The sequence below is a fragment of the Candidatus Skiveiella danica genome (assembly GCF_022705245.1).
Lineage (GTDB): Bacteria > Pseudomonadota > Gammaproteobacteria > Burkholderiales > Burkholderiaceae_C > Skiveiella > Skiveiella danica.
The window spans coordinates 29133-86487 of record NZ_JAKJEW010000005.1 but is presented as its reverse complement, the minus strand read 5'-3'; the positions used below and the strand labels follow the sequence as shown (position 1 = coordinate 86487).

Below are 57355 nucleotides of genomic sequence, written 5' to 3'. Positions count from 1 at the left end.
TGGCAGCCCTCGATCACCGCCAGCAGGTGGCGGGGCTCGATCCCATAGACAGGGCAGTGCGGCATCAAGGCCTGCAGTGCCGGATGGGAGGCCTGGCCCGCAAAGGCCTTGTGGACCTCGCTCTGCCACCACGCCAGCTTGGTGCGGGCCACGCCAGGGTCGCTCACCTCGTCCACGACATCGTCCACTTCGCGGCAGTACGCGTAGAAGGCCGTGATCGCAGCGCGCCGGGGCTTGGGCAGGAACAGGAAGGCGTAATAGAAGCTGCTGCCCGAGGCGGCGGCTTTCTGCTGGACGTAGGCTTCAGGGGTCATGACAGGTGCGGTGGCGTTCACCGGCTCAGGCCTATGGGCCCGCCCGCCGGTGCGTCGATTGTCACATCCACAGCGCCCGCCAGAGCATGATGGGCAGATCCCAGGCGCGCAGGCGCGGTCGTGTGCGCAGCGTGGCGTGGCGCAGGGCGACGATCTTGTCCAGGATGCGCAGCCCACCTTGCACCACCAGGCGCAGCTCCCAGCCGGCCCGGCCGGGTACTTTTTTCACGAGTGGAGCGCCTTTTTGCATCAATACCAGCGCCCACTGGACGTTTTCTGCTATCAGTTCAGTAGCTCTCAGCGTCTGTTCGAGGCTGCCCGGATCCACGCCGAGCGCCGCGCAGCGGTCCTGGGGCAGGTAGAAACGCCCGCGCGGGATGTCCACGCTGAGGTCCTGCCAGAAGTTGATCAGTTGCAGGGCCGAACAGATCGCGTCGCTCTGCGCCAGCGCCTCGGCCTCGCGCACGCCGTACAGGTGCAGCAGCAGGCGCCCGACCGGGTTGGCAGACCGGGTGCAGTAGTCGAGCAGATCGGCGCGGTCGGCGTAGCCGGCGCCGTCGCGGGTCTTGATGACGTCCTGCTCGAAGGCGCTGAGCAGGTCGTCCAGCAAGGGCACCGGCAATCCGAAGGTCGCGATGACCCTGCCCAAGGGCGCGAACACCGGCGGCCAGCGTGGCGAAGGCGACTCGCCCCGGGCGGCTGCGTGCAGATCGGCGCGATAGGCCGCCAGGTCGGCCAGGCGTGCGTCGGGAGTTGCGTCGCCCTCGTCGGCGATGTCGTCGGCGGTGCGCGCGAAGGCGTAGATCGCCGCGATCGCCGGACGAAGCCGGGGCGGACACAGCCAGGACGCCACCGGAAAATTCTCGTAGTGGCTCACCGGCGGGGCCAGCGTAGGCGTACCGGCAGGCGCGACGGGTGGGGGCAGGGAAGACGGCACGGCGGGGATTGTCGCTTGACAGAGATCAGGATTTACCCTAGATTACTAACCAGTCAGTCAGTAACTGGATTCAGCCGGCCATGCAATTGCTTTCCTTGTCGTCTTCACAGCGGGTTGCAGCCCGTTCGATCCTTGCCATTCTCGGTGCCGCGATGCTGGTGTCGGCCTGTTCGCGCCCGGCGCCGCCCGAGGAACCGGTGCGCTCGGTCAAAGTGATCACCGTGGGCCTGGGTGCCTTCGAGTCGGGCCAGGAATACGCGGGCGAGGTCCGGGCGCGCGTGGAATCGCGGCTGGGTTTTCGCGTGGCGGGCAAGATCACGAAGCGAACGGTCGAGGTGGGCCAGCGTGTGATGGCGGGCCAGTTGCTGGCCCAGCTGGATCCCAGGGACTATCAGCTGGCCGCGGACGCGGGCCGCGCCCAAGTGGTGTCGGCCACCACGCAGCGCGACCTGGCCGCCGCGGACCTGACCCGTTACCGGGCGCTGAAGGACCAGAACTTCATCAGTGGCGCCGAACTGGAGCGCCGCGAGGCGACGCTCAAGGCTGCACAGGCCACCCTGGAACAGGCCCAGGCCCAGCAGGCGGGGCAGGGCAACCAGACGGGTTACACCCAGTTGCTGGCGGATGTGTCGGGCGTGGTCACGGCCGTGGAGGCGGAGGCCGGTCAGGTGGTGGCGGCCGGTACCCCCGTGGTGCGCATCGCCCAGGACGGCCCGCGTGACGTGGTGTTTGCCGTGCCGGAAGACAAGCTGGCCCGGGTGCCGGTCGGCTCGGCGGTCACCGTGCGCTCCTGGAACGGCGGCCCCACGTTGCGCGGCACGGTGCGCGAGCTGGCAGCCAGCGCCGATCCGGTGACGCGCACCTTCCCGGTCAAGGTGACGCTGTCCGAGAAGGACGCGGGCGAGGCGCTGCCGCTGGGCGCCACGGCGTACGTGGTCCCGCAGGCCGCTGCGCAGCTGGCCGGTGGAGTGATCAAGCTGCCGACCAGCGCGCTGCGCCAGGAAGGCAAGGGCTCGGCCGTCTGGGTGCTCGATACCGCCACCATGACGGTGCGTTCGCAGCCGGTGGAGATCGCCACCGCCGATGGCAACGAAGCGGTGATCGCATCGGGGCTGCAGCCCGGGCAGAAAGTGGTGTCGGCGGGCGTCCATGTGCTCTCGCCAGGGCAAAAAGTCACGATTTACAAGCCAAACGGGCCAGATCCCATCGCCGAACGGTCGTCGAACGCTATGAAATCGGGAGCTTCTGCGCCGGCGGCACCCGTTGCCCCGACGTCGGCATCGGCGCCGGCAGCCTCGTCCAGCGCCCCGGCCACCCGGTGAGGCGCTCATGAGGCACGCACACCCCGAAAAATCCTTCAACGTCTCGCGCTGGGCGCTGGAGCACGATGCGCTCACGCGCTTCCTGATGATCGTCCTGATGCTGCTGGGCGTGGCCGCCTACTTCCAGTTGGGCCAGGACGAGGACCCGCCGTTCACCTTCCGCGCCATGGTCGTGCGCACCTACTGGCCCGGCGCCACGGCGCAGCAGGTGGCCGAGCAGGTCACGGACAAGCTGGAGCGCACGCTGCAGGAGGCACCTTTTGCGGACAAGATCCGCAGCTATTCCAAGCCCGGCGAGTCGCAGATCATTTTCCAGATCAAGGACTCCAGCAAGGCGGCCGACGTGCCGAATGTCTGGTATTCGGTGCGCAAGAAGATTGGCGACATGAAGGGCACGCTGCCCCAGGGCGTGATCGGGCCGTTCTTCAACGACGAGTTTGGCGATGTGTACGGCGTGATCTACGCACTCGAGTCGGACGGTTTCAGCTACGCCGAGCTCAAGACCTTTGCCGACGACGTGCGCCAGCAGCTGTTGCGCGTGCCCGACGTGGCCAAGGTCGAGCTGTTTGGCGTGCAGGACGAAAAGCTATTCATCGAGGTTTCCCAGAAGCGGCTGGCGCTGCTCGGACTGGACATGAACGCGGTGCTGGCGCAACTGGGCCAGCAGAATGCCGTCGAATCGGCCGGCGCGGTGCAGACCCCGCTGGACGTGGTGCAGGTGCGCGTGGCGGGCCAGTTCAATGCGATCGAGGATCTGAAGGCGATGCCGATCCGCGGCGCCTCGGGCAACCAGTTGCGCCTGTCCGATATCGCAGACATCCGCCGCGGCTATATCGATCCGCCGGCGATCAAGGTGCGCCACCAGGGCAAGGAAGTGATTGCGCTGGGGGTGTCGATGGCCAAGGGCGGCGACATCATTGCGCTGGGCAAGTCCCTGCAGGCGGTCACCGATCACTTTGACAAGGCGCTGCCGCTGGGCATGAAGCTGGTGCAGGTGCAGGACCAGCCGAAGGCGGTCGCGAATTCGGTCAACGAGTTCATCAAGGTGCTGATCGAGGCCGTGGCGATCGTGCTTGCCGTCAGCTTCCTGAGCCTGGGTCTGCACAAACGACCCGGGCAGCATCCGTTGTGGCGCCGCTGGACACTCGACATACGGCCCGGCCTGGTGGTGGGCATCACCATTCCGCTGGTTCTGGCCATGACCTTCCTGGCCATGCATTACTGGGGCATCGGCCTGCACAAGATTTCGCTCGGCTCGCTGATCATCGCGCTGGGCCTGCTGGTGGACGACGCGATCATTGCGGTCGAGATGATGGTGCGCAAGATGGAAGAGGGTTACGACAAGGTGCGCGCGGCCACCTTCGCCTACGAGCTCACCGCCATGCCCATGCTGACCGGTACGCTGATCACGGCAGCGGGCTTCCTGCCGATTGGCATCGCCCGCTCGATGACCGGGGAATACACCTTTGCGATCTTTGCCGTGACCGTGATTGCGCTGGTGCTGAGCTGGATCGTGTCGGTGTACTTTGTGCCTTATCTCGGCACGCTGCTGCTGAAGACGCCACCCCATGTGGTGGCCGCGACCGAGGCCGGGCAGGCGCACGACGAACCGCATGAGATGTTCGACAGCCCCTTCTACAACGCGTTCCGCCGTCTGGTGAATGCGTGCGTGCGCCACCGCTGGATCACCATCGGCGCCACCGTGGCGCTGTTCGTCCTGGGCATTGCGGGCATGGGCAGGGTGCAGCAACAGTTCTTCCCGGATTCGAGCCGCCCGGAAATTCTGGTGGATCTCTGGTACCCGGAGGGCACGGCGTTCTCGGCCAACGAAGAAGTGGCCAAGCGGGTCGAAGCGCGCCTGATGGCGCAGCCGGGCGTCGCCTCGGTCAGCCAGTGGGTGGGTTCCGGCGTGCCGCGCTTCTATCTTCCGCTGGACCAGATCTTTCCCCAGTCCAACGTCTCGCAGCTGATTGTGCTGGCTCAGGACCTGAAGGCGCGGGAATCCCTGCGCGTGAAGCTGCCGGCCCTGCTGGCACAGGAGTTCCCGGAGGTGCGCGGGCGCGTCAAGCTGCTGCCCAACGGCCCGCCGGTGCCGTATCCGGTCCAGTTCCGCGTGGTCGGCCATGACCCGCTGGTGCTGCGCGAGCGCGCCGACGAGGTCAAGGCCATCATGCGCCAGAGCCCGAACACGCGAGGCGTGAACGACAACTGGAACGAATCGATCAAGGTGCTGCGCCTGGACGTGGACCAGGCCAAGGCCCGCGCGCTGGGCGTGACCAGCCAGTCCATCGCTCAGGCGTCGCGGACCATCCTGGCCGGCGCCACGGTGGGACAGTACCGCGAGGGCGACAAGCTGATCGACATCGTGCTGCGCCAGCCGCTGGACGAGCGCAATGCCATCACCGACATCGGTAACGCCTACCTGCCCACCGCATCCGGCAAGTCGATTCCCCTGACCCAGATCGCCAAGCCGGTATTCACCTGGGAGCCCGGCGTGATGTGGCGAGAAGGCCGTGACTACGCCATCACGGTGCAGAGCGATATCGTCGAAGGACTGCAGGGCGCCACCGTCACGACCGAACTGCTGCCGAAGCTCAAGGCGTTGGAAGCGAAATGGGCCGTGGCGGGGCAGGGCGGCTACCGGATCGAGGTGGCAGGCGCGGTCGAGGAGAGCAGCAAGGGTTCGGCGTCCATCGCGGCCGGGATTCCGATCATGCTGTTCATCACCTTCACCCTGCTGATGTTGCAGTTGCACAGTTTCAGCCGTGCCATGCTGGTGTTCCTGACGGGGCCACTGGGCATTGCGGGCGTGGCGGTGGCGCTGCTGGCGCTGAACCGCCCCTTCGGTTTTGTCGCCCTGCTGGGGGTGATCGCCCTGATGGGCATGATCCAGCGCAACTCGGTGATCCTGATCGACCAGATCGAGCAGGACCGCGCCCGCGGCGTGCCGGCCTGGGATGCGATCGTGGAGTCCGCGGTGCGCCGGCTGCGCCCGATCGTGCTGACGGCCGCGGCCGCCGTGCTGGCAATGATTCCCCTGTCGCGCTCGGTCTTCTGGGGGCCGATGGCGGTGGCCATCATGGGTGGATTGATCGTCGCCACAGCACTGACCCTGCTCGCCCTGCCGGCCATGTACGCGGCCTGGTTCCGGGTCAAGCGCGAGCCGGTGGTCGTGCGCTGAGGGTGTGTGGGGGCGTTCTGGCCGCTACCGAGGGCGTTCGCGGTTAAAATAAAAGGTTGACCGATTTCATGCGGGTGGTCGAAGGTCGTTGCGGTTGGCCGCTCGTCCTGCAGGCCGCCCGTGACTGTTTTCAAGCCCGCGCGGGTGGCGAAATTGGTAGACGCACCAGGTTTAGGTCCTGACGCCAGCAATGGTGTGGGGGTTCGAGTCCCCCCCCGCGCACCACTAACGAGAGAAAGACCATGGCTGTGAATGTAGAAACCCTTGACAAGCTGGAACGCAAGATGACGCTGACGCTGCCCGTGAGCGTGATCCAGTCCGAAGTCGACTCCCGCCTGAAGAAGCTGGCCCGTACCGTGAAGATGGACGGATTCCGCCCCGGCAAGGTGCCGATGAACGTGGTTGCCCAGCGCTACGGCTATTCGGTTCACTATGAAGTGATGAACGACAAGGTGGGCGAAGCGTTTGCCACGGCGGCCAATGAAGCCAACCTGCGTGTCGCCGGCCAGCCGCGCATCACCGAAAAGGAAGACGGCGCCGATGGCCAGCTCTCTTTCGACGCCGTGTTCGAGGTCTATCCCGATGTGCAGATCGGCGATCTGTCCACCGCCGAGGTCGAAAAGCTGACCGCCGAGGTCAGCGATGCCGCGATCGACAAGACGGTCGACATCCTGCGCAAGCAGCGCCGCACCTTCGCCCAGCGTGCCCATGACCAGGCTGCGCAGGAAAGCGACCGCGTGACCGTCGATTTCGAAGGCAAGATTGACGGCGAGCCCTTCTCCGGCGGCAAGGCCGAGGACTTCCAGTTCATCGTCGGCGAAGGTCAGATGCTCAAGGAGTTCGAAGAGGCTGTGCGTGGCATGAAGGCCGGCGAAAGCAAGACCTTCCCGCTGGCGTTCCCCGAGGATTACCACGGCAAGGATGTTGCCGGCAAGACGGCCGACTTCCTGGTCACGATCAAGAAGATCGAGGCGGCCCACCTGCCCGAAGTCAACGAGGCGTTGGCCAAGTCACTTGGCATCGAGGACGGATCGGTCGAATCCCTGCGCGCCGACATCAAGAAGAACCTCGAGCGTGAAGTCAAGTTCCGTTTGCTGGCACGCAACAAGACGGCCGTGATGGATGCGCTCGTGGCCAAGGCCGAACTGGACCTGCCCAGGGCCGCGGTTCAGGCCGAAGTGGAGCGCCTGCTCGAAGGCGCCCGTGCCGAGCTCAAGCAGCGTGGCATCAAGGACGCCGACAAGGCGCCGATTCCCGACGACGTGTTCCGCCCCCAAGCCGAGCGCCGCGTGCGTCTGGGCCTGGTCGTTGCCGAACTGGTGCGTTCCAATGAACTCCATGCCAAGCCTGAGCAGCTGCGCGCCCATGTCGAGGAGCTGGCCGCCAGTTACGAGAAGCCGGCCGACGTGATGCGCTGGTACTTCAGCGACAACCGCCGCATGGCCGAGGTCGAGGCCGTGGTCATCGAGAACAACGTCGCCGAGTTTGTCCTGGGCAAGGCCAAGGTGACCGAGAAAGCGGTCTCGTTCGACGAACTGATGGGTCAGCCGGGCTGAATGCCAGGCGTTTCCTGACCGGATCCGGCCGGGGCCTGCGGCGGACTTGCAGTCTGCCTGACAGGCCCCACCTTGTCTGGGGGCGTCGCCTTTTCGGTACAGTCAATGCATCTGCAGGAGTAAACATGAGCGCAATGGACATCCACGGCCTTGGCATGGTGCCGATGGTCATCGAGCAATCCGGTCGCGGTGAGCGGTCTTACGACATCTATTCGCGCCTGCTCAAGGAGCGCGTGATCTTCCTGGTGGGGCCGGTGAACGACCAGACCGCCAACCTGGTGGTGGCGCAGTTGCTGTTCCTCGAAAGCGAGAACCCGGAGAAGGACATTTCCTTCTACATCAACTCGCCCGGCGGCTCGGTCAGCGCTGGCATGGCCATTTACGACACGATGAATTTCATCAAGCCGGACGTGTCCACGCTGTGCACCGGATTTGCAGCAAGCATGGGCGCGTTCCTGCTCTCCGCCGGTGCGAAGGGCAAGCGCTTTTCTTTGCCCAATTCCAAGATCATGATTCACCAGCCGTCCGGCGGTGCGCAGGGCCAGGCGACGGAGATCGAGATATCGGCCCGGGAAATCCTCAAGACCCGCCAGCAGCTCAACAAGATCCTGGCTGAGAACACCGGGCAGCCGCTGGAGAAAGTCGAACGCGACACCGAGCGCGACTACTACCTCGACGCCAACGAGGCCAAGGACTACGGCCTGATCGACCAGGTGATTGCCAAGCGCCCGTGAACCTTCCGCCAGACGGCGGACAACGACGCTGAAGCGGCGTTTTCTGGCTCAGAAAGCGCCGTTTTTATTTGGTTATCATTCAGAACCCCAGTAACGAGGCACTGCCCACATGGCCGAGAAAAAAGGCTCTTCGACCGAAAAAACCCTGTACTGCTCCTTCTGCGGCAAGAGCCAGCATGAAGTGAAGAAGCTGATCGCAGGGCCTTCGGTTTTCATCTGCGATGAGTGCATCGACCTGTGCAATGAGATCATCCGCGATGAACTGCCGGCGGTGGCCGATGGTCGCGAGGCACGCGGCGAACTGCCCACGCCGAGCGAGATCAAGGCCAACCTCGACAACTACGTCATCGGTCAGGAAAAAGCCAAGCGAACACTGGCGGTGGCGGTCTACAACCATTACAAGCGCCTTCGCCACAAGGAAAAATCCAAGAAAGACGATGTTGAGCTGGCCAAGAGCAACATCCTGCTGATCGGCCCGACGGGTTCGGGCAAGACGCTGCTCGCCCAGACTCTGGCGCGCATGCTCGATGTGCCCTTCGTGATGGCCGATGCCACCACGCTGACCGAGGCCGGTTATGTGGGCGAGGATGTCGAGAACATCGTCGCCAAACTGCTGCAGAGCTGCAATTACGAGGTGGAGCGTGCCCAGCGCGGCATCGTCTATATCGACGAGATCGACAAGATTTCGCGCAAGTCTGACAACCCGTCGATCACGCGCGATGTCTCGGGTGAAGGCGTGCAGCAAGCCTTGCTGAAACTGATTGAAGGCACGATGGCCAGCGTGCCGCCGCAAGGGGGACGCAAGCATCCGAACCAGGATTTCCTGCAGGTCGATACCACCAACATCCTCTTCATCTGCGGCGGTGCGTTTGCCGGTCTGGAGAAGGTCATCGAGAACCGCACCGAGGCCTCGGGCATCGGCTTCGGCGCCACGGTGCGCAGCAAGAAGCAACGCTCGCTCACCGATGTGTTCAACGAAATCGAGCCGGAAGACCTGATCAAATTCGGCCTGATCCCGGAACTGGTGGGTCGGATGCCGGTGATTGCAGCTCTCGCTGAACTGACGGAGGACGCGCTGGTTCAGATCCTGACCGAGCCCAAGAATGCCCTGATCAAGCAGTTTGGAAAATTGCTGTCGATGGAAGGCGTCGATCTCGAGATCCGGCCATCGGCACTCAAGGCCATCGCCCGCAAGGCGCTGGCGCGCAAGACGGGCGCCCGGGGCCTGCGCTCCATCCTGGAGCAGGCGTTGATCGACACCATGTTCGAACTGCCCAACGCGGCGAATGTGGAAAAGGTGGTGGTCGACGAGTCCACCATCGAGGAAAACAAGCCGCCGCTACTGGTGTACCGGGAAGCGGCGAAGAAGGCCTGACGCGGTCGCGAGGTGCACCACCGAGCTGGTTTTCAACCTTTCTGCCCGCGTGGAGCGGGCTGCAGGTTGAAAATGCAGCCAGGACGACCATATTGAACAGGTAACACGAGGGACTCCCATGTCTGGAAACATACCGCTACCTGCCACCCCGATTGACCTGCCACTGTTGCCGTTGCGCGACGTGGTGGTCTTCCCGCACATGGTGATCCCCCTTTTTGTCGGGCGACCCAAGAGCATCAAGGCGCTGGAAGCCGCGATGGAAGCCGAGCGCCGGATCATGCTCGTGGCGCAAAAAACTGCAGCCAAGGACGAGCCTGCCGTTTCGGACATGTTCGAGGTCGGCTGCGTCTCCACCATCTTGCAGATGCTGAAGCTGCCCGACGGTACGGTCAAGGTGCTGGTGGAAGGCCAGCAGCGCGCCAGCGTGAACCGCATCGATGATGGGGAATCCCACTTCACAGCGACCGTGACGCCGCTGGTGGCCGCCGAAGGCAGTGAAATGCACAGCGAGGTCGAGGCCCTGCGCCGCGCGGTCATGCAGCAGTTCGACCAGTACGTCAAACTCAACAAGAAGATTCCACCCGAAATCCTGACGTCCATCTCCAGCATCGACGATCCGGGCCGCCTGGCCGACACGATTGCTGCGCATCTGCCGCTGAAGCTCGACAACAAACAACTGGTTCTGGATCTGGCCGACGTCAAGGCACGGCTGGAAAACCTGTACGAGCAGCTCGAACGCGAAGTCGACATCCTCAATGTGGACAAGAAGATCCGCGGCCGTGTGAAACGGCAAATGGAAAAGAACCAGCGCGACTTTTACCTCAACGAACAGGTGAAGGCGATCCAGAAGGAACTCGGCGAGGGTGAAGAGGGCGCCGACATCGAGGAAATCGAAAAGAAGATCAAGGCCGCCAAGATGCCCGCCGAGGCGCGAAAGAAGGCGGAAGGCGAGCTGAAAAAGCTCAAGCTGATGTCGCCGATGTCGGCCGAAGCCACCGTGGTGCGCAACTACATCGAAGTGCTGACCGGTCTGCCCTGGAGCAAGAAGACCAAGATCAAACATGACCTGGCCCATGCCGAAAGTGTTCTGAACGAAGACCACTACGGGCTGGACAAAGTCAAAGACCGGATCCTCGAGTACCTTGCGGTGCAGCAGCGCGTCGACAAGCTCAAGGCGCCGATCCTTTGTCTGGTGGGACCGCCTGGCGTCGGCAAGACGTCTCTGGGTCAGTCGGTCGCCAAGGCCACGGGCCGAAAGTACGTGCGCATGGCGCTGGGCGGCATGCGCGACGAGGCCGAGATTCGGGGCCATCGCCGCACCTACATCGGCGCCATGCCGGGCAAGGTGCTGCAGAGCCTGAACAAGGTCGGCACCCGCAACCCGCTGTTCCTGCTCGACGAGATCGACAAGCTGGGCATGGATTTCCGCGGCGATCCGTCCAGCGCCTTGCTGGAGGTTCTGGACCCGGAGCAAAACCACACCTTTGCCGACCACTATGTCGAGGTGGACTTCGACCTGTCGGATGTCATGTTCGTGGCGACATCCAATTCGATGAACATTCCCTCAGCGCTGCTCGACCGCATGGAAGTCATCCGCCTGTCCGGCTACACGGAAGACGAGAAGACCAACATCGCGATGAAGTACCTGCTGCCCAAGCAGTTGACGAACAACGGAGTCAGGGAAGGCGAACTGCAGATTGCTGAAGAAGCGGTGCGCGACATCGTGCGTTACTACACGCGCGAAGCTGGCGTGCGTTCGCTGGAACGCGAGCTCTCGAAGATCTGCCGCAAGGTGGTCAAAGGCCTGCAGTTGAAGAAGATGGTGGCTCCGGTGGTGGTGTCGGCGGACAACCTTAACGACTATTTGGGTGTGCGCAAGTTCTCCTACGGACGTGCCGAGAACCAGAACCAGGTCGGTCAGGTGGTCGGTCTGGCCTGGACCGAGGTGGGGGGCGACCTGCTGACGATCGAAGCGGCCAGCATGCCTGGAAAAGGCGTCATCACACGCACCGGGATGCTGGGCGACGTGATGAAGGAATCGGTGGAGGCCGCGCGCACGGTGGTTCGCAGCCGGGCCAGACGCCTGGGCATCAACGATGATGTCTTCGAAAAGCGTGACATCCACATTCATGTCCCGGACGGCGCCACGCCCAAAGACGGCCCTAGTGCTGGCGCGGCCATGACGACGGCGTTTGTGTCCGCGCTGACCGGCATTCCGGTGCGGGGTGATGTCGCCATGACCGGTGAGATCACTTTGCGTGGCGAAGTGACCGCGATCGGGGGGCTGAAGGAGAAGCTGCTGGCCGCGCTGCGCGGAGGCATCAAGCTCGTGTTGATCCCTGAAGAGAACGTCAAGGATCTTCAGGAGATTCCGGAAAACGTGAAGAACGGCCTGGAGATCATCCCGGTCAAATGGATCGACCAGGCGCTCGATATCGCGCTGGAAAGCAAGCCCACACCGCTGCCGGAAACGGTGGCTGCAGCGGTTGCGCCCGAGTCCGGCGCGGTGGCCGGCGTTGCCGGTACCGAGTCTGTCAAGCATTGAGCGAACATTCGATGCGTCTTGCGCGAGTGCTGAAAAATAGGTTATAATTTTTGGATTGCAGCAAACAAAGTCAATTGGCCGAGTTTGTTGTATACGCGGGAATAGCTCAGTTGGTAGAGCGCAACCTTGCCAAGGTTGAGGTCGCGAGTTCGAGCCTCGTTTCCCGCTCCAGATAATGGAAGAAGTACCAACGTCTTCCACCTTGAAGGGAAGCCCAGGCTTCCCTTTTTTGTCAGAGAGATTGAAGAATAACTGGCGCGGTAGCAAAGCGGTTATGCACCGGATTGCAAATCCGTGTAGGTCGGTTCGACTCCGGCCCGCGCCTCCAGAAATCACACAACCCCGATAGCGCATGCGTTATCGGGGTTGTCTGTTTTTCCGGGTGCCAAAATGACTGCATCGCCCCGATGGTGAAATTGGTAGACACAGCAGACTTAAAATCTGCCGTCCTTTACCGGACGTACCGGTTCGATTCCGGTTCGGGGCACCAACCACAGGCCAAAAAATGACACAGTACGACGCACCTTTTGAGATTCATGTGCATGGGGACGTGCGTCTGCGCCCGGAGGTGGGCTTTGACGCCCTGCAGGATGCGCTCAAGCCCCTGTGGAAGTACGCGGGCGCACGATCGCTGGCCGATGGTGCTGCCAGCGCCTTCGAGGACGAGCCTGGCATCCGCTTCGACGCCAAGGCGCACCTGCTGCAGATGTGCTGGACGGTGAAGGGCGACGAAGACTTTCGCCAGGTGCTGGACGAAATGTGCATGAGCCTGAACGATCTGGCTGATGCGGGTGCTCCGATCGAAGTCACCTTCTACGACGCCGAGTTCGACGAGGAGGAGGCGGGCGAGGACGACGAGTCGCGTGACGATTTCGTCATGCTCTTCGTGGGGCCGACCCCGGCAGCCATCATGCAGGCGCAACGCGACTTGCTGGTGGAGGATGTAATCGCCCTGATGGAGCGCCACTTCGATGGTGCTGAACTGGGCGGGGTGGTCGGCGAGATCGACAAGCTCTTCTCCCAGCGTTTCGATGCGCTGGTGAATTCGCTGGAACTCGGCAAACCACCACGGGGACCCGGCGGATCCGGGCATGGCGGTGGCAGCCGCAGGCCTCGGCACCTGCACTGAGCAGGCGGTGGCGTCGAAACGGGCCGCTACGGCTCCGACGGCGCGGCGTGACGCTTCGTCAGTTCCTGACTCGCTGCGCTACCTGTCCGCCTATCCTCCCGATCTCCAGGCGCAGGTTGCGGGGCTGATCGCAGGGTCGGGTCTGGGTGTCCATTTGCGCAAGCGGTATCCGGTGGTCCACACCGTTCGCAATGACCGCGCGCTGTTTCAGTTTGTCACCGCCTTGAAGAACGAATACCTGCGCGGTGCCGACGGCGTCGACAAGGTCCTTTTCGACAGCAAGATCCAGGTGATTCGCCATGCACTGGGTTTGCACACGACGCATGCCCGCGTTCAGGGCAGCCGGCTGAAGGCCAGTCGCGAGATCCGGATTGCCTCGTTGTTTCGTGACGCCCCGCCCGAATTTTTGCGGATGATTGCCGTGCATGAACTGGCCCATCTGAAGGAGCGCGAGCACGACAAGGGGTTTTACAAGCTGTGCTGCCACATGGCGCCGGACTACCATCAGCTGGAGTTCGATGTGCGCCTGTACCTGACCCACCTCGATTTGACCGGCGAACGTCTCTGGGCTTGCGACACGGCGCAGATCACGACCGAATAGATGTCGTTCAACGGCCTTTCCGCGATGGGGGCCTGCTCTTTCGAGGGTATCAGTCGCTCTGGCGCACCGGAAGATCCAGATCCAGCCAGCGCCGCACCGCCTCCCGTAGTGCCTCGGGTGGCCCCGAGCTGACCAGGGTCAGGTGGCCGGTGGCGCCGCCCTCTGTGCCGGGCGGGGCGGCCGCCCCGCGCAACGGGACCTGGCGCGTCAATAGCAGCTGACGCGTATGCCGCGCGACGGGTTCCCCGGTATCGACCAGGCGGACGCTTGGACCGACGCGCGCCTGCAGCAGATCGGCGGCAAACGGGTAATGGGTGCAACCTAACACCAGGGTGTCCACCTGCCCTTCTTTGGAGCCAAATTGGCCCATTCCCAGCGTGTAATGGTCACAGAGTGCTATGATTTTTGGTGTGTCCTGGCGCTCGATGGCGTCAGACAGTCCGTCGCAGGGCTGAAGGATGAAGGTCGCCAGTCCACACAGCGAGTCCAGAAGGGCTGCAAACTTGGCGCTCTCCAGCGTGCCGCGCGTCGCCATGACCCCGACACGACGCGTGCGGGTCAGGGCCGCGGCCGGCTTGAGCGCGGGCTCCACGCCGATGATCGGCAGACCAGGGTGCTCGGCGCGGATCAGGTGTATGGCAACGGCCGTGGCCGTGTTGCAGGCGATGACCAAGGCCTTGATGTCGTGACGTTCCAGCAGTTCCGTGGTGATGGCCCGTGCGCGGGCAAGCACCTGCGCCGAGTCGCGCTCGCCATAGGGCGCATGGCCGCTATCGGCAAAATAGACGAAGTGCTCTTGGGGCAATTCGGCGCGCAAGGCGCGCAAGATGCTCAGCCCACCAACCCCGCTGTCGAAGACACCGATGGGCTGGCTGGCCTGCACAGGTTCAGTCGCCGAAAGGATCAGGCACCGGTGACGCTGATGCCCTTGAACTCACCGGTCGCAATGCGTTTCTGCCACTCGGCCGGGCCGGTGATGTGGGCGCTGGTGCCGCCGGCATCCACCGCCACCGTCACGGGCATGTCGACCACGTCGAATTCGTAGATGGCTTCCATGCCGAGGTCGGCGAATCCCACCACCTTGGCCGTCTTGATGGCCTTGGACACGAGGTAGGCGGCGCCACCGACCGCCATCAGGTAGGCGGACTGGTGCTTCTTGATCGCCTCGATGGCCACCGGCCCGCGCTCGGCCTTGCCGATCATCGCGATCAGGCCGGTCTGGGCCAGCATCATCTCGGTGAAGCCGTCCATGCGGGTGGCGGTGGTGGGGCCTGCGGGGCCGACCGCCTCGTCGCCCACCGGATCCACCGGTCCCACGTAATAGATCACGCGGTTGGTGAAGTCCACCGGCAGCTTTTCGCCCTTGGCCAGCATGTCCTTGATGCGCTTGTGGGCGGCGTCGCGGCCGGTCAGCATCTTGCCGTTCAGCAGCAGGGTGTCGCCGGGCTTCCAGCTGGCCACTTCGGCCGGCGTCAGGGTGTTGAGGTCGACTTTCTTGCTCTTGACGTAATCCGGCGTCCAGGCCACATCGGGCCAGGTGTCCAGCGAGGGTGGCGTCAGGTAGACCGGGCCGCTGCCGTCCATCACGAAGTGGGCATGGCGCGTGGCCGCGCAGTTCGGGATCATGGCAATCGGCTTGCTGGCAGCGTGCGTCGGGTACATCTTGATCTTGATGTCCAGCACGGTCGTCAGGCCGCCCAGGCCTTGCGCGCCGATGCCCAGCGCGTTGACCTTCTCGTACAGCTCCAGGCGCAGCTTATCGACGCTGCTGAGCTCCGCGCCACTGGCGGCCTTGGCCTGCAGCGCGTACATATCCAGATCATCCATCAGGCTTTCCTTGGCCATCAGCACCGCCTTCTCGGCCGTGCCGCCGATGCCGATGCCCAGCATGCCCGGCGGGCACCAGCCGGCGCCCATGGTCGGCACGGTCTTGAGCACCCAGTCCACGACCGAGTCACCGGGGTTGAGCATGTACATCTTGCTCTTGTTCTCGCTGCCGCCACCCTTGGCGGCGACGGTCACTTCGACGGTGTTGCCGGGCACGATCTCGGTGTTGATAACCGCCGGGGTGTTGTCCTTGGTGTTCTTGCGCAGGAATTCCGGGTCTGCGACGACCGAGGCGCGCAGGGTATTGGCGGGATCGTTGTAGCCGCGGCGCACGCCTTCGTTGATGGCGTCGTCCAGGCTTCCGGTGAAGCCCTCCCAGCGCACGTCCATGCCGACTTTCAGGAACACGTTGACGATACCGGTGTCTTGGCAGATCGGGCGGTGGCCGGTGGCGCTCATCTTGCTGTTGGTCAGGATCTGCGCGATCGCGTCCTTGGCGGCCGGGCTTTGCTCCCGCTCATACGCGCGCGCCAGGTGGGCGATGTAATCCGCAGGGTGGTAGTAGCTGATGTACTGCAGGGCGGCAGCGATCGATTCGATGAGGTCGTTCTGGCGGATGGTGGTCATGGTGGGGGCCTGTCGGGCTGGTTTGAATGCGGCTGCGGCGGTCCCGGCGTCTTCGTCCGGCGCCGGATACCGGAAAACGTTGCAAGTCTACTAAACTGCGCCGATCGCATCCTTGCAAAGCAGCGCATTGGCGCGGCACGTTCCACCCCATGTTGAAAAAGATTCAGCGCACGCTCAGCCAGTTCATTCAATCCCAATCGCTGGGCGGCGTGGTGCTTGCGCTGGCGGCCATTGTGGCCTTGGTGGCGAGCAATACCGGTTTCAGTGCGGTCTACGAACGTTTCGTCTACTTGCCGGTGGAGTTGCGCATCGGGGCCGATCTGCTGGTCCTTGCCAAACCCTTGGTGATCTGGGTCAATGACCTGTGGATGGCGGTTTTCTTCTTTTTGGTCGGGCTGGAGATCAAACGCGAGATGATCGAGGGCGAACTGGCTTCTCCCAGCCAGGCCCTGCTGCCAGCGGGCGCGGCGATTGGCGGCATGGTGGTGCCGGCGCTGATCTACACGGCGATCAACTGGGGCGATGGGGTGGCCCTGCGCGGCTGGGCGATACCGATGGCCACCGACATCGCCTTTGCCTTGGGCATTCTGGTCCTGCTGGGCAATCGGGTGCCTTCTTCGCTCAAGGTGTTTCTGACGGCCGTGGCGATCATCGATGATCTCGGCGCCATTCTGGTGATCGCCTTCTTCTACACCGCCGACCTATCTCTGAGCATGTTGCTGGCGGCGGGCGGTGGCATTCTGGTGCTCTGGTTGCTGAACCGGGCCCGGGTCATGGCGATCGGGCCCTACGTAGTGGTCGGTCTGATCATCTGGCTGTGCGTGCTCAAGTCGGGCATCCACGCCACGCTGGCAGGGGTGATCACCGCCCTGGCCATCCCGCTGTCGGGCGGCAAAGGGGGGTCCCCGCTGAAGGTGGCCGAGCACGCCTTGCACCCTTGGGTTGCGTTTGCCGTGTTGCCCATGTTTGCCTTTGTCAATGCCGGCGTCTCCCTGCAAGGCGTCAGCCTGGGGACCCTGTTTCAGACGGTGCCGCTCGGTATCGCGATCGGCCTGGTGGCCGGCAAGGCGGTGGGGGTGTTCGCGGCCTCCTGGCTGCTGATGCGCGTGGCCGGTGCCCGCTTGCCGGAAGGCGCCAGCACGCGCCAATTCCTCGGCGTCTGCGTGCTGTGCGGTGTCGGGTTCACCATGAGCCTGTTCATCGGCGCCCTGGCCTTCGACGGCCTCGACCCGCAATACGCCACTCAGGTCAAGCTGGGTGTGCTCGGGGGCTCCCTGATTGCTGGTGTGCTGGGGGCCGCACTGCTACTGGTCCGGCCGGCCGGACGTGACGGCAGCTGAACCGGGAGCGCTCAGTGGGCGGGCCCGTGCGACGGGGCCATCAACCGGTCGGTGGCCGCGATCGCCAGCGCGCTGAGCAGGAAGGTGGCGTGGATGATCGTCTGCCACATCAGGACCTTGACGTCGTAGTTGGCCGCATTGATGAAGGTCTTCAGCAGGTGAATCGAGCTGATGCCGATGATGGCTGTGGCCAGCTTGACCTTGAGCACGGAAGCATTCACATGGTCGAGCCACTCGGGCTGGTCAGGGTGCTCCTCCAGATTCATGCGACTGACAAAGGTCTCGTAGCCGCCGATGATCACCATGATCAGCAGGTTGGAGATCATGACCACGTCGATCAGGGCCAGTACCACCAGCATGATGATGGTTTCATTCAACGAGGTGACCTGGACGTCGGACTTGTAGCCGATGCTGTTGATCAGCGCCTGCAAGGCGGTCTGGCTGCCGAAGACAGCCTCCAGCAGGTGCACCAGTTCGACCCAGAAATGGAAAACGTAGACGCCCTGGGCGGCGATCAGGCCGAGGTACAGCGGCAACTGAAGCCAGCGGCTGGCAAAGATGAGGCGCGGCATGGGCTTCATGCGGGCCGGTTTGGAGGATTGGTTCGGCGTCATGATGGGTCTATTTCTGGGAAAAGCAGTACCGGCGGGGGGATCCGGCCAGACAACGAGTCTATCGGCAAGCCGGAAGTCCCTTGCGGGCGGTGGAATTCGAAAGCTTCACGTCAGTCAGTGCCTTGTAAGAGCGCAATCCGACATTTAGCCCCTGATTTTGCAATCAATCGTCACATCCTCAGGAGACAAACCCATGAATGCCCCGACCGCAGGTGAATCCGCTGCCACCGAAACCCATGTCTATCTGCCGAGCGATGACTTTGTCCGCAACGCCACGATCGCGGGCATGCCGGCTTACGAAGCCCTGTGCAAGGAGGCTGAAACCGACTACGAAGGGTACTGGGGACGCCTGGCGCGGGAGTTGATCAGCTGGAAGAAGCCGTTCACCCAGGTGCTCGACGAGAGCAATGCGCCGTTCTTCAAATGGTTTGCGGACGGAACGCTGAACGCCTCTTACAACTGCCTGGATCGCAACGTGGAGCGCGGTCTGGGTGACAAGACGGCCATCATCTTCGAAGCCGACGGCGGCGAAGTGACCCGCGTGACCTACAGCGAACTGCTGGCCAAGACCTGCCAGATCGCCAATGGACTGAAGTCCATCGGCATCGGCAAGGGCGACCGGGTCGTCATCTACATTTCGATGTCCATCGAAGGCGTGGCAGCCATGCAGGCCTGTGCGCGCATCGGTGCCACGCACTCGGTGGTGTTCGGCGGCTTCTCTGCCCAGTCGCTGCGCGACCGCATCGAGGACACCGGTGCCAAGGCCATCATCACGGCGGACCACCAGGTTCGCGGCGGCAAGCAGCTGCCGCTGAAGTCCATCGTTGACGAGGCGCTGGCGCTGGGCGGCTGCGATTCGATCAGCAAGGTGCTGGTGGTCAAGCGCAGCGGCGGCGAAATCGCCATGACCGCTGGCCGGGACGTCTGGATGAGTGACCTGGTGGCGGGCCAGCCCACGACCTGCGAACCCGAGTGGGTCGAGGCCGAGCACCCCTTGTTCCTGCTCTACACCTCCGGCTCCACCGGCAAGCCCAAGGGCGTGCAGCATTCCACTGGCGGCTATCTGCTGCATGCGGCGCTGACCACCAAGTGGACCTTCGACCTGAAGGCCGACGACGTGTTCTGGTGCACCGCCGACATCGGCTGGGTCACCGGCCACACCTACATCACCTACGGCCCGCTGGCGCTGGGCGGCACCGAGATCGTGTTCGAAGGCGTGCCGACCTATCCGGACGCCGGTCGCTTCTGGAAGATGATCGAGCGCCACAAGTGCACGATCTTCTACACCGCGCCGACCGCCATCCGCTCGCTGATCAAGGCGGCCGAATCGAACGATGCCGTGCATCCGAAGAGCTATGACCTGTCCAGCCTGCGCCTGCTGGGCTCGGTGGGCGAGCCGATCAACCCCGCGGCCTGGGAGTGGTACTACCAGCACGTGGGCGGCAGTCGCTGCCCGATCGTCGATACGTTCTGGCAGACCGAGACCGGCGGCCACATGATCACGCCGCTGCCGGGTGTCACGCCCATGGTGCCGGGCTCCTGCACGCTGCCGTTCCCCGGCATCCAGGCCGCGATCGTCGACGAGACGGGCAAGGATGTGGCCAATGGGGTGGGCGGCATTCTGGTGGTCAAGAAGCCGTGGCCGTCGATGATCCGCAACATCTGGGGCGACCCCGAGCGGTTCAAGAAGAGCTACTACCCGGAAGACTTCAAGGGCAAGTACTACCTCGCCGGCGACGGCTCGATCCGCGACGTCAAAACGGGCTACTTCACCATCACCGGCCGCATCGACGACGTGCTGAACGTATCGGGCCATCGCATGGGCACGATGGAGATCGAGTCCGCGCTGGTGAGCTGCACCGAACTCGTGGCTGAAGCGGCCGTGGTCGGACGTCCCGATGACACCACCGGCGAGGCCGTCTGCGCCTTCGTCGTGCTGAAGCGCCCGCTGCCCACCGGCGACGAGGCCAAGGCGATTGCCAAACAACTGCGCGACCATGTCGGCAAGGAAATCGGCCCGATTGCCAAGCCCAAGGACATCCGCTTTGGCGAAAATCTGCCCAAGACCCGCTCTGGCAAGATCATGCGCCGCCTGCTGCGCAGCATTGCCAAGAACGAAGCCATCACCCAGGACACCAGCACGCTGGAGAACCCGGCGATTCTGGATCAGCTGGGCCAGGCCTGGTAAGTGGCCGCGGCGGCTTGGGAGAGCCCGTTGGCACCTGTTGCCGGCGGTGCTCCAGGTGGCTGACCCGACCAAAAAAAAGCCCGCTGGGTCAGCGGGCTTTTTTTCGGGGGAATTCGACTTACTTGACCGTCAAGACCCACGCGGCCAGTTTATGGGCTTCGGCATCGTTGACCTGCGCGTTGGCGGGCATCGGCACCGGGCCCCAGACGCCGGAGCCGCCCTTGATGATCTTGGCAGCCAGCATGTCCACGGCACCCTTGTCCTTGGCATACTTGGCGGCAACGTCCTTGTAGGAGGGGCCCACCAGCTTCTTGTCGAGAGCATGACAGGCCATGCAGTTCTTTGACGTGGCCAAGGCCTGATCGGCGAGTGCCGGGGTTGCCGCGGTGATTGCCAGCGTCACGGCCAGAAAGAGCTGTCTCATCGTTTTTCCTCGTGGAGTCGGTTAGAGTTGAACAACGCGATTGTAGGGAAGCTGGTTGACACCCGCATGGCGAGGGGTTAACCGTGAATAGGAGTCGGTGATGTATTTCCTGATACTGGGACTGGTCTTGCTGGCCATGAAATATCTGGAGTTCGGCCCGGTGGCGAACTGGAGCTGGACCGTGGTGCTGGCGCCTTTTGCTCTGGCCGCGCTCTGGTGGGCCTGGGCGGACTGGAGTGGCTATTCCAAGAAAAAGGCGATGGAGCGGATGGACAAGCGCAAGCAGGACCGCATCGACAAGCAGCGCTCCGCGCTTGGGATCGGCCCGAAGAAGCCCCGCTAAGCGGTTTCAGTCCCCGATCGGCGTCATCCCAGCGCCGGGTGGTCGTAAAGCGCTACTGAAAACATAGTTGATCTGCGCCTGTCCCCGGCTGCCCGGGGCGTCATGGCAAACCCCTCACGGCGGCATGCGGGCCGGAGGCTGGGCGATAATCGACGGTCCATTTTCAACGTTCTTGAACCCTCACCCAGGGACCACCATCATGCCCGCATACCGTTCCAAGACTTCCACCGCCGGCCGCAACATGGCGGGGGCACGCTCCCTCTGGCGCGCCACCGGCATGAAGGACGATGACTTCAGCAAGCCCATCGTCGCGGTCGTCAATTCGTTCACCCAGTTTGTGCCGGGGCATGTGCACCTGAAGGACCTGGGCCAGCTGGTGGCCCGTGAAATCGAGGCCGCCGGTGGCGTGGCCAAGGAGTTCAACACCATCGCTGTCGACGACGGCATTGCCATGGGTCACGACGGCATGCTCTATTCGCTGCCCAGCCGCGACATCATTGCCGACTCAGTCGAGTACATGGTCAACGCCCATTGCGCGGACGCCATGGTCTGCATCTCCAACTGCGACAAGATCACTCCCGGCATGCTGATGGCTGCGATGCGGCTGAACATCCCCGTGGTGTTTGTATCCGGTGGCCCCATGGAGGCCGGCAAGGTCAAGCTGCTCAACCCCATTACCCAGAAAATCGAGTTCAAGAAGCTCGACCTGATCGACGCCATGGTGATGGCCGCCGACGACAAGGTGAGTGACGCCGATGTGGCCGAAGTGGAGCGCTCGGCTTGCCCCACCTGCGGTAGCTGCTCGGGCATGTTCACGGCCAACTCCATGAACTGCCTGACCGAAGCGCTGGGCTTGTCTTTGCCCGGCAACGGCACCGTGGTGGCCACGCACGCAGACCGGGAACAACTGTTCAAGCGCGCCGGACACCTGGCCGTAGAGCTGTGCAAGCGCTACTACGAGCAAGACGACGAAACCGTGCTGCCGCGCTCCATGGGCTTCAAGGCATTTGAGAACGCGATTGCGCTGGACATCGCCATGGGCGGCTCCACCAACACCATCCTGCATATTCTGGCGATTGCGCAAGAGGCCGAAATCGACTTCACCATGGCCGACATTGACCGCATGTCCAAAATCGTGCCCCAGCTTTGCAAGGTGGCGCCCAACACCAACAAATACCATATTGAAGACGTGCACCGCGCTGGCGGCATCATGGGCATTCTGGGCGAGTTGGACCGCGCAGGCCGCTTGCACACCGACGTCCCCACCGTGCACAGCAAGACCATGAAGGACGCGCTCGATCAGTGGGACATTGCCCGCAATCCATCGGATGCGGTCAAGACCTTCTACATGGCCGGGCCTGGTGGCATTCCCACGCAAGTCGCATTCAGCCAAGCGGCGCGTTGGCCCAGCCTGGACACCGACCGTGCCGAAGGTTGCATCCGCTCCGTGGACCATGCCTTCTCGCAGCAAGGGGGGTTGGCTGTGTTGGTCGGCAATATCGCGCTGGACGGTTGCGTGGTCAAAACCGCCGGTGTTGATGATGCGCTGTTGGTGTTTGAAGGCCCCGCCCACGTGGTGGAGTCGCAAGACGAAGCAGTGGCCAATATCCTGGCCGACCAGGTCAAAGCCGGCGACATCGTGGTGGTGCGCTACGAAGGGCCCAAGGGCGGCCCGGGCATGCAGGAGATGCTGTACCCGACTTCCTACATCAAGTCCAAGGGCCTGGGCAAGGCCTGTGCGTTGCTGACCGACGGCCGGTTCTCCGGCGGCACGTCGGGCCTGTCGATCGGTCACGTTTCACCCGAAGCGGCTGCCGGCGGCGCCATCGGCCTCGTGCGCAACGGCGACCGCATCCGCATCGACATTCCCAACCGCAGCATCAACGTGCTGGTGTCGGACGAGGAAATGGCCCGTCGCCGGGCCGAGCAGGACGCCAAAGGCTGGAAACCGGCCCAGCCGCGCCCCCGCAAGGTGTCGGCTGCGCTCAAGGCCTATGCCCTGCTGGCCATGTCAGCCGACAAGGGGGCCGTGCGGGACCTGAGCCTGCTCGGCGACTGACGGATCCAGCCTTCCCGCGCGCTGGCGCGGGACCCTGAAGGGCGCCCTCGCGGCGCCCTTTTCCTTTTTCGCGCGCCGCGCGCTGAACGTGCGACTTGTTTGCGCTGGATCAAACTTGCCGTCTTGATGATGCATAAAAATGCATCAATTGAAATTTGCCTGTAGCAACATAGTGCATTTCAATACATCCCACCCCGATCTTCAGGAGACCCCATGAGCGAACCCACTGAACTGGTTGAAGAAGCCGCTGCCGTCCGCGGCGACGCCTTTGTCGAAGTCAATTACGACGACCGCATCCCCAACAACGTCGACCTGTCCAGCGACAAGCAACTGCAGCGCGCGCTCGAAACCTGGCAGCCCAACTACGTCGACTGGTGGAAGGAGATGGGCCCCGAGGGCTTCCAGGAGGCGGAGGTCTACCTGCGCACCGCCGTGGGGGTGGACCCGAGCGGCTGGGCCAAGTTCGGCCACGTGAAGATGCCCGAATACCGCTGGGGCATCCTGCTGGCGCCCAAGGAAGAAGGCCGGGTCATCCCCTGCGGCCGCCACAAGGGCCAGCCCGCCTGGCAGGAAGTGCCGGGTGAATACCGCTCGCTGCTGCGCCGCCTGATCGTGGTGCAGGGCGACACCGAGCCCGCCTCGGTGGAGCAGCAGCGTTTCCTGGGTGCCACTGCCCCCTCGCTGTACGACATGCGCAACCTGTTCCAGGTGAACGTGGAAGAGGGCCGCCACCTCTGGGCCATGGTCTACCTGCTGGTCAAGTACTTCGGCAAGGATGGCCGTGAAGAGGCGCAGGCCCTGCTTGAGCGCCGTTCCGGCCACCAGGACAACCCGCGCATCCTGGGTGCTTTCAACGAGCGCACGCCGGACTGGCTGTCGTTCTTCATGTTCACCTACTTCACCGACCGCGACGGCAAGATGCAGCTGGCCGCGCTGGCGCAGTCCGGCTTCGACCCGCTGTCGCGCAGCTGCCGCTTCATGCTGACCGAAGAGGCGCACCACCTGTTCGTCGGAGAAACCGGCGTTGGCCGCACCATCGAGGCGACCTGCAATGCCATGAAGGCTGCCGGCATCACCGATCCCTACGACAAGGCCGCCATCCGCAAGCTCGGCGTGGTCGACCTGCCCACGCTGCAGAAGAAGGCCAACTTCCACATGTCGGTCACGCGCGACCTGTTCGGCTCGGAAATCTCCTCCAACGGCGCCGAAGCCTTCAGCTCGGGCCTGAAGGGCCGCTTCAACGAAAGCGGGCTGAAGGACGACCACCAGCTGGAGAACGCCACCTACCCGGTGCTGCGCGTGGTGGACGGCCAGCTCGTGACCGAGGAGGTGCCCGCGCTGCGCTCCATCAACAGCCGCCTGCTGGACGACTACATCGCCGACTGCCAGGGTGGCATCGACCGCTGGAACAAGGTGATCGAGAAGGCCGGCATCGCCTTCAAGTTCACGCAGCCGCACAAGGCCTTCAACCGCAGGATCGGCGAGTTTGCCCGCGTGCGTGTGAACCCGGCCGGCGAGATCCTGAGCGAAGAGGCCTGGCAGGCCGGGCAGGGCGACTGGCTGTGCAACGACGACGACTATGACCACATCAACTCGCTGATGAAGCCCTGCTTCGAGCCCGGCCAGTACGCCACCTGGATCGCGCCGCCCCGCGTGGGCATCAACAACCAGCCGCAGGACTTCGAGTACGTGCGCATCGAGCATTCCTGAAGCGCTTCGCCGGGATCGGCATGGCTTGCTGCACAATCGCAAGCCATGCTGATCCATCCCCAAATCGATCCGGTCGCCCTGCAGATCGGCCCGCTGGCCATCCACTGGTACGGGCTGACCTACCTGGCCGCTTTTGGCCTGTTCCTGTGGCTCGGCCTTCGCCGGCTGCGCCATGAACCGTTTGCCTCCAGCACCGGTCCGGGCGCCTGGCGGCGGGCGGACGTGGAGGACATCCTGTTCCTGGGCGTCATGGGCGTGGTCATCGGCGGGCGCCTGGGCTATTGCCTGTTTTACAAGCCGGGCTATTACGCCACCCATCCGCTGGAAATCTTCGCCGTCTGGCAAGGCGGCATGAGCTTTCACGGCGGCATGCTGGGCGTGATGGCGGCCATGGCGTGGTTCGCCCGTTCGCGGCACCGCTCGTTCCTGCAGGTCATGGACTTCGTCGCACCCTGCATCCCCACGGGCCTGGCTGCCGGCCGGGTGGGCAATTTCATCAACGGCGAGCTCTGGGGCCGCATTGCCGACCCGTCATTGCCTTGGGCGATGGTGTTTCGCGGCGCGGGCAGCACGCCCCGTCACCCGTCGCAGATCTACCAGTTCCTGATGGAAGGCCTGCTGCTGTTCGTGCTGTTGTGGCTGTATGGGCGCAAGGAGCGCGCGCCGGGTCAGGTGAGTGCCGCCTTCCTGTTCGGGTATGGCGTGTTCCGTTTCATCGCCGAGTACTTCCGCGAACCCGACGCCCACCTGGGCCTGCTGGCGCTGGGCATGAGCATGGGCCAGTGGCTGTGTGTGCCCATGATTCTGGGTGGCGCCGGCCTGTGGTGGTGGTTCGGGCAGCGCGCGCAGGCCGCGGACGGCCATTCAGGCTGAAATTTGAAGAAAATCTGCCTGATCCCGGCGTGGATTGGTCATTTATTGCTATAAAAATTGATTTTTCAAGCGGGCGGGGGTAGCAAGCCCGTGCGCTGACCCTAGCTGTCAGGTCGATTTTTTCCGGGTCTTGGGGGGTGGGGCCTTCGTCCGCGTGCCCGACAGCCCAGCGTGAAAGGCCAGCGCGGTCTTGAATGCGGCGTCGGTGAAGGCCAGCGCCGCCGCAAAGTCAGCGTCCGACAGGTTGCGCGCTGCGTCGTGGCTGCGGTAGATGTTGGCAAATTCACGTTCGCGTCCGGCCTGGACCACCAGCTTGCCGATGCCCAGGGCTTCCAGGGTTTTCCAGGTCCCGGGGTTGTAAGAGCGGGTCATCTGAAGGATGAAACCGATCGGGTCGTTGCGGCCCAGCACCGCGGCCATGCGCAGGATGAGGTCGAACGGCAGGCCGACCTTGCCGCTCTCCACCAGGCCCATGAACGATGGGTCGTCCAGTTCCAGTGCGCGCCCAAGGTCGTCCACGGAAAGGCCAGCGGCTTGGCGCAGGTCGCGCAGCAGGGCTGCCGCCTTGGCGACGGCGGCCTTCGGTCCGGGTTTTTGCACCCGGGACTGGGCCAGCGTCATCGCCATGTCGGTGGCGGTGCCAACCCCGCCCAGAATCGACCCCGACCAGGATTGAAGTTGCCGCGCCAGCGACAGCAGCATGGACGGGCTCGCCGGCGCGAGGGGCAGCAAGGGAGCGGGGGTCACACCGGCGGGTGAGTGGGCAGGCGGGGTGCTGCTCTTGCTGCGCCGCGCGGGGGGCTTGACGGTGGTGACCATGTCTTTTTCTCCAGGAATGTTGCCGACGGGGATCAGCGCCGGGGCGGCCTTCCGTGCACCGCTGAACACCGGTTGAAGTCCGCCATGCCTCGAAGGATTCCATATCCGGCCTGAAACTGCAATGGCTCCCAGCGTCGGTTCGTCCCGGTGTGGGGCAAGGGCGGCCATGATGCAGACTGACTCGCCTTCATGCCGGCGCCGTTACGAACCGCGTGAAGGGCGCCGACCGGATTTTCAACCCGGCCGTCAAGGGTTTACACCGACGCCTGGGGTCTTGCTTTTCAGTCCACGAGCTGCACAAAATTACGTGTAATTATGAAAAATTATCTGAACACCCGGCAAACCGCGCTCCGCCACAGGCCATGGGCTCGCGCCCGTGCCTGGCCTTTCCGCCACCTGCACGGGTAAGTCCGCCATGTCAACGCTCCAGCAGTCAATCGCCCAGCGCGGTGTGCATCACTCGCTCCATGATGAAGTGGCGGCCCGGTTGCGTTCGATGATCTTTGAGGGCGAGCTGGTGCCCGGCAGCTTCATCGACGAGGGCGTGCTGTGCGAGGTGCTGCAGATCTCCCGCACCCCGTTGCGCGAGGCGCTCAAGGTGCTCAATGCCGAGGGGCTGGTGCGCCATGAGCCGCGGCGGGGGTGTTTCGTGAACCAGGTGACGGAGCAGGACCTGGACGAGATCTTTCCGGTCATCGCCCTGCTGGAAGGGCGCTGCGCCTTTGAAGCGGCGCGCAATGCGACCGACGCCGACCTGGCGGCGCTGGACCTCCTGCACGAACGGCTCAACCGGCATGCCACCGCCGGGCAGATCAACGACTACTACGCGGTCAATTTCGCCATCCACGAGGCCATCATCACGCTGGCGGGCAACCGCTGGCTGGCACAGGTGATCGGCGACCTGCGCAAGGTGCTGAAGCTGGCCCGTTTGCAGCAGTTGCACGCGCCGGGTCGCCTGGCGCAAAGCCTGGCTGAACACATGGCCGTGTTTGCCGCGCTCAAGGCGCGCGATCCCGACGGCGCCGACACAGCGATGCGAACCCATCTGACCCGTCAGCGTGCCGCGCTGCGCGAGCTGGCGCGGGTGCAGAAAAGCCGGGCGCTCGCATGAACGCCCGGCGTGCCGGGCGGGAGTGTTTGACCATCAAGGCGAGGGGAGGCCACGCATGAACACATCCACTTGGATCGGCCGCAACATGTCCAAGCTGCTTCCGGAACCAAAACCTGGATCAGAACCCGCCATTCCCAGCGTGGAAGGGTCGTCGCATGCTATTGAAAAGGGAGTCTCCGCCTCGGCCGGCGCCACCCCTGGCGTGCGCTCCACCCGGGAGCGCCTGTCGGCGACGCTGCGCCGCCAGGAGGAGGCCCTGTCGCCACGCGTGCTGCGGCGCACCCTGGAGGAGTTGAAGGCCATCGTGGATCCGCGGGTCAGCGAGGTCGAGGGTGGGCGACGCGCCCAGGGCGTGGCGCTCTGGTATGCCAGTGCCACCGAGGCGCAGCGGCGCGACATGTGGCTGCTGATGAGCGAGCAGTTCGTGGCCGATGCGCAGAACGTGCGGCAGGCGCAGGCGCAGTTCGCCGCGGCGGTCGGCACGCCGGACGAGGCCGCCGCCGAAGTGCAATACCGCCGTGCGACGGTGTCGCCACGGCGGCGCCTGCTGCAACGCTTCAGCGTGTTTGACGGCGGCATCCGCTTTCTGGTGGACCTGCGCGCCGAGATGCTGCCGTACCTGAAAACGGACCGGCGGCTGCAGGCGCTGGATGTCGAGATGGAATACATGTTTTCCACCTGGTTCGACGTGGGCTTCCTGGACCTGCGCCGCATCAGCTGGGACTCACCCGCATCGCTGATCGAAAAGCTTATCAAGTACGAGGCGGTGCACGACATCCGCAGCTGGGCCGATGTGAAGAACCGTCTTGATGCGGACCGCCGCTGTTACGGCTTCTTCCATCCGCGTCTGCCGGACGAGCCCCTGATCTTCGTCGAGGTCGCGTTCACGACAGCGATCGCCGACAGCATCACGCCACTGTTGGACGAGGCGGCTGCGCCGGCGGACCCGGCTCGTTCCAGCACCGCCATTTTCTATTCCATCAGCAACACCCAGCCCGGCTTGAAAGGGGTGAGCTTTGGCGACTCGCTGATCAAGCGCGTGGTCGAAACGTTGCGCACCGAGTTCCCGCGCCTGAAGGTCTTTGCCACGCTGTCGCCGATGCCCGGCTTCCGGAACTGGCTGAGCCGCCACGCGGACCGGCTGCTCCAGCTCACGCCGCTGAAGGCCCGCGACGAGCTGGCCCGTTCGCTCGGCGCGCAGCCGCTCACGGCGCAGGCCGTGCTGGCAGCGCTCGACTCGGTGCCGGCGCTGGAGCCCAAGTCCCCGCTGCGTCACTGGCTGTTGCAATGTGGGGCGCAGTACCTGGGCCGTGAAATGGCCGATGGCAAGCCGTTGGATGCGGTGGCGCGCTTTCATCTGGGCAACGGGGCGCGGGTGGAGCGACTCAACTGGGCGGCTGATCCGTCGGCGAAGGGGATCCGGCAGTCCTGTGGCTTGATGGTCAATTACCTCTACGATCTGGGGCGGCTGGATCGGCATCGGACCCAGCTCGCGCAGGGCAAAATCCCGGTGTCCAGCGCCACCGCGGCCTTGTTTTTCTGATTTCTGCGTTCGATAACAAACTGGAGACACCCATGAACCCTTCGATCCAACGGCGCACCGTGCTGCGCGCAGCCTTGGCCACCGCAGCCGCCGGTGCCTGGCAGGCCCCAACCCATGCGCAGACGACCTGGCCGGCCAAGGCCGTGACCTTGATCGTGCCGTTTCCCGCTGGTGGCGGCACCGATGCGTTCGCCCGTCCCATGGCGGCGCAGTTCGCGCGGCTGACCGGCAAGCAACTGATCATCGACAACCGGGGTGGTGCCGGCGGTACGCTGGGTGCCGGCATTGCTGCCAAGGCCGCACCGGACGGTTACACGCTGTTCATGGGTGCGGTGCACCACGCCATTGCACCGGCGATGTACCCCAAGCTGGACTACGACCTGGAGAAGGATTTCGTGCCGCTGATCCTCGTGGCCAGCGTGCCGCAGGTGCTGGTGGTGAATCCCAAGAAGGTCACCGCGGCGAACTTCAAGGAGTTCCTGGCTTACGTCAAGGCACATCCCGGCAAGCTGAACTATGCATCGGCCGGTGGCGGCACCTCGCACCATCTGGCGGGCGAACTGTTCAAGCAACAGACGAACACCTTCATCACCCACATTCCCTACCGCGGGGCAGGCCCGGCGTTGCAGGACCTGATCGCCGGCAACGTCGACATGATGTTCGACGGCCTGGGTTCCTCGGCCAACCACATCAAGGGCGGACGAATCAAGGCGCTGATGGTGTCCGGCAACAAGCGCAGTCCCGCCTTTCCCGATGTCCCTTGTGCCGCGGAGCTGGGCTTGCCGGAGTACACCGTCACGACCTGGTACGGGATCTGGGCGCCGAAAGGCACTCCCGCCGATATCCAGGCCCGGGCCATCGAGGAGATCCGCAGGGCCTGCACCACCGACGAGGCGAAAGCGGTCTGGGCCAGCCAGGGCGCTGACTTCCCCAACCTGACGGGCGCGCAGTTCGGTGCGTTCGTCAATGGCGAAATCCGCAAGTGGGCGCTGGTGGTCAAGGCCTCGGGCGCCAAGCTGGACTGACATGGCGGGGCAGGTCCGGATTGCGGCGGATGGCGGCATCTCCCGCGTCACACTGAGCCACGCCGGCAAGCTCAATGCCATGTCGCGCGCCATGTGGCGCGAGCTCAGGAGCGTGTTCGAGGGCATCCAGCAAGACGCGAGCATTCGTTGCGTGATCGTCGAGGGCGAGGGCGGGCATTTCTGCGCCGGGGGCGACATCGCCGAGTACCCGGCGTTTCGCTTCAGCGAGCAGGGCTTGCGCGACTTTCATGAAGACGATGTCTGGGGCGGACTCGACGCCATGCTGTGCTGCGACGTGCCCCTCGTGGCGCAGATCGAGGGCAACTGCATGGGCGCCGGCGTGGAAATTGCCAGTTGCTGTGACATCCGGGTGGCCGGCGCATCGGCGAAGTTCGGTGCACCGATTGCCCGCCTCGGCTTTCCGATGGCGCCGCGCGAGGCGAAACTGGTCAGCGAGGCGCTCGGCGGGCTGACGGCGCGGGAAATGCTGCTGGAAGCAGCGGTGCTGGATGCGCCGACGCTGCTGCTGCGCGGGTTCCTGAACGGCGTACTGACCGATGCCGACGTGGCCGGGGAGGCCCTCGCGCGCGCGCGGCGCATCGCCGCACTGGCCCCGCAGGCCGCACGCCTGAACAAACAGACGTTTCGGGCCTTGAATCAGCTGAATCCCAGCGTCGATGGCTCATCGGATGCTATGGAATCCGTAGTCAATTCCGCTTACGCCTATGCCGGCAGCGCGGAGCACCGCGAGGGCATCACCGCCTTCCTGGACAAGCGCAAACCCGTTTTCTGAGCCCACAACCCGATCGAACATGAGCAATCTGAACCTTTTTGTCGCGCTGCGCGCCGCGTTCCCCACCGACCTGGACGCCATCGCCGTCGAAACCGCCGATCCCGGCGGGCCCGGGCTGTGTTATTCGTGGCGCGACCTTGACCGCGCAACGGCGATGATGGCCAACCTGCTCGCCTCGCTGGAGTTGCCCGAGGGCAGCCGGGTGGCGGTGCAGGTCGAAAAATCGGTCGAAGCCATGCTGCTGTACCTCGCCACGCTGCGCGCAGGCTATGTGTTCCTGCCGCTGAACACGGCTTACCAGAGCGCCGAAATCGAGTATTTCATCGGCAATGCCGAGCCCGCCGTGGTGATTTGCAGCCCGAAAAATTTTGGCTGGGTCAGCCAGATCGCCTTCACTGCGGGCACGAAACACGTGTTCACCTTGGGCGACGATCGCACCGGCACCCTGCTGGAGCGCGCGTCCCGCTGCAACGATCGCCACACCCCGGCTGTCAAGGACGACGACGACCTGGCTGCCATCCTCTACACCAGTGGTACCACCGGGCGCAGCAAAGGTGCGATGCTGACGCACGGCAACATGCGGTCCAACGCCGTGGTGCTGAAGGACTACTGGGGCTGGACGGCTACCGGAGGGCCTGACGGCCGGGGCGACGTACTCATCCACGCGCTGCCGATCTTCCACGTGCATGGCCTGTTCGTGGCCATTCATGCGGCGCTGCTCAATGGCAGCAAGATGATATGGCTGAACCGGTTCGACCCCAGGACCGTCATCGCCCGCATGCGCGAGGCCACCGTGTTCATGGGCGTACCCACGCTGTATGTGCGCATGCTGGCCGAGCCGACCCTCACGCGAGAAGCCGCACAGCGGATGCGCCTGTTCATTTCGGGCTCGGCGCCGCTGCTGATCGAGACCTTCACCGAATGGCAGCAACGCACCGGCCACACCATCCTGGAACGTTACGGCATGAGCGAGACGATCATGCTGACGTCGAACCCCTTCCATGCTGATGCGCGCTACAGCGGTCAGACCGAGCGCCGCGGCGGCACCGTGGGTTTTCCGCTTCCGGGCGTGAGCCTTCGGGTGCAGGATGACGAGGGTCAACCGGTGCTGCTGGGCGAGATCGGCGGCATCCAGGTCAAGGGGCCGAACGTTTTCGGCGGTTACTGGCGCATGCCGGAGAAAACGGCCGAGGAGTTCACGGCCGATGGCTTCTTCAAGACCGGCGACGTCGGCAGGATCGATGAGCGCGGCTATGTGACCATCGTCGGCCGCAGCAAGGACCTGATCATCTCAGGCGGCTACAACGTCTATCCGGCCGAGATCGAGGGCTACATCAACGAATTGCCCGGCGTGGCCGAGAGCGCCCTGGTCGGGGTGCAGCACCCGGACTTCGGAGAAGTGGGGGTGGCGGTGGTGATTGCCAAACCCGGCGCCACGGTCCGGCCCGAGGCCGTCATTGCCGAACTGAAAGCCAAACTGGCCAATTTCAAAATTCCCAAGCGCTGCTTTGTCGTGTCGGAGTTGCCACGCAACACCATGGGCAAAGTGCAGAAGAACCTGCTGCGGGACCAATACGCGAAGCTGTTCACCTGACCTTCGCCGCGCGACGCGCCCAACCATAGAGAGCAAGGGCATGCCGCTCGGTTTTTAGTAGCTTAAGACGGCTGTTCCGCGATGGAATGGCCATTTTTCCTGGGCAGTTTCAGCGAAGAACCAGCACCGGCACATGCGAATGGGTCAGCACGTGCTGGGTTTCGCTGCCCAGCAGCAGGCGCTTGATGCCTTTGCGGCCGTGCGAGGCCATCACGATCAGATCGACCTTGTACTTGGTAGCGGCGGAAATCAGCGCGTCTGACACGAGGTCCGACTTGACCGTCAAGGCCTTGACGGCCACGCCCTTGGTGGCGGCGGTCTTCTTGACCGCTTCGACGACGGCCTGACCGTCGTCGGCCCACTGTTTCTCGACTCGCTTCACATCTTCAACGGAAAGGGGAATGGAGCCTTCGAAATAGCTCTGCGGATAGCGGGGAACCACCTTGATGGCGATCAGTTCGGCGCCGCACAAGGCAGCCAGCGAGATCGCCGAGTTGACGGCCTTCTTGGAGAGGGTGGAACCGTCGGTGGCGACGAGGATGCGTGCATACATGGTGTGCTCCTGGTTGTTTATGGAGTCAGATTACCGCAACTCCGACCGCGCGTCTTGATTCATATCAAGACATGCGAACGCGTTGCCGTTAAGCTCCAACCCCATGCTTGCCGCCAGTCCGACACTGAACCCGCTGCCCGGCTCAGGCGCGCCTGAAGCCGACAGTCCGGTGGCCCGGGTCGAACCGGCCGAAAGACTGGTCTTGCTGGACGACCCGCAGGAGTGGTCTGCCTTCAGCCGCCCGGTGGACCAGCGGCCCAGTTGCTGGGAGTCCAGCGTGGTGTTCGAGGGCATGCATTGTGCAGCCTGCGCCCTGACCATCGAGGATGCCCTGCGCGCGGTTCCCGGGGTCGAGTCGGTGCGGGTCAGCGCGGCCACGCACCGTGGCCGAATTGTCTGGTCCGACGGGGTGGTCAAGCCATCCGGCTGGATGCAGGCGGCGCGGCGCGCCGGCTATCCGGCCGTGCCCGCGAATGACGCGTTTGCGAACGACCGCCGCAAGGCCGAATTGCGAAAGGCGGTCTGGCGCATGGGCGTGGCGGGCCTGTGCATGATGCAGGTCATGATGTACGCATGGCCGGCCTACGTGGCAGAGGCCGGCGACCTGACGGCAGAAATGGCGCGCCTGCTGCGCTGGGCGTCCTGGGTGCTGACCTTGCCCGTCATGCTGTTTTCCTGCGGCCCTTTTTTCACCAGCGCATTGCGCGACCTGCGGCAGCGGCAGATCAGCATGGACCTTCCGGTGGCCCTGGGCATGCTGATCACCTTTCTGGTCAGCAGCGCAGGCACGTTCGAGCCCGACGGGATTTTCGGTGGAGAGGTGTATTTCGACTCGCTGACGATGTTCGTCTTCTTCCTGCTGACCGGGCGCTGGCTCGAGTTGCGCCTGCGCGACCGCACGGCGGGCGCGCTGGAGGCGCTGATGAACCGGCTACCCGACAGCGTGGAGCGACGGCTGGCCAATGGCGACTTCGAGCGGGTCGCGGTGCGCCGCATCGTGGCCGGTGACGTGATCCGGGTCCTGCCGGGCGAGGCGTTTCCGGCTGATGGACGGGTGCTGGAGGGTCAGACACTCGCCGATGAAGCGCTGCTGACGGGTGAATCGCGGCCGGTGCCGCGCGCGCAGGGCGAGGATGTGATTGCCGGCAGCCACAACCTGACCGCTGCCGTGCTCGTGCAGGTCGAGCGCACCGGGACACAGACCCGCTTTGCGCAGATCGTGGCGCTGATGGACGAGGCATCCAGCACCAAGCCGCAGATCGCGCAACTCGCGGATCGCATGGCCCGGCCTTTCCTGATCGCCGTGCTGTTGGCAGCCGGCGGTGCCGCCCTGTTCTGGTGGTCACGCGATCCCGGCCACGCACTCATGGTGGCGGTGGCCGTGCTGGTGGTCACCTGCCCTTGCGCCCTGTCGTTGGCCACTCCGGCGGCGATGCTGGCCAGTGCCGGCGCACTGGCGCGCAGTGGAGTGCTGGTGCGCCGGCTTCAGGCGCTGGAAACGCTCGCCACCGTCGACACCGTGGTATTCGACAAGACTGGAACGCTGACGCGTGATGCCTTTGCGCTGGCCCGCGTCACGACGCGTGGTGGTGTGTCACAGGCCGATGCGTTGGCCTGGGCGGGTGCGCTGGCACGCCAATCGCTGCATCCCGTCTCGAAGGCGCTGGTGGCAGCGGGTGGTCAGGCGGCCACTGCGCCGATGCATGCCGAGGCGGTGCAAGAGGTTGCCGGGCAGGGCCTGCACGGGCGGGTGGTCATGGGCGGCGCGAGTGGCTCCGGCGGCCAGACGTTCCGGCTGGGCTCCGCCACTTTCTGTGGACTGGTCCGGCCCGCGGCAGATGCGCTGGAAGTCTGTCTGGCGGATGAAGACGGTTGGGTGGCCACGTTCGAGCTACGCGAGGACTTGCGCGCGGATGCCCGTTCGACGGTCCGCTGGATGGTCGAGCACGGCATCGCGGTGCGCCTGTTGTCTGGTGACGGCGCCACGGCAGTAGCCCGGGTGGCCGACGCGGTGGGTATTGAGACGGCGCAAGGCGCCTGCTCACCGCAGGACAAGCTGGCTTTTCTGCGCGAAGCCCAAGGGCAGGGCCATCAGGTGGCCATGGTGGGCGACGGGCTGAACGACGGGCCGGGCCTGGCGGGTGCCCACGTTTCCTTTGCTTTTGGCAAGGCGGTGCCGCTCGCGCAGTCCCAGGCAGATTTCGTGGTGATGGGTGATCAGCTGGCTGCGGTGGCCCAGACTGTGCAACTGGCCCGGCGTACGATGCGCATCGTGCGGCAGAACCTCTGGTGGGCCGCCGGCTACAACGCGGTCTGTGTACCGCTGGCCGTCGTGGGATGGCTGCCTGCCTGGCTGGCGGGTCTGGGCATGGCGCTGAGTTCCCTGGCGGTGGTCATGAACGCGCTGCGTCTGGCCGGACGGATGGAAACGATGGAAACGAGCTGATGGATATCCTGTATTTGTTGATCCCGTTGTCGGTGGTATTGGTCTTTTTCATCCTGGGCGGCCTGTGGTGGGCGATATATCGGGGCCAGTTTGAAGATATCGAGGCCGAAGGAGAGCGGATTCTGAAGAACGATTGATATTCATCAAGTCCGTGAAGGTTTCGCTGGGCCACACTCGCCCGAGGTTTTTTTAGGTAAAGGTGCTGTAAATGAAGTTTCCAAACGCGCAGGCGACTGTGTACAACGACACCGTTGTGCGCCAGTTCGCCATCATGACGGTGGTCTGGGGCGTGGTCGGGATGCTGGTCGGCGTGATCATCGCCGCCCAGCTGGCTTGGCCCGAACTCAATCTGGGGATCTCCTTCCTCAGCTACGGCCGACTGCGGCCGTTGCACACGAACGCGGTGATATTCGCGTTTGGGGGATGTGGTTTGTTTGCGACGGCATATTACGTCGTGCAGAGAACCTGCCAGGTTCGGCTGTTTTCGGACAAGCTGGCGGCCTTTACTTTCTGGGGTTGGCAGCTTGTGATTCTGGCCGCTGCCTTGTCCTTGCCGCTGGGCTATACCCAAGGCAAGGAATACGCGGAACTCGAGTGGCCGATTGACATCCTGATCACGCTGGTCTGGGTATCTTTTGCCGTCGTGTTTTTTGGTACGGTTGGTACACGCAAGGTTCGCCATATCTACGTGGCCAACTGGTTCTTTGGTGCTTTCATCATTGCGGTGGCCATCTTGCATCTGGTGAACAGTGCAGCTATTCCCGCTGGCGCTATGAAGTCCTACTCGGCCTATGCGGGTGTGCAGGACGCGATGGTGCAGTGGTGGTACGGTCACAACGCCGTGGGCTTCTTCCTGACCGCCGGCTTCCTGGGCATGATGTACTACTTCATCCCCAAGCAGGCAGGTCGTCCGGTTTACAGCTACCGCCTGTCCATCGTCCACTTCTGGGCGCTGATCTTTACCTACATGTGGGCGGGCCCGCACCATCTGCACTACACCGCCCTGCCGGACTGGACCCAGTCGGTCGGCATGGTGTTCTCGCTGGTTCTGCTGGCACCGAGTTGGGGCGGCATGATCAACGGCATCATGACCCTGTCGGGCGCCTGGCACAAGCTGCGTGACGACCCCATCCTGCGCTTCCTGATCGTGTCGCTGTCGTTCTACGGCATGTCCACGTTCGAAGGCCCGATGATGTCGATCAAAACCGTCAATGCTCTGAGTCACTACACCGACTGGACCGTCGGCCACGTGCATTCCGGCGCCTTGGGCTGGGTGGGCCTCGTGACCATGGGTTCCATGTACTACCTGATCCCGCGCCTGTTTGGCCGCAAGCAGATGTACAGCATGAAAGCCGTCGAGATCCATTTCTGGACCGCCACGATCGGCATCGTGATCTATATCGCCGCGATGTGGATTGCCGGTGTGATGCAGGGTCTGATGTGGCGTGCGGTCAATGCCGACGGCACCCTGACCTACACCTTCGTCGAGTCGGTGAAGGCCACTTATCCGTTCTATGTGCTTCGCCTGGCTGGCGGACTGTTGTACCTCAGCGGCATGCTCATCATGCTCTGGAACGTCCTGAAGACCGCGACGGCAGGGCGTGCGACCACGGTCAACATCCCGGCTGTTGCGGCCCACGCCTGAGGAGAACTACAACATGGCCAACAACAAAAGCACCGGTTTGTCGCACGAAGCGATCGAGACCAACAACTTCCTGATGATCGTGCTGATCCTGATCGTGCTGCTCTTCGGCGGCCTGGTCGAGATCGTTCCGCTGTTCTTCCAGAAGTCCACGACGCAACCCATCGAAGGCGTCAAGCCCCTTACGGCCCTGCAATTGGCGGGGCGTGATGTCTATGTCCGTGAAGGTTGCTACAACTGCCATTCGCAGATGATCCGTCCGTTCCGCGCCGAAACGCTGCGTTATGGTCCGTATTCGGTGGCGGGTGAGTCGGTTTACGATCACCCATTCCAGTGGGGCAGCAAGCGCACTGGACCTGATCTGGCTCGTGTCGGTGGCCGCTACAGCGACGAATGGCACCGTATTCACCTGCTTAATCCGCGTGATGTCGTCCCCGAGTCCAACATGCCGGCCTATCCTTGGCTGGGCAAGTCGGCGGTGGATGCCGCGTCCATGCCTGCACACATGAAGGCTTTGCGTACCGTCGGCGTGCCCTACACGGACGCGCAGATTGCCGCATCGACTGACGAGTTGAAGGGCAAGACCGAGATTGAAGCTGTGATTGCTTATCTGCAGGGCTTGGGCTTGGCCCGGAAGTAACCAGGGAGATATCAGTGATGGAACTGGACACCAACACCCTCCGGTCGCTGGCCACTGTGGTCTGTTTCGTAACCTTTATGGGTATCGTGGCATGGGCCTGGTCCCGCCGCAACGCGCGTGACTTCGAAGAAGCCGCGAACCTGCCGTTCGAGCAAGACTGACAGGTCGCAAAAGGAAAAAAAATGAGTGATTTCACTAGCAATTTCTGGTCGCTATACGTCGGCGGCATCACCATCGTGAGCATTCTGGCCTGCGCGTTGCTGCTGTGGTTCAGCGGCAAGGCCAAGGCGATGACGGCCAACGACAATACCACCGGGCATGTGTGGGATGGTGATCTGCGCGAAATGAACAATCCCCTGCCACGATGGTGGGTGTGGCTGTTTGTGATTACCATCATCTTTGCCTTGGCCTATCTGGTGATGTACCCCGGTGCCGGCGCCTTCAAGGGGCAACTTGCCTGGAGTTCCACGGGTCAGTACGACAAAGAAGTTGCGGCGGGCAACAAGGAAATCGAGCCGCTGTATGCAAAGTTCAACGGCATGACGCCGGAGCAATTGGCAGCAGACCCGAAGGCCATGGCCATTGGCGAGCGCCTGTTCATGAACAACTGCGCGCAGTGCCATGGCTCGGACGCTCGCGGTAGCAAGGGCTTCCCGAACCTGACCGACAAGGACTGGCTGGGTGGCGGTACGCCGGACATCATCAAGAACACCATTGTCAAGGGTCGTACCGGCAACATGCCGCCCATGGCTGCAGCGCTGGGGGGCTCCGAAGACGTGACCAACGTTGCCCAATATGTGCTGAGCCTCTCCGGCGGCCCCCATGATTCCGTCAAAGCGGCGCTGGGCAAGGCCAAGTTCGGCGTCTGCGCGGCCTGTCACGGGCCTGACGGCAAGGGCAATCCGGCGGTGGGCGCACCGAACCTGACCGACGACATCTGGCTGCACGGTTTTGGCGAGGCTGCAATCGTCGCCATGATCAACAACGGCAAGGTCAATCCGATGCCAGCGCAAGCCGACAAGCTGACCGACGCGCAGGTCAATGTGCTGACGGCATATGTCTGGGGTCTCTCCAACAAGGCAACGGTCGCGGCCAAGTGATGGTTTCTTCTATCATTCAAGCCTGTCAATCCATCAGCGACCCCTGCCATTGAAACTCGACGACAACCCAGCGCGAAAGACCGTCCCGATCGTGACCTCTACCGCCGATGCTCCTGCATCGGAGGAGGGTGGGGACTCAGAACTGGTATCGCTGTACCAAGCCCACAAGAAGATCTACCCGCGCAGTGTCTCGGGCCTGTTCTCCAAGTGGCGCTGGGGGCTGGTCTTCTTCACGCAGATCATCTTTTACGGTCTGCCTTGGCTGGAGTGGGGCCAGCGACAAGCGGTGCTCTTCGATCTCGGGGCGCGCCGCTTCTACATTTTTGGCCTGGTCCTGTATCCCCAGGACTTCATCTATCTGACCGGGATCATGGTGATCTCGGCCCTTTCACTGTTCCTCTTTACCGCCGTCGCTGGGCGACAGTGGTGTGGCTACGCCTGCCCACAGACGGTCTATACCGAGATCTTTCTGTGGATCGAGAAGAAGATCGAGGGTGATCGCAGCGCGCGCATGCGGCTGGACGGCGCGCCCTTGTCGCTTTCCAAGTTCTCCCGCAAAGCGGCGAAGCAGGTGGTGTGGATCGCGGTGGCCCTATGGACCGGGTTCACATTCGTGGGTTATTTCACGCCCATCAAGGAACTTGCGGGCTTGTTTGCCAATTGGGGCATGGGGCCCTGGGAAACGTTCTGGGTGTTCTTCTACGGATTTGCCACCTATGGCAACGCCGGTTTCATGCGCGAGCAGGTGTGCAAGTACATGTGCCCCTACGCGCGCTTCCAGAGCGCCATGTTCGACAAGGACACGCTGATCGTGTCCTACGACACGGTGCGCGGTGAGCCTCGCGGACCACGGTCCAAGAAGGCGGATCCGGTGGCACTTGGATTGGGCGCGTGCGTGGATTGCACCCTGTGCGTCCAGGTCTGCCCGACCGGGATCGATATTCGCAAGGGCCTTCAGTACGAGTGCATCAGTTGCGCCGCGTGCATTGACGTCTGTGACACCGTGATGGACAAGGTGGGCTATCCGCGCGGGTTGATCCGCTATTCCACCCAGCACGCCATGACCGAAAGGTGGAGCCGCTCCGAGGTCATCCGCCACATGATCCGCCCTCGGGTGCTGATCTATCTGTCCATTCTGATCGCCGTCATCATTGCCATGATGATCAGCCTGAGCATGCGAATCCCGTTCAAGGTCGATGTCGTGCGCGATCGGGGCACCCTGGCGCGTATTGTCAGCGGTGGGAAGATCGAAAACGTGTACCGGCTTCAGCTCATGAACGCGTCCGAGTCACCACAGCGTTACAGGATCACGGCCACCGGGTTGCCAGGGCTGAAGCTTGCTTCCGAAAGCAGCTTCGCGGTCGACGCCACCCAGGCGCGCTGGGTGGTGGTCAACCTGCAACTGCCCTACGATGGCGCGCCCGCTGGTTCGCATACCATCCACTTCGATATCGAGTCCCTGGATTCTCCTGGCCGACTGACGGAGAAGTCGGTTTTCATCGTCCCGAGATAAAGTGAAGGAACCGCCATGACCCAACCTGTTGCGCAACCTTGGTGGAAATTCGGCCATGTCTGGCTTGTCGTCGCGGGGCCGCTGGTCGTCGTGGTGGCCAGCTTCATCACCCTTTACCTTGCGGTCAGTCGCCCCGATCCTCTGGTATCGGACGATTCCGCTCGCAGAGGCTCGGAGGTCAACAAGGCTCAGGCTGGGTCAGACAGCAACCTTGCGCCCGCCGTGCAGGCGCGCAATCATGCGCAGACCGGCGTTTCGCCCAAAAAGATCCTCGGTGTCGAGCGCTGAGGCGTCAGACCACGCAGCTTCATTCAGGAGACAAGACGATGTGGGCTCAACGGATGATGTGGATTGCATGGCCAGCCTTTCTGGTTGCGGGCATGCTGGAAATGCTGGTATTCGCGATGGTCGATCCGCAGGATCTGCACTGGTTCGGGCAACCGCTCGAAATGTCACGACAGGGCATTTACACCCTGGGTTTTTTCGCGTTCTGGATCATGACCATGGCATCAAGCGCGCTGACGACGCTGCTGGCGATGTCGCCGTTTGAGGTCAATCGTTGCCCATTGCCGTCCGATGGGCGTCCGGACGGTTGCCCGAAACAGGGCGACTGCTGCTGAGGATCCGCACCCTGCAGTCTGCGCCAGCCTACTGGCAGGGCTGCTGGTTGTTGACGATGCGCTTCAGCGCCTCGGTGTCCAGAATGTGCACATGGCGCTGCTTCACCTCGACGATACCGTCTTCGACGAACTTCGAGAATGTCCTGCTGACCGTTTCGAGTTTCAGGCCGAGGTAGCTGCCGATTTCCTCACGCGTCATGCGCAGAATCAACTCCGATTGCGAGAAGCCGCGGGCATGCAGCCGTTGCACCAGATTGAGCAGGAAGGCCGCCAGTCGCTCTTCCGCGCGCATGCTGCCCAGAAGCAGCATGACGCCGTGCTCCCGGACGATTTCGCGGCTCATGATTTTGTGCACATGGTGCTGCAAGGCGTTGACTTCCCGCGAGATCTCTTCGATGCGGTCAAAAGGCATGACGCAGACTTCGGCGTCTTCCAGCGCCACCGCGTCGCAGGTGTGGTGATCATTGACGATGCCGTCGAGCCCGATCACCTCGCCGGCCATCTGGAAGCCGGTCACTTGGTCCCTGCCATCCTCGGTAGCAATGCAGGTCTTGAAGAAGCCTGTGCGGATGGCGTACAGGGAGGTGAACTTCTCGCCGTTGCTGAAAAGCGCGGTGCCACGCTTGATCTTGCGGCGCACGGCAACAACTTCCTCGATCCGGTCCAGTTCCTGCGCGTTCAGCCCCATGGGCATGCACAGTTCCCGCAGATTGCAGCTGGCACATGCGACTTTGATGGATTGGACGTTCATGCTTGCGATCTAGGGTCGATGGGTGAGGCAACCGCTCATGCGGTCTTACAAGGTTTGCCGGCAGTCGAACAGCGCTTATTCTGACATAGCTCAATTTCGTGAATGAACGTCATTTTAGATTGATATACATCAAGATGGTGAATTTCGAACGTCTGCATAGTACGAAAACCTTAAGGATGCCCGATGAGCGCCGTTTCCCCCGATTTACTGCAACGTTTTGACATTCCCGGCCCGCGCTACACGTCCTACCCGACGGCGGACCGGTTCGTCGAGGCCTTTGGCGCAGACGATTACATACAAGCGCTCGAGCAGCGCCGAACCGGGATGGCCAAGGCCATGGCGATGCCGCTGTCCCTTTATGTGCACATTCCGTTCTGTGAGTCGCTGTGCTACTACTGCGCCTGCAACAAGATCATCACCAAGCACCATAGCCGCGCAGAGGAATATCTGCGCTATCTCAGCCGCGAGATCGATCTGCATGTGGCCCATGTAGGCAAGGGGCAGGTCGTTTCCCAACTGCATCTGGGCGGCGGAAGTCCCACTTTTCTCAATGATGCGGAGTTGCGTGAACTGATGGCCATGCTTCGACGCAGCTTCACGTTTACGCCCGGCGGTGAGTATTCGATTGAAATCGACCCCCGCACCGTGGATGCGACCCGCCTGGCCAATCTGGCTGAGCTGGGATTCAATCGATTGAGTTTCGGGGTGCAGGATTTTGACCCTGCAGTGCAAAAGGCCGTGCATCGGATCCAGCCCGCTGAGCAGGTTTTTGCGCTGATGGCGACAGCGCGCAGTCTCGGATTCGAGTCGGTCAATGTGGACCTGATCTACGGACTGCCCATGCAGACCCCTGAGTCCTTCGACCGCACACTGGCTCAGGTCGTGGAACTCAAGCCAGATCGTATTGCCCTCTATGCCTATGCCCACCTGCCGGAGCGCTTCAAACCACAACGGCGCATCATCACTGCCGAATTGCCCAACGGCGCCTCCAAAGTGTCGATGCTGTCGCGGTCGCTCTCGGCCTTTCTTGACGCCGGCTACGTCTACGTGGGCATGGACCATTTCGCGTTGCCAGATGACGCACTGGCTGTGGCCAAGCGGCAGGGCCGGCTACACCGGAACTTCCAGGGCTACAGTACGCAGCCCGATTGCGATCTGATTGCTCTCGGTGTGTCTTCTATCGGCCGGGTTGGCGCAACGTACAGCCAGAATGCCAAGACTTTGGCGGATTATTACGACCTGCTCGATCAAGGCCGCCTTCCGGTGGTGCGCGGGCTGGCGGTGTCCCGGGACGACCTGGCACGCAGGGCGGTGATCATGGCCGTGATGTGTCAGGGCCAGGTTCAATTCGAGGCGGTTGAGCTGGCCTACCTGATCGATTTCAAGTCGTATTTCGCCGCGGAAATGAACGCGCTGGCCGATCTCGCGAAGCAGGGTCTGGTGGAGTTGAGCGACACCGGCATTCAGGTGACCGCCGATGGCTGGTTCTTTGTGCGGGCCATCGCCATGGTCTTCGACCGCTATCTGCAGACCGACCGCACACGAGCGACGTTTTCCAAGATCATCTGAGCGCCACCATGCAGACCTCGATGGCCGCAACGGCGCTGCTGATGGGGCTGGCAGGTGGACCACACTGCATCGCGATGTGCGGGGCTGCCTGTGCCGGCATTGGCAAGGCCGCGGGCGAGCGAGGTTCTCAGGCAATCTGGACGTTTCAGCTCGGCCGGATCGTCGGCTACGCTCTGCTGGGGGCGCTGGCGGCGGCCTCGATGCAGGGGTTGGGCTGGCTCACGACACAGACGGCCACGATGCGACCGGTCTGGACACTGTTCCATGTGGCCGTAATGATTCTTGGTCTGGCCCTTTTTCTACTGGCACGCCAGCCGGTGTGGCTGGAGGATGCCGCCCGGCGCGTCTGGTTGCGCATTCGCGGGCTGCATGCGGCCTGGGGCCAAGGGGCACCGCTGGCCATTGGCGCGATGTGGGCATTCATGCCCTGCGGACTGTTGTATTCAGCCTTGCTGGTCGCGGCGCTCAGTGGCAGCGCCTTGGACGGGGCGTTGGCCATGGCATTGTTTGCGCTGGGGAGCAGCGTTTCTCTTTTGGTCGGCCCTTGGGTGTTGCTGCGGTTCGGCAACCGGGGCAATGGCGCCTGGGGCATGCGCCTGGCGGGCTTGGCACTGGCGGCCACGTCCGCATGGGCGCTCTGGATGGGCCTGGCGCACGATACAGCGCCATGGTGCGTTACGCCCTGAACGTCGCTTCCGTTGTCCTGCACCGCGCCTTTGACGACCCACCGCAAGATGATTCTGTAGCGTTCAGCGGCCCAGATGATCGGCCAGCAGGCGCGCCACGTGCACAGCCTCGCGCTGCGCACCGTCGCGGATCTGATGCCGGCAGCTCGTACCATCGGCCACGATCAAGGCATCGGGCTGATTTCGCACGGCAGGCAGCAGACTGAGTTCAGCCATCTGCATCGACACCTCGATGTGGCGGGCTTCATAGCCGAAGGTTCCCGCCATGCCACAGCAACTGCTCTCGATCAACTCGGGCATCGCGCCCGGAATCAGTCTGATGACATCCAGGATCGGACGCACGGCGTCAAAGGCTTTTTGATGGCAGTGGCCGTGCAGAAGGATCGGCTGTGTGGCGGGCCGCAGGCGCGACTTGAGATCTTCGAGCTTGCCGGCGGACGCTTCGCGGGCCAGGAACTCTTCCAGGAGCAGCGCCTGGCGACTGACCGTGTGGGCCGCCTCGCCGAGGCCCAGGGTCAGCGCCTCGTCGCGCAGGGTCAGCAGGCACGAGGGCTCCAGCCCAACGATGGCGATGCCCTGGGCGGCAAAAGGCAACAGGCAGTCGATCAATTCCCGCGCTTTGGCACGTGCTTCGTCCACCATGCCGCTGGACAAATAGGTGCGGCCACAACACAGATGCTTTCCATCCGCCACGGTTTTGGTCGCGACATGCACCGCGTAGCCTCCCGCGTTCAGCACGCGAATCGCCGCGCTGGCGTTGTCGTCCTCGAAAATTCCATTGAAGGTGTCCACGAACAACACAACCGGTTTGGCCGCTGCCAGCACTTCGGTGCGCGTGACCGTATCGTGCCGCGTGTTGAAGAAAGTCCGGGTTTTCCACTCCGGCAGGCTGCGCCGGGCCGAAAACCCCAGCCACTGTTCTCCCAGGCGCGCCAGCACGGGCAGGCGATTGCGCAGGTTCAACAATGGGGCAAGCCGGCTTGCCCAATGCGCATAGTCCGGCAGCCTGGCCACCAGTTTGTCTTTCAGCGTGTGACCGTGCTTTTGTTTGTAATGATGCAGGAACTCGACCTTCATCCTGGCCATGTCCACACCGGTCGGGCAGTCGCGTTTGCAGCCTTTGCAGCTCACGCAAAGCTCCATCGCCTCCTTGACCGCCTCGCCGATCAGGCCCTCGGGCCCTAGCTGGCCTGACAGAGCCAGGCGCAGGGTGTTGGCTCGCCCGCGTGTGAGGTGCTGTTCGTCCCGCGTGACGCGGTAGCTCGGACACATGGTCCCTGCGTCGAACTTGCGGCAGTGGCCGTTGTTGTTGCACATCTCCACGGCCTTGGCGAACCCCTGCGCCGGATCGCCGCCACTGCCGGGCGCGCTGATGGCTTCGGTGGCCGGATTGTTCTGCACGTTCCAGGCGCTCCAGTCGAGCACCGGTTGCAGCGGGATGATCTTGTAGCTGGGCGGGAAGCGCATCAGCCCCGTGTCGTCCATTTTCGGCGGGTTGACGATGCGCTGTGGACTCAGCAGGTTCTCCGGGTCCATGAACTGCTTGATCTGGCTGAACGCCTGCGTGATCTTCGGCCCGAACTGCCATTCGATCCATTCGCCCCGGCACAGGCCGTCGCCGTGTTCGCCGCTGTAGGCGCCCTTGAACTTGCGCACCAGCGCAGATGCCTCTTCGGCGATGGCACGCATTTTCACGGCGCCTTCGCGTCGCATGTCCAGGATCGGGCGGACATGCAGTGTGCCCACCGAGGCGTGTGCGTACCAGGTGCCCTTGCTGCCATGCTTGCGGAACACCTGGGTCAGGCCGTCGGTGTATTCGGCCAAGTGTTCCAGCGGCACGGCGCAGTCTTCAATGAAGCTGACCGGCTTGCCATCGCCCTTGAGGCTCATCATGATGTTGAGTCCGGCCTTTCGCACCTCCCACAGGTTCTTCTGTGGCGCGTCGTCGATCATTTCCACCACGCTGCCGGGCAGGCCGAGGTCACCCATGAGTTCGACCAGTTGCCGGATTTTCGGCGTGATGTCGGCCTTGGAGGCCCCCGAGAACTCCACCAGCAGAATGGCGTCGGGCTTGCCCTGGTTGATCTTCGGAGACAGGGCGGTGCGCACCGTGGGCGCAAAGGCAGGGTTCCGCAGCGCCAGTTCGATCATCGTACGGTCCACCAGTTCCACCGCGCTCAAGGTGCCATCGGCGCCCAGTTTCACGATGTGCTGGGCCGAATCCATGGCCTTGTAGAAGGTCGGGAAGTTCACCACGCCGAGCACCTTGGCGCGCGGCAGCTCGCTCAGGCGAAGCGTCAGGGATTTCGTGAGCGCCAGCGTGCCTTCGCTGCCGATCAGCAGGTGGGCGAGGTTGACGGCGCCGTCGTTTGTGTAGGGCCGCTCGTTCTGGTTGTGGAAGATGTCCAGGTTGTAGCCGCCCACCCGGCGCAACACCTTGGGCCAGCGGGCGTCGATGTCAGGGCGCAAGGTGTCGGCCAGGGTGCGTACGTACTCGCCGATTTCGCGGCTGCGGCCTGTGGCCTGGGCGTAGGCTCCGAGGTCAATCAGGGTGCCATCCGCCGTCCAGGCCTTGGCGCCCAGCACGTTGTGCACCATGTTGCCGTAGGCGATCGAGCGGCTGCCGCAGGAGTTGTTGCCGGCCATTCCGCCCAGCGTCGCCTGCGCGCTGGTGGACACGTCCACCGGGTACCACAGGCCGTGGGGTTTCAGTGCCGCGTTCAGGTGGTCCAGAACAATGCCGGGTTCCACTTCGACGGTGCGATTGGCAACGTCCACGGTCAGGAGGTTGCGCACATGCTTGCTGCAGTCGATCACCAGGCCGGCACCCACTGTCTGGCCGCACTGGCTGGTCCCGCCGCCCCTGGGCACGATGGGCGCGCCGAGGTCGCGGCAGATGTCCAGCGCCAGCGCCATGTCGGTACTGTTGCGCGGCACAAAGACGCCCACGGGCATGACCTGGTAGATCGAGGCATCGGTGGCGTAACGCCCGAGGTCGGCGGGGCTGAAGAGCACCTCACCCTGGGTTTGGGTGGACAGGCGCAGGGCGAGGTCGCCAGCGACTTCATTGCTGGCGCGGGCGGTCTGTTCGTAGATTCCGGCGCTGGACGTCTGGGTGACGTTGCGGGGCAAAGGAGCGTTCACGGGAATCAGGCCTTCACGAGTGCGGCGGCTGCCGCAGTGGCAGCACGCAACTGCTCCACCACGACGTCGCGCTTGTGATTCAGGTGGGCGACCAGCACCGCGCGCATCGCCAAGGGGTCGTGGGCGGTCAAAGCCTCAATCATCATTTCGTGTTCGCGCACCGCGCGGCCCCATTTTTCCTCGTCCTGGTTTGACCTGAATCGCAGCGCCTGAAGGCGTGCGTTGACCTGGCGGTAGGTCACGCTCAACACCGGGTTCCTGGCGGCGGTGTTGATGGCGTTGTGGATGGCCGCGTTCAGGCGGTAGTAGCCTGGCAGATCGCGCCGGGTGTAGGCGGCCATCATTTCGAAATGCATGGCGCGGATTTCGGCGAGTTCGGCATCGGTGATGCGCGTGGCCGCCAGTTCGCCCGACTGGCCTTCAAGTCCGGCCATCACCTCGAAGGTGTTCAGGACATCCGCCTCGGTCAGTTGCAGGGCGATGGCCCCCCGGTTGGGCAGCAGTTCCACCAGTCCTTCGGCGGCGAGCATCTTGATCGCCTCGCGCAAAGGGGTGCGCGACACGTTCAGCACCTCGCACAATTCGCGCTCATTGAGCTTGGCGCCCGGCGCGAGCCGGTTTTCGACCAGCATCTGGCGCAGTCGGCTTGCCACTTGTTCGTGCAGCGCGGCACGTGGGATGGAGATGATTTCTGCAGTCATACTGGAATTTTGTATGCAAAAAATACCGCTGTCAAATCGAAAATAATGGTATTTTCGGTTGACAAATGAATTTTGTATGCAAAAAATGCCCGTAAATCAATGGAGACTGATTGCATGTTGACCCTGGACTTTCACCCGACCGGACGCCACTTTCTGCAGATTCCCGGCCCGTCGCCCGTGCCCGACCGCATCCTGCGCGCCATGAGCCTGCCCACCATCGACCACCGCGGTCCCGAGTTCGGGGCGTTGGGCCGCAAGGTGCTGGCGGACATCCAGAAGATCTTCCAGACGCGCCATCCTGTGGCGATCTACCCGGCCTCCGGCACCGGAGCGTGGGAGGCGGCGCTGACCAACGTCCTGAGCCCCGGCGACCGGGTGGTGATGTACGAGACCGGGCATTTCGCGTCGCTGTGGCACAAGATGGCCTCGCGGCTGGGGGTTCAGACCGAATTTCTCGCCTTGCCAGGTAGCGAACATGCCGTGCCGGCCAGCTGGCGGCGCGGCGTGCAGGCGGATTTGATCGAGCAGCGCCTGACAGCCGACACCCAGCACCAGATCAAGGCCGTGTGCGTGGTGCACAACGAAACCTCGACCGGCGTGACCAGCGATATCGCCGCCGTGCGTCGCGTCATCGACGCTGCGAAGCACCCCGCGCTGCTGATGGTCGACACCATCTCCGGCCTGGCCTCGGCCGACTACCGCCACGATGAATGGGGCGTGGACGTGGCGGTCAGCGGCTCGCAGAAGGGGCTGATGCTGCCGCCCGGCATGAGCTTCAACGCCTTGTCGCCCAAGGCCATCGCCGCCAGTAAGACGGCGAAGCTGCCCAAAGCCTTCTGGGCCTGGGACGAGATCATCGAGATGAACCAGGGCGGTTACTGGCCCTACACGCCCAACACCAACCTGCTGTACGGGCTGTCGGAAGCCTGCGACATGCTGCTTGGCCAGGGGCTGGACGCGGTATTCGCGCGTCATCAGCGCTGGGGCGAGGGCGTTCGCGCCGCCGTGCGCGCCTGGGGGCTGGAGATCCAGTGCGCCGACCCGGCGGTCTATTCCCCGGTGCTGACCGGCGTGATCATGCCCGAAGGCGTGGACGCCGATGCCGTGCGCAAGCTCATCTACGAACGCTTCGACTGCTCGCTCGGCACGGGTCTGGGAAAGGTGAAGGGCCGGATGTTCCGCATCGGGCACCTGGGCGACTGCAACGACCTCACGCTGATGGCGGCATTGAGCGGTTGCGAGATGGGTCTCAAGCTTTCGGGTGTCAGACTGTCAGGTTCGGGCGTGCTGGCCGCGATGGAGTACTTTGCAGGGCAGCCCATGGCTGCGCCATCACAGCTGGCCCAGTGATCAGAAAGTCACATATTCATAGCAATCAACGACCATTTCACGCTGGGCTCATGCCAATTTCATTCATAAAAGGAGACAAACCATGCAAAGAAGAACATTTGTGACCGCAGCCGCCGCCACCCTGGCCGCGCCGATGCTTCACGCCCAGACCTTGCCCAGCGGGCCGGTGCGCATCGTTGTGGGCTTTCCGCCGGGCGGCGGCACGGATGCGCTGGCGCGGGTGGTGGGCCAGAAGCTCGCCACCATGTGGAACCTGTCGGTGGTGATCGAGAACAAGGCCGGTGCCGCCGGCGTGATCGCAGCGGACTTCGTCAGCAAGCAACCCGGCGATGGCAATACCTTGCTCATGGCCCATATCAACAGCCACGCGCTCGCGCCGGCGATGGGTCTCAAGCTGAACTACAACGCCGAGAAAGACTTCGTGCCGATCAGCATGGTGGGGGTCACGCCCATGCTTCTGATCTGCAATCCGGACCAGCCGGCGAAGACGGTGAAGGACCTGGTGGCGCTGTGCAAGGCCAATCCTGGCAAGATCAGCTTTGCCTCGGCCGGGGGAGGCTCTGCCCAGCACTTCGCGCTGGAAATGTTCAAGCTGCGGGCCCAGATCTTTGCGCTGCATGTGCCCTACCGGGGGTCAGCGCCCGCGCTGACCGACCTGATCGGCGGCCAGGTCAATTACTGTTTCGAGACCATGACCTCGGCCACGCCCTTCGTCAAGAGTGGTAAGGTGGTGGCGCTGGCGCAGACGCGGCTCAAACGTGCGAAGAGCTATCCCAATGTTCCGACGATGGCCGAATCGGGCTTTCCCGGTTTTGAGGCCACGGTGTGGTATGGCCTGATGGGTCCCGGCAAGATGCCGCCCGCCATGGCCCAGCGCATGAACGAAGACGTCAACAAGGTGCTGGCGATGCCCGACGTGCAGGAAAAGATGGAGCAGTACGGCGCCGAGGATGGCGGCGGCTCCATCGAGAAGTTCGCCAGCTTCATCAAGGACGAACAGCAGAAGTGGGCGCAGGTCGCCAAGGCGGCCAACGTCAAGGTGGACGCCTGACCCACCGGGCCGGGCGGCAACTGGCCGCGTTCAGCCGGTCAGGCCGAGTTTCTCGGCCAGGCCAATGCGCTGGAGCTTGCCGGTCGCGCCCTTGGGGATCTCGGCCAGGAACAGGATCTTGCGCGGCACCTTGAAGTCGGCCAGTTTCGTCGCCGCGAAGTCGCGCAGCTCGCGCTCGGTCAGCGTCATGCCCTCGCGCAGCACCACGGCGGCGGCAACGTCTTCGCCGAGCTTGGCGTGCGGCATCGCAAAGGTCACGACCTGGGCCACCGCCGGATGGTCCATCAGCACTTCATCGACTTCGCGCGGCGAAATTTTCTCACCGCCCCGGTTGATGATTTCCTTGAGGCGACCGGTCAGCGTCAGGTAGCCATCAGGCGTCAGTGTGCCTTGATCGCCGGTGCGGAACCAGCCATGGGTGTAGGCTTCGGCGTTGGCCTTGGGATTGTTTTCGTAGCCGGCGGTGACGTTCTCGCCGCGAATCACGATTTCACCGATGGTGTCGGGCGGCAACAGGTTGCCGGCGTTGTCCATGATGGCCACCTCGGGTCCGGCGGCAAGACCGACCGAGCCGGGGATGCGTTTGGCCGGCGGTAGCGGGTTGCTGGCCATCTGATGTGCGGCTTCGGTCATCCCATAGGACTCGATCAGCGGGGCCTTGAACACCTGCTCAAGCTCGGCAATGACCTGCGGCGGCATGGACGATGACGACGAGCGGATGAAGCGCAAGGGGTTGTCGCGGATCACGTCGGCGTTGCCGCCCGCGCGCGAAAGAATGGTCTGGTGCATGGTCGGCACGGCGGTGTACCAGCTCGGTTTGCACTCCTTCATCCAGCCAAAAAACTTGAGCGCATTGAAGCCGGGTGTCACGAAGATCTGGCTGCCAACGGCCATCGGTGCCAGCACCCCAGCAATCAGCCCGTGGATGTGGAACAGCGGCATGATGTGCAACTCAATGTCGGACTCCGTGAGTTGCAGCGTCTGGCTGATGTTGCGCGCTGAAGCGCACACGTTGCGGTGCGACAGAGGCACGATCTTGGGTCGCGACGTGGTGCCAGAGGTGTGCAGGATCAGCGCCACGTCGTCGGTCGTCGCGGGCCCGCCTTGCTCTGCAGGCGATGCGGGTGCACCAGCCTTTGCAACAAGCTCAAAATCACCCGCGCCTCGTTCGGGATGAGCCAGCAGCTCGATCACCGCGATGCCCAGTTTGGCGGCCACGGCACGGGCCGGCGTCTCGCTGCCCTGCGCCACGATCAAGGCTTTGGCGTTCAGATCGCTCAAGTAGAACTCGAACTCATCAGCCCGGTAGGCCATGTTGAGCGGAGCGCATGTGCACGCGCCGGCCACGGCCACGAAGGCGGTGGCCATTTCCGGGCAATTGGGCAAGACCAGGCCAACGCGGTCCCCGCGGCCAATACCCAGCCCGTTCAGCGTCTGAACGGTACGGCCCACGAGGGCATTCAATGCGCCGTAGCTCAGGGGCTTGGCAGAGGGGGCGGTGATTGCGATGGCGTCAGAGCGCTGGCGGGCAATCATCTCGGAAAGTGTGGTGAAGGCGGTCATGATGGGTCGTTCGAAGTTCAGAAAGGGGGTATTGAATTGTGATTCAAGCCAGGCGTAGCGTTGCCTTGTGTTGCTGAAGCGTATTGGCCAGCAAACTGGTCAGCGCGTACACGGCATCGATGGTGGGTGTCGGCTTCTGGGTGATGCGTCCGAGTTCCATGACCGAAGCGACGAGCGCCTGCAGTTCCAGCGGTCGGCCTTGTTCGACGTCCTGCAGCATGGAGGTCTTGTGCTGACCGACGGCCTGCGCACCCGCAATCCGCTTTTCCAGGCTGACCTTGAACTGCACGCCGAGTGCCTCGCCGATCGTCTGGGCCTCCCGCATCATCGCGGCGGCCAGCTCCCGGGTCGGGGCATACAGGCAGATGTCTTCCAGCGTCGCGTGGGTCAGGGCGCTGATGGGATTGAAGCTCAGGTTGCCCCAGACTTTGAGCCAGATTTCGGAGCGGATGTCGCGAGAAATCGGTGCCTTGAAACCCGCGGTCTTGAAGGCATCGGCAATTTCTCGTATGGATGGCGTGTCGCCGCCGTTGAGTTCGCCCAGCGTAAAACGATTGCCCTCGATGACCTTGATGATGCCGGGTTGGATGACTTCGCTGGCCGGGTAGACCACACTGCCGATGACGCGATCGACGGCGATGGACTGCGCAATCACCCCATCGGGATCAACGGCCCTGATGGGCGTGCCCTCCCAGGCTCCCGGCAGCTTGTGGAAATACCACCAGGGAATGCCGTTCTGCATGGTGACCACCCGGGTCTTTTCATGCATGATCGCGGGCAACTCGGCGGCGATCGCGGCCACCTGATGGGCTTTCATGCCGAGGATGACGACATCCTGCACCCCGGCCTCAGCAATGACCGAGGTCACGCGGGCGGGTCGAGCCAGCAGTTCCTTGCCATCTTCCTCGATCAGCTTCATGCCATTTTGCCGAACGGCCTCAAGGTTGGCACCCCTGAGGATGAGCGTGACGTCATGACCGCTGAGCGCCAGCTTCACGCCGAGCATGCCGCCGATGGCACCGGCGCCTACGACACAAATTCTCATGATGGGGCTTCCGTTGATGGGTCTGGTGATGATGGGGCGGGCCCATAAGTATTGCGCAGGGTGCCGACGCCATCGATGATCACCTCGACGACGGTTCCTGGCTTCATGGGCAGCACACCCGAAGACGTGCCGCAGGCGATCAGGTCGCCGGGCATCAGGGTCATGCAGCGGGAGATGGCGCTGACGATTTGCGCCGGCGAAAAGATCATGCCACTGCAGGGAAAATTCTGACGCTCGCGGCCGTTCACCAGTGTGCGGACCCGAAGTGTCCGGACGTCGAGTCCGGTGACAATGGCCGGACCAAAGGCGCCGAAGGTGTCGAAGCCTTTGGCACGCGTCCATTGGGCAAAGCTGGGGTCCTTGTTCAGAAGTTCGATCGCCGTGACGTCGTTGACGCAGGTCACACCAAAGATCGCCTGCTCCGCTTCTTCAAGATTCAGGTTGCGGCCGACCTTTCCTATCACCAGGCCGAGTTCGCCCTCGTAGACGACCCGACCGTCGTAACCGGGCGGGGTTTCGATGGTCTGGCCATGGGCCAGGTAACTGCTGCTTGCCTTGATGAAATACAGCGGCTCTTCGGGTATTGACAGTCCCTGTTTTTCTGCTTGCGCATGATCGTTGTTCCACAAGGCCAGGAACTTGGAGGGGCGACACGGCAGCGTGATCTTGACGTCGGACAGCGCGAAACGCCGGCCGGTCCGCAGCGGCTCACCGAACAGATCGCCTTCGTGTTCGTCGACGAAGTCGCCGTCCAGCGTGCCAAAGCCCGCTCTGCCGTCGCAATCAAACCTCAACCACGTCGTCATCGTCGATATCCTTCGGTCGTCTTCTCAGCTTGCCCAGCAGTTGGCCAATGAAGGGCCAGAACAGCATCACCATGGCCAGACCGGTGATGCTGCCTACCAGCGGGTTGGAAACGAACACCATGAGGCTGCCACCCGAACCCAGCAGCGACTGGCGGAAGGCGTTTTCAGCCATGTCGCCGAGCACCAGCGCCAGCACCAGTGGCGCCAGCGGATAGTTGAGCTTCTTGAACACATAGCCCATGACGCCAAACACCAGCATGAGCCAGACGTCGAACATCGAGCTGTGGACCGTGTAAGCGCCTACGGCGCAGATCACCAGTATCACAGGGGCGATGATGGCAAACGGGATGCGCAGGATGGCCGCGAACCAGGGCACGGTGAGCAGTACCACGATGAGTCCGGCGATGTTGCCCAGGTACATGCTGGCAATCAGCCCCCAGACGAAGTCCTTCTGCTCGACAAACAGCAGCGGACCGGGCTGCAGTCCCCACACCAGCAAACCGCCCAGCAGCACAGCGGCCGTCGGCGAACCCGGAATGCCCAGCGTCAGCATGGGCAACAGGGCCGCGGTGCCAGCGGCGTGGGCGGCCGTCTCTGGTGCCAGAACGCCTTCGACCTCGCCCTTGCCGAAGTTCTTGCCATTGGGGGAAAAGCGTTTCGCGATGCCATAGCCCATGAACGACGCGGGGGTCGCGCCGCCGGGCGTGATCCCCATCCAGCAGCCCACCAGGGAACTGCGCAGGTAGGTCGCCCAGTAGCGTGGCAGTTTCTTCCAGGTCTCCAGAACGACCTTGGCGTCAATCTTGGCTGACTTGCCCTTGAAGGAAAGCCCTTCTTCCATGGTGACCAGGATCTCGCCAATACCGAACAGACCGATCACCGCGATCAGGAAATCAAAGCCCTTCATCAGCGGTTCGAAGCCGAAGGTCAGGCGCAACTGGCCGGTCACGTTGTCCATGCCGATCGCAGCCAGCGTGAAGCCCAGGAACATCGCCGCCAGCGTCTTCCAGGGGGCACCCTTGTTCATGCCCACGAAGCTGCAGAACGTCAGCAGCTGCACGGCAAAAAACTCGGGCGGCCCGAACTTGAGCGCGAACTTCGCCACCAACGGCGCGGTAAACGTGATCATCAGCACCGCGACCAATGCCCCGATGAACGACGAGGTGAATGCGGCGGTCAGCGCCTGGGCGGCCTGACCTTGCTGAGCCATCGGATAGCCATCGAAGGTCGTGGCCACGGACCAGGGTTCGCCCGGGATATTGAACAGGATCGAGGTGATCGCACCGCCGAACAGTGCACCCCAGTAGATGCACGACAGCATGATGATGGCGGACGTCGGGTTCATGCTGAAGGTCAGCGGCAGCAGGATCGCCACGCCATTGGCCCCGCCCAAGCCCGGCAACACCCCGATCAAGACGCCCAGCAGGATGCCGACGAACATCAGGCCGATATTGACGGGCGACAACGCAACCGCAAACCCCTGGAACAGTGCTTGTACTTCGTCCATGGTCAGAATCCCAGAGCGGCCTCGATCGGCCCTTTGATCAGCGGCACCTTGAACCAGATTTCAAACATCCCGAACAGGATCACCGACACGATGACGCCTGTCAGTCCTGACTTCAGCACGCTGAATTTTCCCTGCCAGCGCATGAAGACCGCGATGAAAACCGCGGAGGCCACATACAGTCCAATCCACTGCATGAAGCCCACGTACACCAGGCTCGGCACGAAGATCGCCAGGACAAGCCGGATCTCGGCCCGCGACACAAATGGAATTTCCCGGTTGGCGCGCAAAGCCTTCAGCAGGTTGATGAGGCTGGCAATGTTCATCAGCAGGCCGATGTAGAACGGAAAGTAGCCGCTCTGGGGACCCTCTTCGGTCCAGCCGGCGCCGATGCGATGGCTGTCCCACATCACCAGGCTGCCCAGCAGCATGAAAGCGAAGGCCGTAATGATTTCCAATGTCCGCCGGGTCGCGGCGGTGGGTGAGCGGCCGTGGCCGTCATCCGGATCGTGTTGTGTCATGGCAATGCAAAGGCGGTTGGCGCGACTTGTCGCGGGGGGCATGGGAAATGCGGGCTCCCGCGCCTTGCGGCCCGGGGGGGGCTGCGCGCAGCGCCTATTTGGCGACGAATCCGGCTTCCTGCATCAGCAGGCGGTGGCGGATTTCTTCATTGGCCACCCACTTGGCAAACTCTGCGCCGGTCATGAAGGTCTGATTGAAGGCGCCTTCATCCATAAACTTCTTCCACTCGGGCGTGGCGCGCACTTTCTGCATCAGGTCGACGTAAAAAGCGATCTGCTCCGGCTTGACGTCGGGCGGCATGAAGATACCGCGCAACATGACGTACTCAACATCCAGTCCACTTTCCTTGCAGGTGGGAATATCACCCCAGGCCTTGTCGGCAATCTTCTCCTTGTACGGCAGACGCTTGCCGTCGAAGACACAGAGGGGCCTGAGCTTTCCGCCGCGCCATTGGGCGACCGCCTCGATCGGGTTGTTGACAGTCGAGTCCACGTGTTTGCCGACCAGCTGCACAGCCACTTCACCCCCGCCCTTGTAGGGCACATAGATGTATTTCACTCCGGCGGATTTCTCGACCAGCGCCGTGACGATCTGGTCTTCCTGCTTGGAGCCCGTGCCGCCCATCTTGAGCTTGCCTCCCGCGGCCTTGGCCGCCCCGAGATAGTCCTGCGCACTCTTGTGGGGCGTCTCCGCGTTGACCCAGAGCACGAATTCGTCGAGCGCCAGCATCGCCACGGGCGTCATGTCTTTCCAGCTGAACGGCACGCCGGTGGCCAGCGGCGTGGTGAACAGGTTGGAGAGCGTGATGACGATCTTGTGGGCGTCGCCTTTGCTGTTCTTGATGTCCAGGAACCCTTCGGCGCCCGCGCCGCCGCCCTTGTTGACCACCACCATCGACGACTTCATGAGCTTGTTCTTCGTCACGATGCCTTGGATCAGGCGTGCCATCTGGTCTGCACCGCCGCCGGTGCCGGCCGGGACAATGAACTCAACGGTCTTTGTCGGTTCCCAGGAGGCAGCCTGGACCGGTACGGCCGCAGCAAGGCCGAAGGCAAGGCCCAGCAGGTGAATTCTGCGTGAACGTGAGAAGCGATTGAAAAGGCGCACTGTCTGTCTCCCTGGAGATGGTTTGAGCGGGTGGATGGGTTTCGCCGACAGATTATTCAGTATCCGATGATAAATGGGGGGCAATTTCATGCCTTTGTTGACTAGGGTTTGCCGCAGTTGACCGCGGCGCAATCGACAATTCAACGCAGCAGAAAGTAGCCAGCCAGGCCGTAGAGGACCGTGGCAAAAACCTTCTTGAGCGGGCGGATGTCCATGCGGTGCGCAGTGCGCGCGCCCAATGGGGCCATCGCCATGCTCGCGATTGAGATGATTACCAGCGCCGGCAGGTAGATGTAGCCGACCGAGCCAGCCGGCATTTGCGGCATGCCGATGCCGGCCCAGACATATCCCAGGGTTCCGGCCAGCGCGATCGGGAATCCGAGCGCCGACGAGGTGCCTACGGCGTTGTGGATCTTCACGTTGCACCAGGTCATGAAGGGCACGGAGATGAAGGCGCC

General features: G+C 63.2%; 50 protein-coding genes and 4 tRNA genes (1 of these 54 running past the window's edge). 36 read left to right on the top strand and 18 right to left on the bottom strand.

Going from position 1 to position 57355, the window contains the following annotated elements; all coding sequences use genetic code 11:
• Both hpnD and hpnC read right to left on the bottom strand, forming a co-directional pair.
• Window positions 1-314, bottom strand: partial view of a presqualene diphosphate synthase HpnD gene (hpnD, locus tag ACMUOY_RS04430; protein WP_413891485.1) — the 5' end (the start) only. Its footprint begins 526 nt before the window's first position; the window shows 314 of its 840 coding nt (coding positions 1-314); the start codon lies at window positions 312-314; its stop codon lies off the left edge, out of view.
• A gap of 61 nt (window positions 315-375) precedes the next feature.
• Entirely contained in the window at window positions 376-1251 is an 876-nt protein-coding gene (gene hpnC / locus ACMUOY_RS04425) for a squalene synthase HpnC (protein WP_413891484.1), read from the bottom strand.
• An 80-nt stretch (window positions 1252-1331) separates the two neighbouring features.
• On the opposite strand from hpnC, the gene ACMUOY_RS04420 reads away from it, so the two are divergent.
• The 12 genes from ACMUOY_RS04420 to ACMUOY_RS04365 all read left to right on the top strand — a co-directional run bounded on the left by ACMUOY_RS04420 (window position 1332) and on the right by ACMUOY_RS04365 (window position 13694).
• Window positions 1332-2573 (top strand): efflux RND transporter periplasmic adaptor subunit, encoded by a 1242-nt coding sequence (locus tag ACMUOY_RS04420; protein ID WP_413891483.1) that lies wholly within the window; start codon window positions 1332-1334, stop codon window positions 2571-2573.
• A 7-nt stretch (window positions 2574-2580) separates the two neighbouring features.
• Window positions 2581-5754: an efflux RND transporter permease subunit gene (locus ACMUOY_RS04415; protein WP_413891482.1), complete on the top strand. Its 3174-nt coding sequence runs from the start codon at window positions 2581-2583 to the stop codon at window positions 5752-5754.
• Between the two features lie 138 nt (window positions 5755-5892).
• Window positions 5893-5979: transfer RNA gene (locus tag ACMUOY_RS04410), tRNA-Leu, on the top strand.
• Window positions 5980-5996: 17 nt separating this feature from the next.
• Entirely contained in the window at window positions 5997-7310 is a 1314-nt protein-coding gene (gene tig / locus ACMUOY_RS04405; RefSeq protein WP_413891481.1) for a trigger factor, read from the top strand.
• Window positions 7311-7435: 125 nt separating this feature from the next.
• Window positions 7436-8044, top strand: coding sequence for an ATP-dependent Clp endopeptidase proteolytic subunit ClpP (clpP, locus tag ACMUOY_RS04400; protein ID WP_413891480.1), 609 nt, complete (start codon window positions 7436-7438; stop codon window positions 8042-8044).
• Window positions 8045-8153: 109 nt separating this feature from the next.
• Window positions 8154-9419 carry an ATP-dependent Clp protease ATP-binding subunit ClpX gene (clpX, locus tag ACMUOY_RS04395; protein ID WP_413891479.1) on the top strand — a complete coding sequence of 422 codons (1266 nt, stop codon included), beginning with the start codon at window positions 8154-8156 and terminating at the stop codon, window positions 9417-9419.
• A 118-nt stretch (window positions 9420-9537) separates the two neighbouring features.
• Window positions 9538-11964, top strand: a complete 2427-nt coding sequence (gene lon, locus ACMUOY_RS04390) for an endopeptidase La (protein WP_413891478.1) — start codon at window positions 9538-9540, stop codon at window positions 11962-11964.
• 95 nt (window positions 11965-12059) lie between these two features.
• A tRNA-Gly gene (locus tag ACMUOY_RS04385) sits at window positions 12060-12135 on the top strand.
• 83 nt (window positions 12136-12218) lie between these two features.
• Window positions 12219-12292: transfer RNA gene (locus ACMUOY_RS04380), tRNA-Cys, on the top strand.
• A 73-nt stretch (window positions 12293-12365) separates the two neighbouring features.
• Window positions 12366-12454, top strand: a tRNA-Leu gene (locus ACMUOY_RS04375).
• A 15-nt stretch (window positions 12455-12469) separates the two neighbouring features.
• Entirely contained in the window at window positions 12470-13093 is a 624-nt protein-coding gene (locus tag ACMUOY_RS04370; protein WP_413891477.1) for a DUF6806 family protein, read from the top strand.
• A complete protein-coding gene (locus ACMUOY_RS04365) occupies window positions 13056-13694 on the top strand; it encodes a M48 family metallopeptidase (RefSeq protein ID WP_413891476.1) in 639 nt (212 codons plus the stop codon). The genes ACMUOY_RS04370 and ACMUOY_RS04365 overlap by 38 nt, the downstream gene beginning before the upstream one ends.
• Window positions 13695-13743: 49 nt before the next feature.
• Here ACMUOY_RS04365 and murI read toward each other — a convergent pair whose 3' ends face one another.
• Both murI and ACMUOY_RS04355 read right to left on the bottom strand, forming a co-directional pair.
• The gene (gene murI / locus ACMUOY_RS04360; protein ID WP_413891475.1) at window positions 13744-14577 is read right to left on the bottom strand and encodes a glutamate racemase; all 834 of its coding nucleotides are present in this window, start codon (window positions 14575-14577) and stop codon (window positions 13744-13746) included.
• A 20-nt stretch (window positions 14578-14597) separates the two neighbouring features.
• A complete protein-coding gene (locus ACMUOY_RS04355) occupies window positions 14598-16148 on the bottom strand; it encodes a fumarate hydratase (protein ID WP_413891474.1) in 1551 nt (516 codons plus the stop codon).
• 149 nt (window positions 16149-16297) lie between these two features.
• On the opposite strand from ACMUOY_RS04355, the gene nhaA reads away from it, so the two are divergent.
• Entirely contained in the window at window positions 16298-17488 is a 1191-nt protein-coding gene (gene nhaA / locus ACMUOY_RS04350) for a Na+/H+ antiporter NhaA (protein ID WP_413891473.1), read from the top strand.
• 11 nt (window positions 17489-17499) lie between these two features.
• On the opposite strand, the gene ACMUOY_RS04345 is transcribed toward nhaA, so the two are convergent.
• Entirely contained in the window at window positions 17500-18102 is a 603-nt protein-coding gene (locus ACMUOY_RS04345; protein ID WP_413891472.1) for a TIGR00645 family protein, read from the bottom strand.
• A gap of 193 nt (window positions 18103-18295) precedes the next feature.
• On the opposite strand from ACMUOY_RS04345, the gene acs reads away from it, so the two are divergent.
• Window positions 18296-20290, top strand: a complete 1995-nt coding sequence (gene acs, locus ACMUOY_RS04340) for an acetate--CoA ligase (protein ID WP_413891471.1) — start codon at window positions 18296-18298, stop codon at window positions 20288-20290.
• Window positions 20291-20408: 118 nt separating this feature from the next.
• On the opposite strand, the gene ACMUOY_RS04335 is transcribed toward acs, so the two are convergent.
• On the bottom strand, window positions 20409-20714 hold the full coding sequence (locus ACMUOY_RS04335) for a c-type cytochrome (protein ID WP_413891470.1): 306 nt from the start codon (window positions 20712-20714) through the stop codon (window positions 20409-20411).
• Window positions 20715-20814: 100 nt separating this feature from the next.
• Between ACMUOY_RS04335 and ACMUOY_RS04330 the strand changes: the two genes are divergently transcribed.
• The 4 genes from ACMUOY_RS04330 to lgt all read left to right on the top strand — a co-directional run bounded on the left by ACMUOY_RS04330 (window position 20815) and on the right by lgt (window position 25699).
• Window positions 20815-21057, top strand: coding sequence for a TIGR04438 family Trp-rich protein (locus ACMUOY_RS04330; RefSeq protein ID WP_413891469.1), 243 nt, complete (start codon window positions 20815-20817; stop codon window positions 21055-21057).
• 199 nt (window positions 21058-21256) lie between these two features.
• Complete coding sequence (gene ilvD / locus ACMUOY_RS04325; protein ID WP_413891468.1) at window positions 21257-23116, top strand: dihydroxy-acid dehydratase; 1860 nt, start codon at window positions 21257-21259, stop codon at window positions 23114-23116.
• Window positions 23117-23329: 213 nt separating this feature from the next.
• Window positions 23330-24826, top strand: coding sequence for a benzoyl-CoA 2,3-epoxidase subunit BoxB (gene boxB / locus ACMUOY_RS04320; RefSeq protein WP_413891467.1), 1497 nt, complete (start codon window positions 23330-23332; stop codon window positions 24824-24826).
• A 45-nt stretch (window positions 24827-24871) separates the two neighbouring features.
• Window positions 24872-25699, top strand: coding sequence for a prolipoprotein diacylglyceryl transferase (gene lgt / locus ACMUOY_RS04315; RefSeq protein WP_413891465.1), 828 nt, complete (start codon window positions 24872-24874; stop codon window positions 25697-25699).
• Window positions 25700-25807: 108 nt separating this feature from the next.
• Here lgt and ACMUOY_RS04310 read toward each other — a convergent pair whose 3' ends face one another.
• On the bottom strand, window positions 25808-26518 hold the full coding sequence (locus ACMUOY_RS04310) for a helix-turn-helix domain-containing protein (RefSeq protein ID WP_413891463.1): 711 nt from the start codon (window positions 26516-26518) through the stop codon (window positions 25808-25810).
• A 415-nt stretch (window positions 26519-26933) separates the two neighbouring features.
• On the opposite strand from ACMUOY_RS04310, the gene ACMUOY_RS04305 reads away from it, so the two are divergent.
• Genes ACMUOY_RS04305 through ACMUOY_RS04285 form a run of 5 tightly spaced genes read left to right on the top strand, consistent with a single transcriptional unit; the run spans window position 26934 to window position 32584 of the window.
• The gene (locus ACMUOY_RS04305; RefSeq protein ID WP_413891461.1) at window positions 26934-27629 is read left to right on the top strand and encodes a GntR family transcriptional regulator; all 696 of its coding nucleotides are present in this window, start codon (window positions 26934-26936) and stop codon (window positions 27627-27629) included.
• Between the two features lie 55 nt (window positions 27630-27684).
• Complete coding sequence (locus ACMUOY_RS04300) at window positions 27685-29172, top strand: malonyl-CoA decarboxylase domain-containing protein (RefSeq protein ID WP_413891459.1); 1488 nt, start codon at window positions 27685-27687, stop codon at window positions 29170-29172.
• Window positions 29173-29204: 32 nt separating this feature from the next.
• Window positions 29205-30197: a Bug family tripartite tricarboxylate transporter substrate binding protein gene (locus tag ACMUOY_RS04295; protein ID WP_413891457.1), complete on the top strand. Its 993-nt coding sequence runs from the start codon at window positions 29205-29207 to the stop codon at window positions 30195-30197.
• Between the two features lies 1 nt (window position 30198).
• Window positions 30199-30990: an enoyl-CoA hydratase/isomerase family protein gene (locus ACMUOY_RS04290; RefSeq protein ID WP_413891455.1), complete on the top strand. Its 792-nt coding sequence runs from the start codon at window positions 30199-30201 to the stop codon at window positions 30988-30990.
• A 19-nt stretch (window positions 30991-31009) separates the two neighbouring features.
• A complete protein-coding gene (locus ACMUOY_RS04285) occupies window positions 31010-32584 on the top strand; it encodes a malonate--CoA ligase (RefSeq protein ID WP_413891453.1) in 1575 nt (524 codons plus the stop codon).
• Between the two features lie 109 nt (window positions 32585-32693).
• On the opposite strand, the gene ACMUOY_RS04280 is transcribed toward ACMUOY_RS04285, so the two are convergent.
• Window positions 32694-33137: a universal stress protein gene (locus ACMUOY_RS04280; protein ID WP_413891451.1), complete on the bottom strand. Its 444-nt coding sequence runs from the start codon at window positions 33135-33137 to the stop codon at window positions 32694-32696.
• Between the two features lie 103 nt (window positions 33138-33240).
• Here ACMUOY_RS04280 and ACMUOY_RS04275 point away from each other — a divergent pair, with 103 nt between their 5' ends.
• From ACMUOY_RS04275 to ACMUOY_RS04235, 9 genes are all read left to right on the top strand, one after another.
• Complete coding sequence (locus ACMUOY_RS04275) at window positions 33241-35583, top strand: heavy metal translocating P-type ATPase (RefSeq protein ID WP_413891448.1); 2343 nt, start codon at window positions 33241-33243, stop codon at window positions 35581-35583.
• Entirely contained in the window at window positions 35583-35720 is a 138-nt protein-coding gene (gene ccoS / locus ACMUOY_RS04270) for a cbb3-type cytochrome oxidase assembly protein (RefSeq protein ID WP_413891446.1), read from the top strand. The genes ACMUOY_RS04275 and ccoS overlap by 1 nt, the downstream gene beginning before the upstream one ends.
• Before the next feature lie 71 nt (window positions 35721-35791).
• Window positions 35792-37228 (top strand): cytochrome-c oxidase, cbb3-type subunit I, encoded by a 1437-nt coding sequence (ccoN, locus tag ACMUOY_RS04265; RefSeq protein WP_413891444.1) that lies wholly within the window; start codon window positions 35792-35794, stop codon window positions 37226-37228.
• 13 nt (window positions 37229-37241) lie between these two features.
• Complete coding sequence (ccoO, locus tag ACMUOY_RS04260; protein ID WP_413891442.1) at window positions 37242-37865, top strand: cytochrome-c oxidase, cbb3-type subunit II; 624 nt, start codon at window positions 37242-37244, stop codon at window positions 37863-37865.
• Between the two features lie 17 nt (window positions 37866-37882).
• Window positions 37883-38026: a cbb3-type cytochrome oxidase subunit 3 gene (locus ACMUOY_RS04255; protein ID WP_413891561.1), complete on the top strand. Its 144-nt coding sequence runs from the start codon at window positions 37883-37885 to the stop codon at window positions 38024-38026.
• Between the two features lie 21 nt (window positions 38027-38047).
• Window positions 38048-38965, top strand: a complete 918-nt coding sequence (gene ccoP / locus ACMUOY_RS04250) for a cytochrome-c oxidase, cbb3-type subunit III (protein WP_413891440.1) — start codon at window positions 38048-38050, stop codon at window positions 38963-38965.
• 49 nt (window positions 38966-39014) lie between these two features.
• Window positions 39015-40478: a cytochrome c oxidase accessory protein CcoG gene (gene ccoG / locus ACMUOY_RS04245; protein ID WP_413891438.1), complete on the top strand. Its 1464-nt coding sequence runs from the start codon at window positions 39015-39017 to the stop codon at window positions 40476-40478.
• 15 nt (window positions 40479-40493) lie between these two features.
• Window positions 40494-40766: a FixH family protein gene (locus ACMUOY_RS04240; RefSeq protein WP_413891436.1), complete on the top strand. Its 273-nt coding sequence runs from the start codon at window positions 40494-40496 to the stop codon at window positions 40764-40766.
• Window positions 40767-40804: 38 nt separating this feature from the next.
• Window positions 40805-41098, top strand: a complete 294-nt coding sequence (locus ACMUOY_RS04235) for a hypothetical protein (RefSeq protein WP_413891434.1) — start codon at window positions 40805-40807, stop codon at window positions 41096-41098.
• A 28-nt stretch (window positions 41099-41126) separates the two neighbouring features.
• On the opposite strand, the gene fnr is transcribed toward ACMUOY_RS04235, so the two are convergent.
• Window positions 41127-41849 (bottom strand): fumarate/nitrate reduction transcriptional regulator Fnr, encoded by a 723-nt coding sequence (gene fnr / locus ACMUOY_RS04230; protein WP_413891432.1) that lies wholly within the window; start codon window positions 41847-41849, stop codon window positions 41127-41129.
• A 183-nt stretch (window positions 41850-42032) separates the two neighbouring features.
• Between fnr and hemN the strand changes: the two genes are divergently transcribed.
• Together hemN and ACMUOY_RS04220 are read left to right on the top strand one after the other, a co-directional pair.
• Window positions 42033-43418 carry an oxygen-independent coproporphyrinogen III oxidase gene (gene hemN / locus ACMUOY_RS04225; RefSeq protein ID WP_413891430.1) on the top strand — a complete coding sequence of 462 codons (1386 nt, stop codon included), beginning with the start codon at window positions 42033-42035 and terminating at the stop codon, window positions 43416-43418.
• An 8-nt stretch (window positions 43419-43426) separates the two neighbouring features.
• Window positions 43427-44104 (top strand): sulfite exporter TauE/SafE family protein, encoded by a 678-nt coding sequence (locus ACMUOY_RS04220; protein ID WP_413891428.1) that lies wholly within the window; start codon window positions 43427-43429, stop codon window positions 44102-44104.
• Between the two features lie 63 nt (window positions 44105-44167).
• Here the strand turns inward: ACMUOY_RS04220 and ACMUOY_RS04215 are convergent, their stop codons facing one another.
• Window positions 44168-47248, bottom strand: a complete 3081-nt coding sequence (locus tag ACMUOY_RS04215; RefSeq protein WP_413891426.1) for an FAD-binding and (Fe-S)-binding domain-containing protein — start codon at window positions 47246-47248, stop codon at window positions 44168-44170.
• Window positions 47249-47253: 5 nt separating this feature from the next.
• Entirely contained in the window at window positions 47254-47949 is a 696-nt protein-coding gene (locus ACMUOY_RS04210; protein ID WP_413891424.1) for a GntR family transcriptional regulator, read from the bottom strand.
• 114 nt (window positions 47950-48063) lie between these two features.
• Between ACMUOY_RS04210 and ACMUOY_RS04205 the strand changes: the two genes are divergently transcribed.
• Window positions 48064-49299 carry a pyridoxal-phosphate-dependent aminotransferase family protein gene (locus tag ACMUOY_RS04205; protein ID WP_413891422.1) on the top strand — a complete coding sequence of 412 codons (1236 nt, stop codon included), beginning with the start codon at window positions 48064-48066 and terminating at the stop codon, window positions 49297-49299.
• Between the two features lie 82 nt (window positions 49300-49381).
• Window positions 49382-50350, top strand: coding sequence for a Bug family tripartite tricarboxylate transporter substrate binding protein (locus ACMUOY_RS04200; protein WP_413891420.1), 969 nt, complete (start codon window positions 49382-49384; stop codon window positions 50348-50350).
• A 30-nt stretch (window positions 50351-50380) separates the two neighbouring features.
• Here ACMUOY_RS04200 and ACMUOY_RS04195 read toward each other — a convergent pair whose 3' ends face one another.
• From ACMUOY_RS04195 to ACMUOY_RS04165, 7 genes are all read right to left on the bottom strand, one after another.
• On the bottom strand, window positions 50381-51913 hold the full coding sequence (locus tag ACMUOY_RS04195) for an acyl--CoA ligase (protein ID WP_413891418.1): 1533 nt from the start codon (window positions 51911-51913) through the stop codon (window positions 50381-50383).
• A 43-nt stretch (window positions 51914-51956) separates the two neighbouring features.
• A complete protein-coding gene (locus ACMUOY_RS04190; RefSeq protein WP_413891416.1) occupies window positions 51957-52958 on the bottom strand; it encodes a 2-dehydropantoate 2-reductase in 1002 nt (333 codons plus the stop codon).
• On the bottom strand, window positions 52955-53764 hold the full coding sequence (locus ACMUOY_RS04185) for a fumarylacetoacetate hydrolase family protein (protein WP_413891414.1): 810 nt from the start codon (window positions 53762-53764) through the stop codon (window positions 52955-52957). The genes ACMUOY_RS04190 and ACMUOY_RS04185 overlap by 4 nt, the downstream gene beginning before the upstream one ends.
• Window positions 53742-55271 carry a tripartite tricarboxylate transporter permease gene (locus ACMUOY_RS04180; RefSeq protein ID WP_413891412.1) on the bottom strand — a complete coding sequence of 510 codons (1530 nt, stop codon included), beginning with the start codon at window positions 55269-55271 and terminating at the stop codon, window positions 53742-53744. The genes ACMUOY_RS04185 and ACMUOY_RS04180 overlap by 23 nt, the downstream gene beginning before the upstream one ends.
• A 2-nt stretch (window positions 55272-55273) precedes the next feature.
• The gene (locus ACMUOY_RS04175) at window positions 55274-55789 is read right to left on the bottom strand and encodes a tripartite tricarboxylate transporter TctB family protein (RefSeq protein WP_413891410.1); all 516 of its coding nucleotides are present in this window, start codon (window positions 55787-55789) and stop codon (window positions 55274-55276) included.
• 94 nt (window positions 55790-55883) lie between these two features.
• Entirely contained in the window at window positions 55884-57029 is a 1146-nt protein-coding gene (locus ACMUOY_RS04170) for a Bug family tripartite tricarboxylate transporter substrate binding protein (RefSeq protein ID WP_413891408.1), read from the bottom strand.
• A gap of 8 nt (window positions 57030-57037) precedes the next feature.
• Window positions 57038-57355, bottom strand: a 318-nt coding sequence (locus tag ACMUOY_RS04165) for a sulfite exporter TauE/SafE family protein (RefSeq protein ID WP_413891406.1), incomplete at its 5' end; no start/stop codon positions are given.

Bases quoted from the DNA above. Each gene is read 5' to 3' on its own strand.
- fnr (WP_413891432.1), bottom strand. From the start codon at position 41,849: ATGAACGTCCAATCCATCAAAGTCGCATGTGCCAGCTGCAATCTGCGG.
- ccoO (WP_413891442.1), top strand. From the start codon at position 37,242: ATGGCCAACAACAAAAGCACCGGTTTGTCGCACGAAGCGATCGAGACC.
- ACMUOY_RS04420 (WP_413891483.1), top strand. From the start codon at position 1,332: ATGCAATTGCTTTCCTTGTCGTCTTCACAGCGGGTTGCAGCCCGTTCG.
- ACMUOY_RS04190 (WP_413891416.1), bottom strand. From the start codon at position 52,958: ATGAGAATTTGTGTCGTAGGCGCCGGTGCCATCGGCGGCATGCTCGGC.
- hemN (WP_413891430.1), top strand. From the start codon at position 42,033: ATGAGCGCCGTTTCCCCCGATTTACTGCAACGTTTTGACATTCCCGGC.
- ACMUOY_RS04255 (WP_413891561.1), top strand. From the start codon at position 37,883: ATGGAACTGGACACCAACACCCTCCGGTCGCTGGCCACTGTGGTCTGT.
- ACMUOY_RS04335 (WP_413891470.1), bottom strand. From the start codon at position 20,714: ATGAGACAGCTCTTTCTGGCCGTGACGCTGGCAATCACCGCGGCAACC.
- ACMUOY_RS04285 (WP_413891453.1), top strand. From the start codon at position 31,010: ATGAGCAATCTGAACCTTTTTGTCGCGCTGCGCGCCGCGTTCCCCACC.
- ACMUOY_RS04355 (WP_413891474.1), bottom strand. From the start codon at position 16,148: ATGACCACCATCCGCCAGAACGACCTCATCGAATCGATCGCTGCCGCC.
- ACMUOY_RS04305 (WP_413891461.1), top strand. From the start codon at position 26,934: ATGTCAACGCTCCAGCAGTCAATCGCCCAGCGCGGTGTGCATCACTCG.
- ccoP (WP_413891440.1), top strand. From the start codon at position 38,048: ATGAGTGATTTCACTAGCAATTTCTGGTCGCTATACGTCGGCGGCATC.
- ACMUOY_RS04235 (WP_413891434.1), top strand. From the start codon at position 40,805: ATGTGGGCTCAACGGATGATGTGGATTGCATGGCCAGCCTTTCTGGTT.
- ACMUOY_RS04295 (WP_413891457.1), top strand. From the start codon at position 29,205: ATGAACCCTTCGATCCAACGGCGCACCGTGCTGCGCGCAGCCTTGGCC.
- ACMUOY_RS04195 (WP_413891418.1), bottom strand. From the start codon at position 51,913: ATGACCGCCTTCACCACACTTTCCGAGATGATTGCCCGCCAGCGCTCT.
- ccoS (WP_413891446.1), top strand. From the start codon at position 35,583: ATGGATATCCTGTATTTGTTGATCCCGTTGTCGGTGGTATTGGTCTTT.
- ACMUOY_RS04275 (WP_413891448.1), top strand. From the start codon at position 33,241: ATGCTTGCCGCCAGTCCGACACTGAACCCGCTGCCCGGCTCAGGCGCG.
- nhaA (WP_413891473.1), top strand. From the start codon at position 16,298: ATGTTGAAAAAGATTCAGCGCACGCTCAGCCAGTTCATTCAATCCCAA.
- boxB (WP_413891467.1), top strand. From the start codon at position 23,330: ATGAGCGAACCCACTGAACTGGTTGAAGAAGCCGCTGCCGTCCGCGGC.
- ACMUOY_RS04180 (WP_413891412.1), bottom strand. From the start codon at position 55,271: ATGGACGAAGTACAAGCACTGTTCCAGGGGTTTGCGGTTGCGTTGTCG.
- ACMUOY_RS04220 (WP_413891428.1), top strand. From the start codon at position 43,427: ATGCAGACCTCGATGGCCGCAACGGCGCTGCTGATGGGGCTGGCAGGT.
- ACMUOY_RS04330 (WP_413891469.1), top strand. From the start codon at position 20,815: ATGTATTTCCTGATACTGGGACTGGTCTTGCTGGCCATGAAATATCTG.
- ACMUOY_RS04280 (WP_413891451.1), bottom strand. From the start codon at position 33,137: ATGTATGCACGCATCCTCGTCGCCACCGACGGTTCCACCCTCTCCAAG.
- clpP (WP_413891480.1), top strand. From the start codon at position 7,436: ATGAGCGCAATGGACATCCACGGCCTTGGCATGGTGCCGATGGTCATC.
- acs (WP_413891471.1), top strand. From the start codon at position 18,296: ATGAATGCCCCGACCGCAGGTGAATCCGCTGCCACCGAAACCCATGTC.
- ACMUOY_RS04185 (WP_413891414.1), bottom strand. From the start codon at position 53,764: ATGACGACGTGGTTGAGGTTTGATTGCGACGGCAGAGCGGGCTTTGGC.
- clpX (WP_413891479.1), top strand. From the start codon at position 8,154: ATGGCCGAGAAAAAAGGCTCTTCGACCGAAAAAACCCTGTACTGCTCC.
- ACMUOY_RS04240 (WP_413891436.1), top strand. From the start codon at position 40,494: ATGACCCAACCTGTTGCGCAACCTTGGTGGAAATTCGGCCATGTCTGG.
- ACMUOY_RS04205 (WP_413891422.1), top strand. From the start codon at position 48,064: ATGTTGACCCTGGACTTTCACCCGACCGGACGCCACTTTCTGCAGATT.
- ACMUOY_RS04345 (WP_413891472.1), bottom strand. From the start codon at position 18,102: ATGACGCCGAACCAATCCTCCAAACCGGCCCGCATGAAGCCCATGCCG.
- ACMUOY_RS04175 (WP_413891410.1), bottom strand. From the start codon at position 55,789: ATGACACAACACGATCCGGATGACGGCCACGGCCGCTCACCCACCGCC.
- ilvD (WP_413891468.1), top strand. From the start codon at position 21,257: ATGCCCGCATACCGTTCCAAGACTTCCACCGCCGGCCGCAACATGGCG.
- ACMUOY_RS04310 (WP_413891463.1), bottom strand. From the start codon at position 26,518: ATGGTCACCACCGTCAAGCCCCCCGCGCGGCGCAGCAAGAGCAGCACC.
- tig (WP_413891481.1), top strand. From the start codon at position 5,997: ATGGCTGTGAATGTAGAAACCCTTGACAAGCTGGAACGCAAGATGACG.
- ACMUOY_RS04210 (WP_413891424.1), bottom strand. From the start codon at position 47,949: ATGACTGCAGAAATCATCTCCATCCCACGTGCCGCGCTGCACGAACAA.
- lgt (WP_413891465.1), top strand. From the start codon at position 24,872: ATGCTGATCCATCCCCAAATCGATCCGGTCGCCCTGCAGATCGGCCCG.
- ACMUOY_RS04365 (WP_413891476.1), top strand. From the start codon at position 13,056: ATGGCGGTGGCAGCCGCAGGCCTCGGCACCTGCACTGAGCAGGCGGTG.
- ACMUOY_RS04300 (WP_413891459.1), top strand. From the start codon at position 27,685: ATGAACACATCCACTTGGATCGGCCGCAACATGTCCAAGCTGCTTCCG.
- lon (WP_413891478.1), top strand. From the start codon at position 9,538: ATGTCTGGAAACATACCGCTACCTGCCACCCCGATTGACCTGCCACTG.
- ACMUOY_RS04200 (WP_413891420.1), top strand. From the start codon at position 49,382: ATGCAAAGAAGAACATTTGTGACCGCAGCCGCCGCCACCCTGGCCGCG.
- ACMUOY_RS04415 (WP_413891482.1), top strand. From the start codon at position 2,581: ATGAGGCACGCACACCCCGAAAAATCCTTCAACGTCTCGCGCTGGGCG.
- ccoN (WP_413891444.1), top strand. From the start codon at position 35,792: ATGAAGTTTCCAAACGCGCAGGCGACTGTGTACAACGACACCGTTGTG.
- ACMUOY_RS04290 (WP_413891455.1), top strand. From the start codon at position 30,199: ATGGCGGGGCAGGTCCGGATTGCGGCGGATGGCGGCATCTCCCGCGTC.
- ACMUOY_RS04370 (WP_413891477.1), top strand. From the start codon at position 12,470: ATGACACAGTACGACGCACCTTTTGAGATTCATGTGCATGGGGACGTG.